The sequence below is a fragment of the Bernardetia sp. Wsw4-3y2 genome, from assembly GCF_037126295.1.
Lineage (GTDB): Bacteria > Bacteroidota > Bacteroidia > Cytophagales > Bernardetiaceae > Bernardetia.
In genome coordinates this window covers 461,371-519,041 of the sequence record NZ_CP147017.1, presented here as the reverse complement: position 1 = coordinate 519,041, position 57,671 = coordinate 461,371, and the positions used below count along the sequence as shown (strand labels likewise).

At 31.2% G+C, this 57,671-nt stretch carries 44 protein-coding genes and 2 tRNA genes (1 of these 46 running past the window's edge); 25 read left to right on the top strand and 21 right to left on the bottom strand.

The annotated features are described in order from the left end of the window. Nucleotides 1-618 carry the final stretch of a cation:proton antiporter gene (locus tag V9L05_RS02100; protein WP_338814193.1) on the top strand. Its footprint begins 1,617 nt before the window's first position, so the window shows 618 of its 2,235 coding nt (coding positions 1,618-2,235); the start codon falls outside the window, past its left edge; it ends in the stop codon at nucleotides 616-618. Between the two features lie 17 nt (nucleotides 619-635). Here V9L05_RS02100 and V9L05_RS02095 read toward each other — a convergent pair whose 3' ends face one another. After that, nucleotides 636-1,412: a CPBP family intramembrane glutamic endopeptidase gene (locus tag V9L05_RS02095; RefSeq protein WP_338814192.1), complete on the bottom strand. Its 777-nt coding sequence runs from the start codon at nucleotides 1,410-1,412 to the stop codon at nucleotides 636-638. Nucleotides 1,413-1,840: 428 nt separating this feature from the next. Between V9L05_RS02095 and V9L05_RS02090 the strand changes: the two genes are divergently transcribed. The 3 genes from V9L05_RS02090 to V9L05_RS02080 all read left to right on the top strand — a co-directional run bounded on the left by V9L05_RS02090 (nucleotide 1,841) and on the right by V9L05_RS02080 (nucleotide 4,789). Then, the gene (locus V9L05_RS02090) at nucleotides 1,841-2,218 is read left to right on the top strand and encodes a BlaI/MecI/CopY family transcriptional regulator (RefSeq protein ID WP_338790589.1); all 378 of its coding nucleotides are present in this window, start codon (nucleotides 1,841-1,843) and stop codon (nucleotides 2,216-2,218) included. Between the two features lie 136 nt (nucleotides 2,219-2,354). Next, entirely contained in the window at nucleotides 2,355-3,956 is a 1,602-nt protein-coding gene (locus tag V9L05_RS02085) for a M56 family metallopeptidase (protein WP_338814191.1), read from the top strand. Nucleotides 3,957-4,138: 182 nt separating this feature from the next. After that, a complete protein-coding gene (locus tag V9L05_RS02080; RefSeq protein WP_338790591.1) occupies nucleotides 4,139-4,789 on the top strand; it encodes an ABC transporter ATP-binding protein in 651 nt (216 codons plus the stop codon). Nucleotides 4,790-4,811: 22 nt separating this feature from the next. On the opposite strand, the gene V9L05_RS02075 is transcribed toward V9L05_RS02080, so the two are convergent. Both V9L05_RS02075 and V9L05_RS02070 read right to left on the bottom strand, forming a co-directional pair. Then, nucleotides 4,812-5,501, bottom strand: a complete 690-nt coding sequence (locus V9L05_RS02075) for an RloB family protein (RefSeq protein ID WP_338814190.1) — start codon at nucleotides 5,499-5,501, stop codon at nucleotides 4,812-4,814. Between the two features lie 33 nt (nucleotides 5,502-5,534). Beyond that, nucleotides 5,535-6,926 (bottom strand): ATP-binding protein, encoded by a 1,392-nt coding sequence (locus tag V9L05_RS02070; RefSeq protein ID WP_338814189.1) that lies wholly within the window; start codon nucleotides 6,924-6,926, stop codon nucleotides 5,535-5,537. A gap of 222 nt (nucleotides 6,927-7,148) precedes the next feature. Here V9L05_RS02070 and V9L05_RS02065 point away from each other — a divergent pair, with 222 nt between their 5' ends. From V9L05_RS02065 to V9L05_RS02055, 3 genes are all read left to right on the top strand, one after another. Next, on the top strand, nucleotides 7,149-8,174 hold the full coding sequence (locus V9L05_RS02065; protein WP_338790592.1) for a rhodanese-related sulfurtransferase: 1,026 nt from the start codon (nucleotides 7,149-7,151) through the stop codon (nucleotides 8,172-8,174). Between the two features lie 235 nt (nucleotides 8,175-8,409). Next, nucleotides 8,410-9,138: an ABC transporter permease gene (locus tag V9L05_RS02060; RefSeq protein WP_338790593.1), complete on the top strand. Its 729-nt coding sequence runs from the start codon at nucleotides 8,410-8,412 to the stop codon at nucleotides 9,136-9,138. A 64-nt stretch (nucleotides 9,139-9,202) separates the two neighbouring features. Continuing rightward, nucleotides 9,203-9,649 carry a hypothetical protein gene (locus V9L05_RS02055; RefSeq protein WP_338790594.1) on the top strand — a complete coding sequence of 149 codons (447 nt, stop codon included), beginning with the start codon at nucleotides 9,203-9,205 and terminating at the stop codon, nucleotides 9,647-9,649. 105 nt (nucleotides 9,650-9,754) lie between these two features. Here the strand turns inward: V9L05_RS02055 and V9L05_RS02050 are convergent, their stop codons facing one another. Then, nucleotides 9,755-10,639 carry a methyltransferase domain-containing protein gene (locus V9L05_RS02050; RefSeq protein ID WP_338814188.1) on the bottom strand — a complete coding sequence of 295 codons (885 nt, stop codon included), beginning with the start codon at nucleotides 10,637-10,639 and terminating at the stop codon, nucleotides 9,755-9,757. 428 nt (nucleotides 10,640-11,067) lie between these two features. Here V9L05_RS02050 and V9L05_RS02045 point away from each other — a divergent pair, with 428 nt between their 5' ends. The 3 genes from V9L05_RS02045 (at nucleotide 11,068) to typA (ending at nucleotide 14,729) form a co-directional block, all read left to right on the top strand. Then, complete coding sequence (locus tag V9L05_RS02045; protein WP_338814187.1) at nucleotides 11,068-12,237, top strand: aminotransferase class I/II-fold pyridoxal phosphate-dependent enzyme; 1,170 nt, start codon at nucleotides 11,068-11,070, stop codon at nucleotides 12,235-12,237. 52 nt (nucleotides 12,238-12,289) lie between these two features. Further along, on the top strand, nucleotides 12,290-12,460 hold the full coding sequence (locus V9L05_RS02040; protein ID WP_338814186.1) for a hypothetical protein: 171 nt from the start codon (nucleotides 12,290-12,292) through the stop codon (nucleotides 12,458-12,460). A 451-nt stretch (nucleotides 12,461-12,911) separates the two neighbouring features. Further along, nucleotides 12,912-14,729, top strand: coding sequence for a translational GTPase TypA (gene typA, locus V9L05_RS02035; protein WP_338794205.1), 1,818 nt, complete (start codon nucleotides 12,912-12,914; stop codon nucleotides 14,727-14,729). 328 nt (nucleotides 14,730-15,057) lie between these two features. Here typA and V9L05_RS02030 read toward each other — a convergent pair whose 3' ends face one another. Together V9L05_RS02030 and V9L05_RS02025 are read right to left on the bottom strand one after the other, a co-directional pair. Next, nucleotides 15,058-16,164, bottom strand: coding sequence for a hypothetical protein (locus tag V9L05_RS02030; RefSeq protein WP_338814185.1), 1,107 nt, complete (start codon nucleotides 16,162-16,164; stop codon nucleotides 15,058-15,060). Between the two features lie 219 nt (nucleotides 16,165-16,383). Beyond that, nucleotides 16,384-17,535: a hypothetical protein gene (locus V9L05_RS02025; RefSeq protein ID WP_338814183.1), complete on the bottom strand. Its 1,152-nt coding sequence runs from the start codon at nucleotides 17,533-17,535 to the stop codon at nucleotides 16,384-16,386. A gap of 501 nt (nucleotides 17,536-18,036) precedes the next feature. Here V9L05_RS02025 and V9L05_RS02020 point away from each other — a divergent pair. Then, nucleotides 18,037-20,709 (top strand): DNA gyrase/topoisomerase IV subunit A, encoded by a 2,673-nt coding sequence (locus tag V9L05_RS02020; protein ID WP_338814182.1) that lies wholly within the window; start codon nucleotides 18,037-18,039, stop codon nucleotides 20,707-20,709. A gap of 153 nt (nucleotides 20,710-20,862) precedes the next feature. Here V9L05_RS02020 and V9L05_RS02015 read toward each other — a convergent pair whose 3' ends face one another. The 3 genes from V9L05_RS02015 to V9L05_RS02005 all read right to left on the bottom strand — a co-directional run bounded on the left by V9L05_RS02015 (nucleotide 20,863) and on the right by V9L05_RS02005 (nucleotide 26,860). Next, nucleotides 20,863-22,785: a T9SS type A sorting domain-containing protein gene (locus V9L05_RS02015; RefSeq protein ID WP_338814181.1), complete on the bottom strand. Its 1,923-nt coding sequence runs from the start codon at nucleotides 22,783-22,785 to the stop codon at nucleotides 20,863-20,865. 776 nt (nucleotides 22,786-23,561) lie between these two features. Further along, entirely contained in the window at nucleotides 23,562-25,478 is a 1,917-nt protein-coding gene (locus V9L05_RS02010) for a T9SS type A sorting domain-containing protein (protein ID WP_338814180.1), read from the bottom strand. 602 nt (nucleotides 25,479-26,080) lie between these two features. Continuing rightward, nucleotides 26,081-26,860: a lipocalin family protein gene (locus tag V9L05_RS02005; protein WP_338814179.1), complete on the bottom strand. Its 780-nt coding sequence runs from the start codon at nucleotides 26,858-26,860 to the stop codon at nucleotides 26,081-26,083. Between the two features lie 270 nt (nucleotides 26,861-27,130). On the opposite strand from V9L05_RS02005, the gene V9L05_RS02000 reads away from it, so the two are divergent. Continuing rightward, on the top strand, nucleotides 27,131-27,670 hold the full coding sequence (locus V9L05_RS02000; protein ID WP_338814178.1) for a hypothetical protein: 540 nt from the start codon (nucleotides 27,131-27,133) through the stop codon (nucleotides 27,668-27,670). A 33-nt stretch (nucleotides 27,671-27,703) separates the two neighbouring features. Here the strand turns inward: V9L05_RS02000 and V9L05_RS01995 are convergent, their stop codons facing one another. Both V9L05_RS01995 and V9L05_RS01990 read right to left on the bottom strand, forming a co-directional pair. Beyond that, nucleotides 27,704-28,396, bottom strand: a complete 693-nt coding sequence (locus V9L05_RS01995; protein ID WP_338814177.1) for a CPBP family intramembrane glutamic endopeptidase — start codon at nucleotides 28,394-28,396, stop codon at nucleotides 27,704-27,706. Between the two features lie 192 nt (nucleotides 28,397-28,588). Further along, nucleotides 28,589-29,770, bottom strand: coding sequence for a metallophosphoesterase (locus V9L05_RS01990; RefSeq protein WP_338814176.1), 1,182 nt, complete (start codon nucleotides 29,768-29,770; stop codon nucleotides 28,589-28,591). 222 nt (nucleotides 29,771-29,992) lie between these two features. Between V9L05_RS01990 and V9L05_RS01985 the strand changes: the two genes are divergently transcribed. From V9L05_RS01985 to V9L05_RS01960, 6 genes are all read left to right on the top strand, one after another. Continuing rightward, nucleotides 29,993-30,817 (top strand): histidine kinase, encoded by an 825-nt coding sequence (locus V9L05_RS01985; RefSeq protein ID WP_338814175.1) that lies wholly within the window; start codon nucleotides 29,993-29,995, stop codon nucleotides 30,815-30,817. A gap of 53 nt (nucleotides 30,818-30,870) precedes the next feature. Further along, nucleotides 30,871-31,563, top strand: coding sequence for a response regulator transcription factor (locus tag V9L05_RS01980; protein ID WP_338814174.1), 693 nt, complete (start codon nucleotides 30,871-30,873; stop codon nucleotides 31,561-31,563). A gap of 369 nt (nucleotides 31,564-31,932) precedes the next feature. Next, nucleotides 31,933-32,004 (top strand) — tRNA-Glu (locus V9L05_RS01975). 80 nt (nucleotides 32,005-32,084) lie between these two features. Next, nucleotides 32,085-32,156 (top strand) — tRNA-Glu (locus V9L05_RS01970). Between the two features lie 145 nt (nucleotides 32,157-32,301). Beyond that, nucleotides 32,302-33,132, top strand: coding sequence for a carboxypeptidase-like regulatory domain-containing protein (locus V9L05_RS01965; protein ID WP_338814173.1), 831 nt, complete (start codon nucleotides 32,302-32,304; stop codon nucleotides 33,130-33,132). A gap of 132 nt (nucleotides 33,133-33,264) precedes the next feature. Beyond that, a complete protein-coding gene (locus V9L05_RS01960) occupies nucleotides 33,265-33,810 on the top strand; it encodes an RNA 2'-phosphotransferase (RefSeq protein ID WP_338814172.1) in 546 nt (181 codons plus the stop codon). Between the two features lie 16 nt (nucleotides 33,811-33,826). Here the strand turns inward: V9L05_RS01960 and V9L05_RS01955 are convergent, their stop codons facing one another. Further along, a complete protein-coding gene (locus V9L05_RS01955) occupies nucleotides 33,827-34,546 on the bottom strand; it encodes a hypothetical protein (protein WP_338814171.1) in 720 nt (239 codons plus the stop codon). A 167-nt stretch (nucleotides 34,547-34,713) separates the two neighbouring features. On the opposite strand from V9L05_RS01955, the gene V9L05_RS01950 reads away from it, so the two are divergent. The 4 genes from V9L05_RS01950 to V9L05_RS01935 all read left to right on the top strand — a co-directional run bounded on the left by V9L05_RS01950 (nucleotide 34,714) and on the right by V9L05_RS01935 (nucleotide 37,920). Then, nucleotides 34,714-35,181: a hypothetical protein gene (locus tag V9L05_RS01950; protein ID WP_338814170.1), complete on the top strand. Its 468-nt coding sequence runs from the start codon at nucleotides 34,714-34,716 to the stop codon at nucleotides 35,179-35,181. Nucleotides 35,182-35,326: 145 nt separating this feature from the next. Next, entirely contained in the window at nucleotides 35,327-36,508 is a 1,182-nt protein-coding gene (locus V9L05_RS01945; RefSeq protein WP_338814169.1) for an FtsW/RodA/SpoVE family cell cycle protein, read from the top strand. 22 nt (nucleotides 36,509-36,530) lie between these two features. Next, nucleotides 36,531-37,265 carry a diphthine--ammonia ligase gene (locus tag V9L05_RS01940; protein WP_338814168.1) on the top strand — a complete coding sequence of 245 codons (735 nt, stop codon included), beginning with the start codon at nucleotides 36,531-36,533 and terminating at the stop codon, nucleotides 37,263-37,265. A 163-nt stretch (nucleotides 37,266-37,428) separates the two neighbouring features. Continuing rightward, nucleotides 37,429-37,920, top strand: coding sequence for an SRPBCC family protein (locus V9L05_RS01935; RefSeq protein WP_338814167.1), 492 nt, complete (start codon nucleotides 37,429-37,431; stop codon nucleotides 37,918-37,920). A gap of 29 nt (nucleotides 37,921-37,949) precedes the next feature. On the opposite strand, the gene V9L05_RS01930 is transcribed toward V9L05_RS01935, so the two are convergent. The 7 genes from V9L05_RS01930 to V9L05_RS01900 form a co-directional block, all read right to left on the bottom strand. After that, nucleotides 37,950-39,620 carry an IS1182 family transposase gene (locus V9L05_RS01930; protein ID WP_338812820.1) on the bottom strand — a complete coding sequence of 557 codons (1,671 nt, stop codon included), beginning with the start codon at nucleotides 39,618-39,620 and terminating at the stop codon, nucleotides 37,950-37,952. A gap of 165 nt (nucleotides 39,621-39,785) precedes the next feature. Next, on the bottom strand, nucleotides 39,786-41,447 hold the full coding sequence (locus V9L05_RS01925; protein ID WP_338791165.1) for an FAD-dependent oxidoreductase: 1,662 nt from the start codon (nucleotides 41,445-41,447) through the stop codon (nucleotides 39,786-39,788). Nucleotides 41,448-41,715: 268 nt separating this feature from the next. Beyond that, on the bottom strand, nucleotides 41,716-43,167 hold the full coding sequence (locus tag V9L05_RS01920) for an aldehyde dehydrogenase (protein WP_338814166.1): 1,452 nt from the start codon (nucleotides 43,165-43,167) through the stop codon (nucleotides 41,716-41,718). A gap of 70 nt (nucleotides 43,168-43,237) precedes the next feature. Next, nucleotides 43,238-43,576, bottom strand: a complete 339-nt coding sequence (locus V9L05_RS01915; protein WP_338791169.1) for a carboxymuconolactone decarboxylase family protein — start codon at nucleotides 43,574-43,576, stop codon at nucleotides 43,238-43,240. Between the two features lie 43 nt (nucleotides 43,577-43,619). Then, entirely contained in the window at nucleotides 43,620-44,990 is a 1,371-nt protein-coding gene (gene ricT, locus V9L05_RS01910; RefSeq protein ID WP_338814165.1) for a regulatory iron-sulfur-containing complex subunit RicT, read from the bottom strand. 479 nt (nucleotides 44,991-45,469) lie between these two features. Then, complete coding sequence (locus V9L05_RS01905) at nucleotides 45,470-46,711, bottom strand: hypothetical protein (protein WP_338791173.1); 1,242 nt, start codon at nucleotides 46,709-46,711, stop codon at nucleotides 45,470-45,472. A gap of 230 nt (nucleotides 46,712-46,941) precedes the next feature. Then, a complete protein-coding gene (locus V9L05_RS01900; RefSeq protein ID WP_338791175.1) occupies nucleotides 46,942-47,847 on the bottom strand; it encodes a CorA family divalent cation transporter in 906 nt (301 codons plus the stop codon). A 458-nt stretch (nucleotides 47,848-48,305) separates the two neighbouring features. Here V9L05_RS01900 and recQ point away from each other — a divergent pair, with 458 nt between their 5' ends. Together recQ and V9L05_RS01890 are read left to right on the top strand one after the other, a co-directional pair. After that, nucleotides 48,306-50,459, top strand: coding sequence for a DNA helicase RecQ (gene recQ, locus V9L05_RS01895; protein ID WP_338814164.1), 2,154 nt, complete (start codon nucleotides 48,306-48,308; stop codon nucleotides 50,457-50,459). 136 nt (nucleotides 50,460-50,595) lie between these two features. Further along, on the top strand, nucleotides 50,596-51,465 hold the full coding sequence (locus tag V9L05_RS01890) for a transketolase (RefSeq protein ID WP_338791181.1): 870 nt from the start codon (nucleotides 50,596-50,598) through the stop codon (nucleotides 51,463-51,465). Nucleotides 51,466-51,592: 127 nt separating this feature from the next. Here V9L05_RS01890 and V9L05_RS01885 read toward each other — a convergent pair whose 3' ends face one another. Together V9L05_RS01885 and V9L05_RS01880 are read right to left on the bottom strand one after the other, a co-directional pair. Then, nucleotides 51,593-52,123, bottom strand: coding sequence for an inorganic diphosphatase (locus V9L05_RS01885; protein WP_338791183.1), 531 nt, complete (start codon nucleotides 52,121-52,123; stop codon nucleotides 51,593-51,595). A gap of 153 nt (nucleotides 52,124-52,276) precedes the next feature. After that, nucleotides 52,277-56,563 carry a CHAT domain-containing tetratricopeptide repeat protein gene (locus tag V9L05_RS01880; protein WP_338814163.1) on the bottom strand — a complete coding sequence of 1,429 codons (4,287 nt, stop codon included), beginning with the start codon at nucleotides 56,561-56,563 and terminating at the stop codon, nucleotides 52,277-52,279. Nucleotides 56,564-56,782: 219 nt separating this feature from the next. Here V9L05_RS01880 and V9L05_RS01875 point away from each other — a divergent pair, with 219 nt between their 5' ends. Continuing rightward, entirely contained in the window at nucleotides 56,783-57,613 is an 831-nt protein-coding gene (locus V9L05_RS01875; protein ID WP_338814162.1) for a VanW family protein, read from the top strand. Nucleotides 57,614-57,671 lie beyond the last annotated feature (58 nt).

The following is a 57,671-nucleotide window of genomic DNA, read 5'->3' as shown; positions in this document are numbered from 1 at the left end:
GATTCTTTTTTGGGAAATTTGACAGAAGGAATTCTCAAAACTTCTAACACGACAACTTTTATTTATAAACCTTTTCAACCATTTTCTACACTCAAACGTCACATAATCATTATTCCAAAAAATGCAGAAAAAGAAATTGGTTTTGCTTTTTGGATTACCAAACTATGGAATTTAGCCAAAAACACACATTCAAAACTCGTTTTTTATGCGCCTTTATCAGTTCTTAGCTTTATAGAAAGACTTCATAAAGATAGTTCTACCTTTAATATAGAAAATATAGAAAGTAATTTTATAGAATTTTCTGACTGGGATAATTTTAAAGAATTAAAGAAAAAACTACACAACGATGATAATCTTATCTTAGTGTTGAGTCGAAAAAATAAACTTTCCTATCAACCCCAAATGGATACTATTACTTCTCATCTCAATAAAGAATTCAAAAATTATAACTTTATTTTGATTTATCCTATGCAAGGAGAAATTATTCATACTTACAATTCAGCAATGAAGAATACCTCTGTTTTAGGCACTTTTATCGAACCTGCTCAAACACTACAGACAATTCAAGCCTTAAATAAAATAGGAAAAAAGAGTGCAAAATGGTTTAAGAAAAAATAAAGAAATAACTATTTCTTTCAAAACAATCTCTTTTTATTTACTTCAAAATGATTTCGTTTTTTAGCAATTCTGATTGTCCAAACAATAGAAACTATAATAGTAATAAATCTAAAAATATTGCTATCTATTCCACCAAGAGCATTGTTATTCGTTATTTCAAAAATTCCCCAATACCAATTCATAAGTAAATGTAGAAAAATAACAAGCCACAAATTATAATTCCATTCAGCAAAAAGCCACGCAAACCAAAGTCCTCCCATCGAAGTAACAGCCATTACTCCCAAAGTATCCAAAAAATTATTGCCTTGCCAAAGGTGTCCAAATCCAAAAATAAAAGCACTTGCAAAGGCAGCAGGAATAAACCCCCATTCCAAACGACGAAATAAAAGTCCAAACAAAAAAGCACGAAATAAAAGCTCTTCACTAAAAGCAGGTAAAACAGAACTAGACAGAAGTTTTGAAAAAGTAAAGTTTTGAGGTATAAAATTGCCTATCAAAAAATATCCAATAACCATAGGAAGTGTACACAAAAAAGCAATTCCAAATCCTTTCAAAAAACCTTTATTCAAACCAAGTTCGTTAGTTAATTTTTTTCCAAACCAAATCGAACAGACAATCAAAACAATTCCAATTTCCCAACCATAGACATAAAATAATCTTTGCCACAACTCATCTATATTTTCAATAGAAAATTCAGGCAGTTTTGTAATAAAAGCTCTACCATAATTAGCTATCACAAAAATCAAAATGATAAAGAAACTTTCTTTGTGAAGATAGCGTGATTGTGATTTCATTTCCTTATAAATTAGGATTCTTGGGGTGAATTTTAATTCTCTTGATAAGAATTAAAACTAAAATAAGCATTTTTGAGTAAAAAACTTTTTTTTATTGTCTATCTAATTATTTATCATTTTTGGATAAAACTGAAAGCCTATAAATAAACTGTTCTCTGACAGCTTTTGCACTATGTCGTTGGTGTCCCCATCGATAAGTATCAATATTCAAAATTCAAATAAAATCAATAAAGTGCAAAAATTGTCAAACAACCAAATAAACTTTCAGGGTTTTTATTTTAAAAGAATAACTAATTTTTTAGTTGAATGATTTGCTTCTTTAGTTTTAATGCTGTATGTTTGTATCAACTAAGTTATTAGTTGTTATATCTCTATTTTTAATTTATCTCTCTGTTGTTGTTTTCACCAATGACACAATCCAATCAATCATGCAAGAATTGACAAAAGCCGAAGAAAAAATTATGCAACTTCTTTGGGATGCAGAAAAAGCATTTGTAAAAGAACTAATAGAAAAAATTGAAGGCAAAAAACCAAGTTATACCACTGTTTCGACAATTATCCGAATTTTGGAAACTAAAAAGTTTGTTGGACATAAAGCCTATGGAAACACACATCAATATTTTCCATTGGTAAGCCGAGAAGAGTATGCAAAATTTGCAACTAGAAGTGTTTTAGATAGATATTTTGACGGATCATTCAAAAAACTCGTTTCCTTTTTTGCAAAAAAAGAAGAAATTGATATAGAAGAGCTAGACGACATCATGAAAATGATGGAAAAAGAAGAAGAGAAGAAAAAGGATAATTAACACTTGCTAAGGTTTGGATTACCAAACCATTATCAACATAAAAATACGATAACAATCTCCCTAGCAATCGTCTCTAATCAGACCTTGATAATGGGAAATATAACACCATTCATCATTCATAATTTACCATTTCACAATGAAACTACTATTTTTTGATTATCTGTTACAATGCAGTTTGTTTTTGGTTCTGCTGTATATTCCTTATTTTCTTTTTCTAAAAAATGAAACATTCTTTAGTTTGAACAGAAAATATTTAGTTTTTGCATTATTGCTGACACTCATTTTGCCGTTCTTTCCTTTGAATATCTCCAATTTCTTAGGTCTGTTTTTCCAAAGCTCAGAAACGCTAACTGTTCCTGAAATTGATATTTTTTTAGCTTATGGAGATGTGATAAATAACGCAAATATAGAAACCTCAAAAAGCATTTTTTCAGAACCATCTACTTGGATTCTTTTAATTTATATGTTAGGAGTTACAGTGATTTTTATTAGAATTCTTTTAGGGTTGTCAATGATTTTGAAACTCTATTTTACAGGACAAAAAACTAAAAAAGAGCATTTTACCCTCATTGAAACCAAATCAGAAACTGAGCCTTTTTCTTTCTTTAATTGGGTTTTTATCTCTGCAACTAATGATTTTTCAGCAGCAGAACAAGCTGAAATTATAGCACACGAAAAAGCACATGTCAGACAAAAACACGCTTTAGATTTACTTTTGATTGAATTTTTAGGAATGTTATTGTGGTTCAATCCACTTATTTATTTCTACAAAAAAGCATTGAGAGATACACACGAATATTTGGCTGATAAAGAGACAATTACTCATTTTTCTGATAAAAAACAGTATCTCAATTTACTTATCAATCAACATTTTGTGGGTAGAAATCTGCCTTTTGTTACCAAATTTCATCAATACTCACTACTTAAAAAGCGTGTAATTATGATTACTAAATCGCCTTCTCACAAAATTGCAAAGCTCAAAATTATGCTTGCTGTTCCTGCTCTTTTGTTGTGTGTTTTTATGACCAGTTGTTTGAAAGAATACGTGGAAATTTCAGAGCGTTCAGAGGTTTCTTCTAATGATTTTGCAGCAGCTTTTCCGAAAGAGTATGAAGTAGGAAAATCGTATAAAATCCGTAAGACTACTACTATGGAATTAGATTTAGAAAAAGACAATGATTACATGTTACGTCTTTTTCCTGCTGATGATTTTGAGGGTGTAGAAATTAAAATGTTTGATGAAAAAGGAACTCAACTTGTTACTAATTTTATAGCTGAAAAATATTTTAGAGGTTTCACTTTCAGAAATACGACAACAGCAAAATACAGACTAGAAATTACAGTTCCAGAAAATAAAAAGAATACTTCTTTGGCAATGGCTTCTCGTAAGTTTGAGGAAAAAGAAAGTTTAGTTAAAGCAGATGAGGATGGATTTACTACTGTAAAAACGTATGATATTACTAAAAATATAGACGAATATACACTGGTTTTATCTGAAACAACAGGTTATAGATTCACAATAGAGAGTGAAGAAGAACTAACAATGAAAATTATAAGTGAAGATGGTAAAGAATATTTTGACTACACTCCAAGAATAAATTTAGAAAATAAAATAGCTTGGATGTTTGGAGAACACCCAACAGGTATTTATTATTTGAAAATAAATAAGAAAGGGACAAAAGCAGCTACTATTAATTTAGCTTTTAAACAAAAAACTAAAACTGATTCACAAGAATAAACTAAAAAACTGTGTCCAAAAAACACAAGTTATTTAAGGGGAATGAAAAAAGCTCAAATATTTTTGTTTGAGTTTTTTTGCATTTCTGTAAGGAAAATGACTTGCCTTTCCTACAACTAAACTAACAAACTAAAAAATCAATTTCCTATCTTTGCAAAACAAAAACTAGAAAAACTACATCTATGCTCATCGCCAAAAATATAGTCAAAAAATACGGTTCGTTGGAAGTCTTGCAAGGAATTGATTTATCGATTGCCAAAAAAGAAGTTGTAGCTATTACAGGTTCTTCAGGTGCAGGAAAGTCTACACTTTTGCATATTTTGGGAACATTAGATGCACCAGACAAGGGCGAAATAATCATTAATGGGATAGAAGTGCAGAAACTAAAATCGAATAAATTAGCTACTTTTCGTAACCAGCAAATCGGTTTTATTTTTCAATTTCATAATCTTTTACCAGAATTTTCAGCTTTAGAAAATGTCTGTATGCCTGCTTTTATTGGTAAAAAAAATGTTAAAGAAGCTGAAAAAAGAGCATCAGAACTCTTAGACCGTTTTGGAATATTAGATAGAAAAGACCACAAACCTTCCGAGCTTTCAGGTGGAGAACAGCAGCGTGTAGCTGTTGCAAGAGCGTTGATAAATTCTCCAGCCTTAGTTTTTGCTGACGAACCAAGTGGAAATTTAGACAGTAAGAATGCAGATGAGTTACACAAACTTTTTTTTACGTTAAGAGAAGAATTTAGCCAAACTTTTGTCATCGTTACACACAATCCAGAACTGGCAAAAATGGCAGATAGAGAGATTGTTTTGCAAAAAGGTTTGGTGGTTTGATAGATGAAGCACGAAGCCTTTTTTACTTTTGTGTTTTACGCCTTATTTCTATCAAACGAGGCAATTCTATTTCAAAAAAATCTTTCAGTTTGTTTGTTCCTACAAAATTGATTACACTTTCAGCTAACTTATACACTTTTGTTACTCCTTCATTTGGAAGGAAATAAGTTGGATTGGAATCTAAATTCTTAGCATTTTTGATGGCATCTTCTATTTCTGTAATGAATGTGTAAGGATGATAACCACCTTTTTCTACTTCATTTAAAGCCGTCTTGCACTTTTGGGCTGTATCTAATTCTTCTGGAATAGCATCTTTTTTATGAAGATATAACCAAATTTCAAAACAAGGATTGCTAACGACAAGATTCCAATTTGGCGATTGTTCACAATAATCAGCCACTTCTTTAAGCTGCTCAAAAGTCCATCTATCAACATCTAAAACAAGCCAAACCTCATCATCAGGTTTTAAATCATTAATTTCTATGAATTTTGCAGCTCGTTCTACTACATGTTTAGGGGCAGATTTATGATTACTGGGTTTGTAGTCTTCATCTTCAATAATATGAATGGTTACACGCTGCGAAAAATATTGAAATAATTTAAAATATTCTACTTCTCTTTTTTCGCCTTCACAAGCGATAGCAAAAAGACGACTATCTCTATGATTTCCTTCTGTAACCTCTCTTTTATAACTACGTTTTTTTCTAGCCATTTTTGATGTTTTTTGAAGATTTATTAAAAAGGATTAGTCATTTTTTTGAGCTTTGTTTTTCTCTTTATCCTCCTCTTTATCCTCCTCTTGATTTTCTTGTTTTATTTCCAAATTAGACCAATCTAACTTTTCTAAATCTGCTAGAAATGGAATTGCACCAAAACGCCCTTGTAAATATCCTTTTCGAATATCTAAATCATAACGAGGATTAAATTCGCTCAATGAATAAAGCTGTGTACTTCCTTTTTGACGGTCTTTTTCTGCAAACCAAATTTCATCTTGACGAAATATTTTTAAATCTAATAAATTTGATTCGTGGGTTGTGAAAATTAACTGTCCTTTTGTGTCTGTCAAAGACATTATTTTTTCAACTAATTCATAAAGAAGATTGACATGAATACTTTGGTCTATTTCGTCTATTAATATAACAATATCTTCAGACATTTTTAACATTACGATAAATGGCAAAAAGTCAATAATGCGTTGTGTTCCCATTGATTCTTCTCCTAAATCAAAACCTATTTTGATATTATTAGCAAGATGATTAATGATAGATTTCTCTACATATATCTTTTCATCGTTTTTTACTAGATGATAAGGTATTTCATTATGAATAATTAGTGCACTAGATTCGTTTTTAAATATTTTCTCTAAATAATCTAAATCATAAATATTTTTGAAAAATGTAATCGCATCTTCTTTCTGTATATCAAAATTTTCTATTCCTAAATCAAAAGATTTTATTAAATTTTCTAAATAATTGGGAAATCTTTTGATTAAAAAATTTAAAAAATGTATTTGCTTGTCATTTGGATAGACTATTTTAAAATGTTCAATTATATATTCATATACTATTGTAATCTCCTTTATTTTTAATATTTCATATTTACTTATTACTAACTCATTTTCTTGTACTAAATTATCTTCTAATAATTCAATCAATAACTTTTCTTTTTGGGAAATATTTTTTTTCCCTAAACTAATTTTTAATTTTCTTTTTTTATCTGATTTTCTTTCAAAAATCAACTTATCTTCTTTCTCAATTCCAGATTCATATAACCATTCTTCTATAATTTGATTTTTATTAATAATTAATCCATACGCATAAATTTTATTCTTAATAGAAAATTCTATTTCGAATTGAATAGGTTTTTCTTTATTATTAGGATTGAGTTTAAATTTTTTATTTTCTAAATCAGAGGGAATCCCTCCTTCTTCTACAATGTTTTGCAACGTATCTATCGCTTTAATCAAATTTGATTTTCCTGCTGCATTTGCACCATAAATGGCAGCAGCTTTTAGTACCTTTAGTTTTCCTACTTTATAAACATGTTCTTTATGCTGCTTAAAACTACCTGCAAGCATATTAAATTCGGTTTCTTCGTCAAAAGAAAGGAAATTAGAAATAACAAATCGTATTAGCATAACAGTTTTGGAAGAATATTTTTGTGATTTTTATATAAATCTACAACGAAAAAATCTCTTAAACAATCAATTTAGTTGAGTTTTTGTTTTGAAACAAATTTTCTATACTTTTTCGTATCTTTGCAACTCAATTCAAAAAATAGTGATTGTATTCATTAATAACTAATCACTAAAAATTAATCACTAAAAAAATTACCACTTAGCTGAAACTAAGAAATAGGTATGAAAACAACTCAAGAAAACTTAGCAATCAATAACGTCGAAAATCCTCATTTTCCGTATCGTGTCCTCTTGTATTACTGTTTTACTCCCATCGAAAATCCAGAAAAATTTAAAGAAGAACATCATCTTTTTTGTATAAAACTAGGACTTTTGGGAAGAATTATAGTAGCTGATGAAGGCTTGAACGGAACAGTCTGTGGAACTCCAGAAGCATGTCAAAAATATATTGATGCTTTAGAAAACGATGTTCGTTTTAAAGATATTGATTTCAAAATTGATGCATCAGAAACGAATACATTTAGTAAAATAAATGTTCGTTTGAAAAAAGAAATCGTTCACGCAGGTATTCCACACATAAAACCGTATCACGGAACAGGAACTCATCTTTCTCCACAAGAATTCAAAAATCTTAAAGATATGGAAGATGTTGTTATTCTTGATGTGCGTTCGGATTATGAACATAATTTGGGACACTTCAAAAATGCTGTTACCTTAGATATTGAGAACTTTAGAGACTTTCCTGAGAAAGTAAAAGAACTAGAAAAGTACAAGGATAAAAAAGTTTTGACTTACTGTACAGGTGGAATAAAATGTGAAAAAGCTACTGCTTTGCTCATGAAGGAAGGTTTTAAAGATGTATATCAACTTCATGGAGGAATCATCAAATATGGAAAAGAAGTAGGAGGAGAAGATTTTGAAGGAAAATGCTATGTTTTTGATGAGCGTGTAGCTGTTGATGTCAATGAAGTAAATCCAACTTTGGTAAGTACGTGTTATGTTTGTAAAGAACGAAGCGATTATATGGTAAACTGTGCTAATCCAAAATGTAACCGACATACAACGATTTGTAAGCCTTGTTTAGAAAAAATGGATGGTGCATGTAGTGACGAATGTAAAAATCACCCAGAAAAACGTACTTACGAACCAGAAGGAAAAGGAATGTACAAGAAAAATCTTAACGGTTACAATCCTTATATCGGTTGGAACGTTGATAAAGTAATAGATAAAAACGAAAAGGAAAAATAATAAAATCAGAATTAGTAGTAGAATATCTAAACTGTTTTGATTTAAAAACGTTTTATGCTTTGTTTGAGAAATTGTAAGTCTGTTTTTACTTAGTTTCTCAAATGAAGCATTTTTTTATAAATTTGTATCGAAATCAACTAATTTCTAGCGCAAGATTTTATCTTGTGTTTATCATTTTGCAAGCAGATGTTTGCAAAGAAAGTTTTGCAAACATTTTTTCAACTAACTATCCTACATGAAAAGTATTGGTAAGTATATGATTTTTTTGAGCCGAACGGTTACAGATATGGAGCCTTGGCACGTTTACGTTCGTCTTTTTGTAGATGAATGTATGCGAATTGGTATTAGTTCTGTCTATATTGTCACAATTATTTCGACTTTTATAGGTGCTGTAACGGCTGTTCAGACAGCTTATAACCTTGTTAGTCCTCTTATTCCTAAATCGCTTATTGGTACAATTGTTCGTGATATGACTGTTTTAGAGCTTGCTCCTACCATTACGGCTATCGTTTTTGCTGGAAAAGTAGGTTCGAATATCGCTGGTGGATTAGGTACAATGCGTATTACAGAGCAAATTGATGCTATTGAAGTAATGGGAATCAATGCAACTTCCTATTTGGTTTTTCCTAAAATTTTGGCTGGACTAGTAACTTATCCTTTACTTGTTATTTTGGCTGCTTTTTTAGCTATTACAGGGGGATATTTGGCTGCAACACTTACAGGACAAGTAACATCAGTAGAGTATGTATACGGAATTCGTTTAGATTTTATTGAATTTAATGTTGCCTTTATGCTTGTCAAATCTGTAGTTTTTGCCTTTTTGGTAACTTCAATTTCGGCTTATATGGGATATTATACACGAGGTGGCGCACTAGAAGTAGGAGAGTCAAGTACGAAAGCAGTAACAACAAGTTGTATCGCTATTTTATTAGCTGATTATTTACTGGCTCAAATGCTTGTTTGATTTTTGTGAAAACATTACTCTTGTTCATTTATAACTTATCACTTACCATTTATCACTATATACATTGGCTGATCAAAATCTTACTCCTAAAAAATCTATTCGTCCACAGATTCCAAATGCACTTCTTGTAGATACAATGAGTGGCGAAGAGCGTTTCCAAAATGCTACTTTGCGTCCTATCCTGAAACTTCAAAATAAGGTTTTACTTGCCATTTTTAAAGATTATATCATAGAAAAAGAAACTAAAAAGGGAGATAAACCAAAAACTGAAGCAGAAAATAAAAGAAGCTATTCAAGACTTTCAGCAACCAAACAGCGAGAATATATCGATGTGGTTTTTCAGAAAGATATAAAATTTAAAAGTCAGTTATTAGGAATGATAATCGGACATTTTGATTTGGAAGAATATAATCTTTATGCTCAAAATAAAACAGGAACAGACAGAAGAATCATAAATCTACTCAAAGAACGTATTTTTAATGGTTTGGCAGAACTTCCACAGGAGTTTTAACATTACTTGCACTAAAATACCAAAATAAAATAATGTGCTATATGTTTTTTATCAAAAAATCCTTTTCATATCAAAATGAAAAGGATTTTGGTGTTTTACTGATAACTAAACTTCAATTCTTCCAGCTATTTTTTTCTTAGAAAATGGCTTTCTTACTTTTAGTGAAAATGTATGAGGAAGTTTATCGTAAGGAGGTTTGAAACGAAACTTTCCTTTTTCTATTTCCTTTAGATTTGGAAAGCAGTTATAAACACTATATTCATATTCATTAAAAAACTCTAGTTGTAAACCTTGTGAAAGCAGCGAATTTATAATTTCACTAATAGAGTGATTCCAAGAATAAGAAACCTGTTTCTGTTTGTGTCTATCGCCTGTATAAGACTGTTCTACTTCTTCTATAATCGAAGATTCATTAAAGTAGGAATATTGTAGCGCAAAATTATTTCCCCATTCATACATATAAATAACTGGATGAAATTCTACCATATAGAAAAAACCACCTTCTTTGATATAACTAGCCACTATTTCAGCCCATTTATTCAAATCTGGAAGCCAACCAATTGCACCATAAGAAGTAAAAACAATATCAAATTCGCCTTGTAAATTATCTCTTAATGAATAAACATCAGAAACTACAAAGTTGGCAGGAGTTTCTATTTCTTGACTCAATTCGCCAGCCAGTTCTATGGAAGCATCAGACATATCCATTCCTGTCACCTCTGCACCCATATTTGCCCAAGAAAGTGTATCCATTCCAAAATGACATTGAAGGTGCAAAAGTGATTTTCCTTTTACATCACCTACTTCATTTATTTCGATAGCATTCAATGAATTTCTATCTTTTTTAAACTGTGCTACATTATAAAAATTAGAATCTCGGTGGGCTTCTGTAAGTGAATTCCACATCTTTTTATTGGCTTCTAGGTAATCACTAGGCTCTTTTTCTTGTTCTTTTTTATAGTCTTCGTATTCTTTATCTCTTTCGTTCATTATTTTTGAGTTTTATAGGAATAGGATAAATTTGTGGCTCTTCTGACAATTTAGCAAAATTATAAAAGGGTGTGCGTTCGTTTTAGCTTCGCTGAGGGTTACACCGTTCTCAAAAACGAATGAGATGCTTCCTCAGAAGCGTGATTTAAGCAATATCACGCTTCTGAGGAAGCGTTTTTTTCAGTTCTGAGGAACTGAACACACAATGTTTCGCTAAAAAGTCGGAAGAGCCAAATTTGTTATGCATCTTTGTTTGATTTGGTAGCTCAATTTAGTAATAAATTTCGAAAAAGAGAATAGAACTTTATTTTTGTTGCTCTCAAATTTCTAATATAAAATTCGTTTTGACAAACATTTTCGTAAATTTGAATCTAATAAATAAAATCTAAAGACTACTTCTTTACCTTAACTTTCAGTTTTAAAATATCATGAAAAAATCAACGCAATGTGTTCATAGTGGAACTTATTTCGACGAAAAAAGTGGTGGTGTAAATACTCCTATTTTTACCTCAACAGCTTACACTTATAATGATGAAGGCGCAATTCCTTATCCTCGTTATTTCAATACAATAAATCAAGAAGTTGTTGCTCAAAAAATTGCTGCGTTAGAACGTGGAGAAGCTGCTCTTATTTTTTCTTCTGGAATGGCTGCCACGATGTCGGCACTTTTGGGAGTTTTACAGGCTGGTGACCATTTGATTTTACAAAATGATATTTATGGAGGAACGCATTATGCTGTTCGTGAGCAGCTTTCAAAACTAGGGATTGAATCTACTTTTGTAGAAGGACGAAAATTAGAAGATTTTGCAACGGCAATTAAGCCAAACTCAAAGGCTATTTTTATCGAAACGCCTTCAAATCCATTGCTTTCACTAGTTGATATTGCAGAAATGGCTTCTTTTGCAAAAGAAAATAATCTGATTTCATTTATTGATAATACCTTCGGAACTCCAATTTTTCAAAATCCATTGCGATTAGGAATTGATATTGTTATCCATAGCGCAACAAAATACCTAGCAGGACATAGCGACCTTTCTTGTGGTGCAGTCGTTACTTCTCAAAAACTGATTGAAAAAATACATCATGCAGCATTTAATTTTGGTGGAAATTTGGATGCAATGGCAACTTCACTTTTAGAAAGAAGTATCAAAACATTAGCGATTCGTGTCAAGACACAAGCTCAAAATGCTCAAAAAATAGCTGAAGCATTACAGAAGTTGCCACAAGTGAAAAATGTGTTTTACCCAGGATTACCTACTCATCCAGACCACGAACTAGCTAAAAAACAAATGAAAGGTGGTTTTGGGGCAATGCTTTCTTTTGAATTAGACACAGATAAAGAAGGAAGAGCAAAATTTGTTCGTCATTTAGAATTGGTTTGTAAAGCTGTAAGTTTGGGAGGAGTAGAAAGTACGCTTACAGAGCCTGTCTTGACTTCACATGCAAAAGTACCTGTTGAAATGCGTGAAAAAATGGGTATTACTGAGAATTTATATCGCCTTTCTGTCGGAATTGAAGATGCAGATGATTTGATTGAAGACCTTACAAATGCTATTCAGACTTTAGAGGTTATTGAAAAAAACAGTTTATCTGTGTAGGTTAAAGGCTTGCCTTTGACTGTGTTCATATTCAAAACCAACTAAAATATCAATGATAAAATATATTATTTTGACTCTTCTGTTTTTGCTCAAAATACCTTTTCTTTTTGGGCAAAATGAAGATTCACTTTTTCAGGTAGATTCTTGGAATTCAAAAGAGAATATAGAATTTATGAAAAATGCCTACCTGAAAATAATAAAAGAATTTGGTATTGAATATTGAGAAAACTACCCCTTTAAAAATGCAAAACAGTTGTAGAAAATAAATAAATAGTAGAAAAGTCATTTTTTGATAAAAAAAATGAAATTATTTTCTAACCTAATAAAATTCTATCAAATCATAGAAATACCAATTAAATTAAAAGTAGAATAAAATAAAATAGATATCTAAGAAGTAAAAAACAATAAAACCAAATCTTTAATTTTGTTTAAAAATATTTAAAAGGCAGATTAGTAATGAATTATTAATCTGACAAGTTGTTGTTTTCTGAAATAAATTATGTAATTTTGCACCACTAAGAAAAAAAACAATTCATAACTCACTATGAATCAATAGAATAAATAAAAACAGCGAATTAAGCATTTTTAGTTTTTTCTGAAAAATTGATTTAGAATTTGTTAAATAATTATAAAAATACTCTCAAGCCTTTTACATTAGTTTTTACTACCTTATGATTCAGTCTATTAGAAATATCGCTATTATTGCTCACGTTGACCACGGCAAGACTACTCTTGTCGATAAAATGCTCGTTACTGGAAATTTGTTTAAAGAACACGAACGTCCAGGTGAACTTATCATGGATAACAACGACATTGAGCGTGAACGTGGAATTACAATCTTAGCAAAAAACGTTTCTATTGACTACAAAGGAACAAAAATTAATATCATCGACACACCTGGTCACGCCGATTTTGGTGGTGAAGTAGAACGTGTTCTAAACATGGCTGATGGTGTACTTTTGTTAGTAGATGCGTTTGAAGGTGCTATGCCTCAAACTCGTTTTGTACTTCAAAAAGCAATCAACTTAGGTTTGAAGCCTATCGTAGTTGTTAATAAAGTAGATAAATTAAACTGTAAGCCAAACGAAGTTCAGGATCAAGTATTTGACTTGATGTTCTCTTTAGGTGCATCAGAAGACCAATTAGACTTCCCTACTATCTTTGGGTCTGCCAAAAATAACTGGATGAGTACAGATTGGGAACAACCAACAGACAGTATCGTTCCACTTTTAGATGCGATTATCGAAACAATTCCTGCTCCAGAAATTGAAGAAGGAACTACTCAACTTCAAATTACTTCTCTAGATTACTCTACATATATCGGTCGTATTGCAGTTGGTCGTCTGGTTCGTGGAATGCTGAAAGTAAACCAAACTGTTTCTCTTATGAAACGTGATGGAACAATTAAAAAGAATAAAGTAAAAGAACTTTATGTTTTTGAAGGATTAGGAAAACGTAAGGTAGAAGAAATACAAGCAGGAGATATTTGTGCAATTGTAGGACTAGAAGATTTCGAAATTGGTGATACAGTTGCAGATAGAGATGAGCCAGAAGCATTGCCTCCAATTTCTATTGATGAGCCTACAATGTCAATGGTATTTACTATCAATAACTCTCCTTTTTATGGTAAAGAAGGTAAATTTGTTACTTCTCGTCACCTTAAAGAGCGTTTGGAAAAAGAATTAGAAAAAAATCTTGCTTTGCGTGTTGAGCCAACACAATCAGCAGATTCATTCAATGTATTTGGTCGTGGTGTTCTTCATTTGTCTGTTTTGATTGAGACAATGCGTCGTGAAGGATATGAATTACAAGTAGGTCAGCCTCAAGTAATTATCAAAGAAATTGATGGTAAAAAATGTGAACCGATAGAAGAGCTTACGATTGACCTTCCTGAAAATCTTTCTGGAAAGGCTATCGAACTTGTTACGCAGCGTAAAGGGGATTTGTTAGAAATGAATCCGAAAGATGACCGTGTTATCTTAAAATTTGAAATGCCTTCTCGTGGAATTATTGGTCTTCGTAACCAACTTCTTACAGCAACAGCAGGAGAGGCGATTATGTATCACCGTTTCAAAGCATTTGAGCCTTTCAAAGGAGAAATCAAAGGTCGTCAGAGTGGTTCTCTTATTTCTATGGAATTAGGAAATGCAATTCCTTACAGTATCAATAAATTACAGGACAGAGGTATTTTCTTTGTTGATCAGAATGAAGCTATTTACGAAGGGCAAGTAATTGGAGAGCATACTCGTGGTAGCGATTTGGTTGTGAACGTAACAAAAGCAAAACAACTTACAAACATGCGAGCTTCAGGTTCGGACAATAAAAACAAAATTGCTCCTCCTATAAAATTCTCTTTAGAAGAAGCATTAGAATATATTCAAGCTGATGAGTATGTAGAACTTACTCCTGAATCTCTTCGTATTCGTAAAATTTATTTGAACGAAGGAGAGAGAAAACGTAATTCAAAAGTTTTTACTAATGTTATAAGCTAAAAGCATCAAAAGTCTAAAATGAGTTATGTTTTATCATTAAATAGTGATAGAAATAAACGATTTTAAATAGGATAGCTACTTGTTTTCAATAAAATCTTATTCTTTATATTTCTATTTTTAATAAAAAAATATAAAAAGAATGAAATTATTGCAACAAATGGCTTCCTTCTTCCGTAAGAAGGAAGATTAAGTTTTATATCTGTAAAGGGGATATAGAGTAAATTAAAGGTAACCACAGTTGTGGTTGCCTTTTCTTATTTATAGGGGTTTTGGTGTTTTTAGTCTTTGCAAGAAACAAAAATGCCTTAAAAAAACTATTTAATATTTACTAACTCACATACTTTCTAAATGCAGAAATCACTTGAAAAATGAAAAATGCAAGTATAACTTTATAGAAGTAGTCAAAGAAATATGCCCAGAACCCAATAGTAATATATTTGTTATCTATAAATATCCTTGATAATGAATGTGTTGGATCTAATAATTGAGGCATTATATTTATATAATTACAATATTCACACAATGTAATATACCAACTTTGTATGCTAAACAGATTAGGGCAATATGATAACTTGTTGGAAACCCCAGTAATAATTAGAAAGTAAAAAAATATAGTAATAGGAATCATAAGACGAACTGGCTTAAACCAACTTCGCCCAAAGTCATTAGTCCATCCAGATAACAGTATAATTTTATCTTGTAAATCATGATACCATTTATATTGAAATCTATTAATAACTTCATTTTTGTGAGTTTCCATTTCGACTGACTTAAATTTCAATGAAGCAATTTTATCGCCTTGTCGCTCAAGAACAAATCGTATTTGTCTATATATTTCTCTTACTTGAATATCATCTGTTAAATTATACTCATACTCCATTTGTTTTAAGGCAGAGTTAATTTTTTCATATACTTCTTTTTGCTCATCAACAGTAAGAGTTAATTTAGCAAATAACAATGAAATATTCTGCACCAGTTGATTAAATTCTTTTTCAGATTTATCTGTATCTGTATCTAGTCTTTGCTTTAAAATATCTCTCAATGAATAGAGATGGTCAAGACGAATATGTTCATTAGAAGAGTTTTGTATTTTATTAATTACCCTTAATATTCTCACTATTTCTCCCTTTGTCAATTGAGATTCCTCATCAACAGAATTTTTCCTTCTTTTTAGCCTTAGCCAATCTACTTTTTCTTTGGCTGGTAAGTCAGTAATTCTTGTAATCAACTCTTTTTCAAGACTCTGTAATTCCTTTTGTGGAATAGGAGTGCTAGGTGTATTTTTATCAAGTACCTCATAAAGAGTTTTAATTTTTTCATGAGTATTTTCATAAATATTTCTGTTATTAAACCAATACCATGTTTTATATATAGCCTGTTCTTCATTCTTACAAACTTCTATATTCTGAATTCCTATTTTGAGCCATAATAACATTTTAACAACAGGGCGTATATTTTCATAATTACCTGAAAAGTCGTCAAATTCATTAATCCATTTTATTGTCTTATTTATTTCTTGATAGGTTTCTATTTTTTGAGAATCATCTGATATGTTTTCTAATCTTTTAAAGTGTTCAATGCAGTCATTTATTTTTTGATAAATTTTAAGTTTTTGAAAATTATCTGAGGATTTTATTAACTGACTATGATTAAATCATTTGACATTAACAGTAATAATGTCAATCAATACAGAATTATCAATTACAATATTCTTAAAGTCATTAAAAGAAAAATTGAAAAAATGAGTTTTTCCTAAGTTAGAACCTCTAATAATTAAATCTGATTCAGAATCTAGAGGCTTAGAGGAGTTGAATGAAATATCAGCATAATTTGAAAATTTATTGAACAATAGTGATTGAAACTCTGTATGCTCAAAATTTATATTTGTGTTATAATTTTTTCCTGTTAGAATAACATTATTTATACGACAAGAATTGAACTCAAAAATACCTTTTAATTCTTTTGAAAACTTGATTATAAGTTTTTCAATTATTGACCTACCACCTGTTAAAATAAACTTATTACTAAATTTTGAATCAGAAATTTCTACCTTTTTTAAAAAATGGTTACTTACTTGTAATAAGCATCCAACCTCTTTTTTAAATTCAGTTTCTGAGATATACATCTCTGAAATAAGAGGGTTTGAAATTAGTAGTTTTTTATTAAAAATATTACTATTTATATAAAGAGTTTTTGTTTTACATCCTGATAAAAATGTATGCCCATTAAACTCTGAGTCATTCAAAGATATATTTGCTCTTATATCAGTAAAATGAGTTTGTGCATTAATAATACTCTCATTTTTTATATTTAGATTAGAAGCCTTAAGTGTTGTTAAATCAAATGCTAGATTTACTGTTGATTCATCTATCAAAAATTCGCCATTTTTTAGACTAAGTTTTATACAATTTAGCTTATAAATACTTGTTTTCTTTGTGATATGTATCCCTTTGTGAAGATTAAGAGATTCTAAACTCAATACACCTTCAAATTTTGTATTCTCAAATTTTATAGAGTAGTTATTGGAATCCCACTCACCTTGTATAATTATATTAGATTTCCAAGATTTTATGTGTACACTTTTTTTAAATGTACAATCAACAAATCTAATGCTACAATTAGAATTACAAGTTATGTTTTCAAACTTAACATAATCTGTAAATATACAAGCTGCTATTATTATATTACTTTCTATACAGCTATGATAAGGTCTGAGATTACCTTTAATTTCTACATTATATATTTCTACTGTTTCATCTTTTTCAAAGCAAAGAGTTTCAAAAGTTTTAGAAGTTATTGAGTTCATTAGTTAGTGAATAATTGAAAGTAATATAGATAAAATTTATGCCTCTCTAATAAACTGATTATTTTCCCCAGTTCTCCCTCGCAAGATACAAAACGACTCTTACTTGGTTCTAAGTAAGCAATATATATTCGGCTTCAAGTCGTGTATTTGAAATTCAAATATACTATAATTTCCCAAACCTACATTTTGATTATCTAATAGTTTTTCCATACTACAAGATTTACAAACTTTAGCATTAGAAAAAATAAAGACCAACTCGTTTTTTTTCGTAATTTTAAATTTACAAATTCTAATAAAAATATTTTTGCTAAATAATTTAGCATTTATTGAAATAATATGTATTTTTGTAAGATTGAATCAATCTTAAACGACTTGGATAACTTTTGACTAATATTTTTAGCAAAAAAATGGCTTTCTAGTTTAAGTGTCGACACTTGAACTTGCAGTTGTTGGTGTCTCACCAATAACACAATATTATTAAAACAAAGACAATAAAAATATATGAGCGCAGACAATACAAACGGACAAGACCACCACGAAGAAGAAGAGGAAATATTACAAGAACACCATGAAGAATTTACGTCCTTAAATGGAGAGGGAATTTCTGATGTTCTTCCTGTTTCAGGACTGTATCAAAACTGGTTTTTAGATTATGCTTCGTATGTAATCTTGGAACGTGCTGTTCCTCGCATAGAAGACGGACTAAAACCTGTGCAGCGACGACTTATGCACGCCATGAACGAAATGCATGACGGACGTTATCACAAAGTGGCAAATATTATTGGTCAGACAATGCAGTATCACCCACATGGAGATACATCCATTGGTGATGCGCTTGTAAATATGGGACAAAAAGATTTGCTTGTTGATGCTCAAGGAAATTGGGGAGATGTTCGTACTGGCGACGGTGCAGCAGCTTCTCGTTATATTGAGGCTCGTTTGTCTAAGTTTGCGACCGATGTTTTGTTTAATCCTCAAACGACGGATTGGCAGCTTACTTACGACGGAAGAAAACGTGAACCAATGGCTTTGCCTGTAAAATTTCCGTTGCTTTTGGCGCAGGGTGTTGAAGGTATTGCAGTTGGTCTTTCTACCAAAATTCTTCCTCATAATTTCAACGAACTCATAGATGCTTCTATTGATGCTTTGAAGGACAAAAAAATAAATCTTTATCCCGATTTCCCAACAGGAGGATTTATTGATATAGAGCATTACAACGGAGGAAAGCGTGGAGGAAAAGTTCGTGTACGTGCTAGAATGGAACAATTTGATAAAACAACTTTAGTTATTCGTGATATTCCTTTTGGTACGACAACTACAAGTTTGATTGATTCTATCTTGAAAGCCAACAATAAAGGAAAGGTCAAAATCAAACAAGTAATTGATAATACGGCAGCCGAAATAGAAATTTTGGTAAAACTTGCCCCTGGGGTTTCGCCAGATGTTACGATGAGTGCGCTTTATGCTTTTACAGATTGTGAAGTTTCTATTTCGCCAAATGCGTGTGTAATTATTGCAGACAAACCTCATTTTATTGATGTCAATGAAATGCTCAAAACGTGTGCAGATTTTACAAGAGAACTTCTCAAAAGAGAATTACAGATTAGAGAAGCCGAACTTTTAGAAAAAATATTTTTCTCTTCTTTAGAACGTCTTTTTATCGATGAAAAAATCTACAACCGAATAGAAGATGCCGAAACGTGGGAAATTGTTATTCAAACTATTCATGAAGGATTAGAACCATACAAACAGCAACTATATAGAGAAATTACTGATGATGATGTTATAAAACTAACAGAAATTAAAATTAAAAGAATTTCTAAATACGATACTTCAAAGGCTGATGATCTGCGTTTGAAAATGGAAACAGAACTGAAAGAAGTTCGCCATAACTTAGAAAATATTACTCCTTATTCGATTGATTACTACAAAGAATTAAAGAAAAAATACGGAAAAGGAAGAGAACGTAAAACTCAAGTTTCTTCTTTTGATAATATCGAAGCAAGTGTAGTAGCTGCCAACAATGCAAAATTATATGTCAATAAAAAAGAAGGTTTTATCGGAATTGGACTCAAAAAAGATGAGTTTGTTTGTGAATGTTCTGATTTAGATGATGTTATTATTTTCAGAGAAGACGGAGTAATGCAAGTTGTAAAAGTAGCTGATAAAGTCTTTGTAGGTAAAAATATCATTCATGTCGACGTTTATAGAAAAGGTGATGAGAGAATGGTTTATAATATGTCGTATTTAGATGGAAAAACAGGAACAAGTTATGTAAAACGTTTCCAAGTTTTGGGGGTAACTCGTGAAAGAGAATACAATCTTGCAAGCGACCATAAACTATCTAAAGTTCATTATTTTTCTGCTAATCCCAATGGAGAAGCTGAAGTAGTGAATATTCTTTTATCAAATGCTTGTAAAGCAAAAAACAAAAACTTTGACTTTAATTTTGCCGAATTAGAAATAAAAGGACGTGGTGTAAAAGGAAATCAGCTTACAAAATATCCTGTTCGTAGAATCAAATTAGCCAAAGAAGGAGAATCTACACTAGGTGCTTTAGAGATTTATTACGACAAAGTAACAGGAACACTCAACAAAGACGAAATAGGCGAAAAATTAGGTGAGTTTGATAATGAAGATACTATTTTGGTTATTTTCAAAGATGGAAGTTACGAACAAACTAATTTTGAACTTACCAATCGTTATGATGTAAAACGAGTTTTGGCGATTCAAAAATTCAATCCAAAGGCTGTTATTTCGGCTGTTTATTATGATGGAAAATCTAAAACGCATTTTATAAAACGTTTTAGAATCGAAACCACAACAGTTGGAAAAGAATTTGACTTTATTCCAGAGCATCAGAAATCAGAAGTTTTGGCTGTTCATTTTGAGAATGAAGAAAATAAAAATTCTCAGAGTAATCTAAAGGTTGAGATATTCTATCAACAAAATCGCAAAAAATTCAAAATCTCTTATCTACTTCATACTTTAGAAGACATAAAAGGTTGGAGAGCATTAGGACGAAAATTAGAAGAACCAGCCATCTATAAAGCAAACTTTGTACTTCCAGAGCCTTCAGCAACAGAATCTTTATTTGACCCAACTATAAAAGGAGATGTAAAAAAGGGAAATGCTGAAAGTGGAAAAGGAAAAGATGATTCTCTTTTTGGATAATATTCTAACAAAAAAACTTTGTCAGTAGTTTTTCGGTAATCTGAAATAACTCTGATAATAGTTTATAAAATAGCCATCAAAAAAATCCCAATAACTTAAAAAGCTATTGGGATTTTTGATATAGATAAATCAAATCTATTTGTTATTCAACGATTATTTAGAATAAATCATTGTTTGAGTTACACGCTCTTTTCCATTACGAATTTCAGCGATATAAAGACCTGTTTTTACTCTAGCTTGGTTTACATTCCAAGTATATTGGTGTGTTCCAACTCCGTAAGAAGACAAATCAACTGTTTCAACTACACGTCCAACTGCATCATAGATAGTAAGCATTGCAGCAGAAGAGTTTTTCAATTCAAAGCTAATTGTAGTTTGAGTGTTGAAAGGATTTGGGAAAGAAGGCATTAATTTGATAGATTCTACACTATTTTCTTTAATAGGGTCTTTCACATCATTGTTTCCTAATGTATGTAAAACACCATCTACAACAGCAATACTTGTAACTAAAGACTTGCTAAAGTTTCCATTTTCAGCTTGGATAGCAACACTATAAACACCTTCTGGAAGAGTTTTATTAACAGTAGCTTTAAACTGTCCGTTGTTTTGGCTACTTTGATTAAATTCTAATACTACTGCTTTTTGTGATTTTACATCATTTGAAGTAAGAGTCATTACACCAGTTACTTTTGTTCCTTGTGTATTGATTCCTTGTTCGTTTAAAAGAGAGATATTCAAATTGATAGCTTCTCCAACATTGTAGTAATACTTTTTATCATTCAAATCACTTGTCATACGAAGTGTTACGCCTTCATTTGCAGTAACTAAAGCTACAAAAGCACTTTTAGATTCAATAGAATATGTTCCTACTTGTGGGTTTTCTATTTTTAGGGTAGTTGCAAAACCACCTAACATATCACCTGCTTTTTCAGAAGTACGTAAAGTAGTAGGGTTTATTTTGTTTCCGTTTGGAGCAATAATTACAAATTCTTCATTTGCCGTTAAGTGATGAATATCTAACATTGTTTCTGTTACACCTACTTCTACCATAAAGTTACGGCTTGTTTTTTCAGAGCTAAGAATCTGAACTCTGCTTTCAACAACTGCAGTTGGGTTTGTAGTAGGTTCGTTGTCTATTGGTTTAGCTCCTACTTTAGAAAGAGAATAAGGAAGGTTATTCTTTACAGTAGCCCACATATATCTTCCTTCGTGTACTTCGCTGTGGTCAAGGTTTGTTGTAGAGTTTCCGTTTCCACTAAGTAAAGTTATAGAGTTAGGACGTTTTGTGCTATAATAAGGAACTACACCGTCATTTCCACCAGTGCTACTTCCCCCACCATTCCAGCTAAGATATACACCTGGTACCCAAAGGATTCCACCATAACCCCAAGCACCTACTGTACGAAACTTAGCGTTTGAGTAATTTGAGTTGTTAGCCGTTTGTGTACGGAAATAACTAGCATAACCTGTTTGCATACAATTAGTAGCATCGTTTACTTGACCAAAAACACCTGACAACCAAGAAACCCAGCCACTTTGAGCTAAATCTGCTAAAGGAGTTCCATTATGAGGAGAGCTAAGTGTAATAGCACGTTCTACTTTGTTTGTTGCGCCATAGTGTACCAATGCAGCATCTGTATCTAAGCCACCTTTACTGTGTGCTACTACTACTACTTTATTTACACCAAAACGATTTGTAATTGTGCCTAACATATTGTTGAAAAGTTGTCCGTTTTCCCACATATTTTTGTCTGGATGTACAGAAACAAATGCTGTGCGATAACCATCTGCGTATGCTTTAGAATACATATCATTTCCTTCCCACCATGTACTAGCACGAGAAGAATAACCATGAATAAAAACGATTACAGGAGAACCTGCTCTAAGGTTTGAAGGAGTTGCACCATAATAGATGTTACCTGCATCACTTTCGCCACTTCCTAAAATATCGCCAGATGCGCTAGTCATCTGTGTAGGAACAACAAGATTTGTTTCCTGAATTTGTTGGGCAACTGCTCCAAAGCTAAGAAGTAAGAAAACGAAAAAGGCTACAATAGATTGAAAAATTCTGTTCATAATAAAGGGATATTAATTGTTTGTGTGTTAAAATTTATAATTTATCTTTTAAATCAAATTTAGTGACTTATTGTGTAGATAAATTACACTAAAAGTTAATTCATTGAATTAACAAGTATATGTTTTTTTATAATTATCATAATATGACTATCGGTCATTTAATGAGCGATAATATAGTATGCTTGCATAACTATAACACAAAGTAAATATATAACTTTCTGATTTGCAAGTCTTTACTGAAAATATTTTTTCTATAATTTGATAGTAAAGCTATCATTTTTCTAAAAAAAATACAATTTACTTCCTTTACTATTTTTCATCAACATGGTACTGCTGTGGCTGAAAAATGCCATAAAACATACAGAGGCTATTTTTGTTGAAAACTCACAATTTTTAATTAGTGATATTAATCAAATTGATTTTCTTTAAAAAATACAATAAAAAAAGTGAAAATTTTTTTTGTCTTTGTGAAAATTCCAAATAAAAAATGGCTTTTTTATATTTTTGCAGTAAATTAAAGTCAAAAACAAATCATGTACATCTAGGAAAGATTGTCAAACAATTGTCGAAGACTAGCTGATTTTGCATTATAACTGGGGTAATAATCTGATTTTTAAAGAAATTCTTGGCTCTTCCGACAATTTAGCGAAATTATAAAATGAGGTTTGTTCGTCTTCTATTCTTAAACAGGTCGGAATCAGAATTCTAAAAATAACACCATAAAAAAACAGAAAGTGGAAATGCTTTCTGTTTTTTTTAAAATTTTATTTTTTCGGTTATTTAGAATAAATCATTGTTTGAGTTACACGCTCATTTCCAGTACGAATTTCAGCGATATACAGTCCATTTTTAACTTTGTTTTGATTTACATTCCATACGTATTGGTGTTTTCCGATTCCATAAGAAGACAAATCAACTTTTTCAATTACACGACCGACTGCATCATAGATAGTAAGCATTGCAGCAGAAGAGTTTTTTAATTCAAAACTAATTTTAGTTTGAGTGTTGAAAGGATTTGGAAAAGAAGGCATTAATTTAATAGATTCTATTTTATTCTCGTTAATAGGATTTGTTGCATCTGCTAATGTATGTAAAACACCATCTACAACAGCAATACTTGTAACTAAAGACTTGCTAAAGTTTCCGTTTTCAGCTTGAATAGAAATACTATAAATACCTTCATTTAATTTATCATTTACAGTAGCTCTAAATTGTCCATTTTTTTGGCTACTTTGATTAAATTCTAATACAACTGCTTTTTGTGTCTTTACATCATTTGAAGTAAGTGTCATTGTTCCTGTTACTTTTGCACCTTGTGTATTGATTCCTAACTCATTCAAAAGAGAAATATTCAAGTTGATTGTTTCTCCAACATTGTAGTAATACTTTTTATCATTCAAATCACTTGTCATACGAAGACCAACGCCTTCACTTGCAGTAACTAAAGCTACAAAAGCACTTTTAGATTCAATAGAATATGTTCCTACTTGTGGGTTTTCTATCTTAATTGTTGTAGCAAAGCCACCTAACAAATCATTTGCTTTTTCAGAAATACGTAGCACTTTAGGATTTACTTTTTCGCCATTTGGAGCTGTTATTACAAATTCTTCATTTTCATTTAAAGAATGAATGTCTAACATCGTTTCTGTTACACCTTCTTCTACCATAAAATTACGACTTGTTTTTTCAGAGCTAAGAATTTGCACCCTACTTTCAACAACTGCATTTGGATTAGTAAGTATCTCAGTATCTATTGGTTTAGCTTCTACTTTAGAAAGAGAATAAGGCAAATTACTTTTAATAGTACTCCACATAGAATAACCTTGTTGTACTTCAAGATGATTGTAATTTGTTCTCCAGTTTCCAAATCCACTAAGTAAAGTTGTCGAATTTGGACGCTTTGAACTTTTATAAGTAACAACACCATCATTTCCACCTGTAAATGCACTACCACCATTTAGGTCAAGATACGCACCTGGAACTGCAAGAAGAATACCATATCCCCAAGCACCTACTGTACGAAATTTTGCTTTAGAGTAATTTGGGTTATTAGCTGTCTGAGAACGAAAATAACTAGCATAACCTGTTTGAAGACAGTTAGTAGCATCATTTACTTGCCCAAAAACACTTGATAACCAAGAAACCCAGTTACTTTGAGCCAAATCCGCTAAAGGAGTTCCAAAATGAGGAGTGCTAAGCGTAATTACACGTTCTACTTTTGTATGTGCGCCATAATGTACTACTGCTGCATCTGTATCCAAACCACCTTTACTATGTGCTACCACTACTACTTTATTTACACCAAGATTATTTGTAATTGTGCCAAGCATGTTACTAAAAAGCTGACCATTTACCCACATATCTTTATCAGGATGTACAGAAACGAATGCTGTACGATAGCCATCATTAAATGCTTTTGTGTACATATCATTTAAAATCCACCATGAACTAGCACGAGAAAAATAACCATGAATGAAAACGATTACAGGAGAACCTGCTCTAAGATTAGATGGAGTTGCACCATAATAAATGTTACCTGCATCACTTATGCCACTTCCCAAAAGACTTCCAGAAACACTAGTCATTTGTGTAGGTGCAACAAGATTGTTTTCTTGAATTTGCTGAGCAACTGCTCCAAAACTAAGAAGTAAGAAAACGAAAAATGTAACGAGAGATTTTAAAATTTTTTTCATAATAAAGGGAATATTAATTGTTTGTGTATAAAATTTGAAACTTACTCTAGTTTGTTTTAATACTTACTGAATAAGTTACATTAGAGGTTAATTAATTGAATTAATGAGTATAGTTATTTTTTAAAATTATATACCTTGATTATCATTCATTTATTTAAGCTCAATATAGTATGCGTGCATAACTATAACACAAATAAAGTATATAACTTTCTGATTTGCAAGTGTTTAGTGATAATTTTTTTTATGCTTGTTAATAGTAAAGCTATCTTTTTTATAAAAAAAATACAATTTAGGAAGTTGATTTTTTTAATCAACATTGTATTAACGCAACTCAAAAGCACTAATAAAACATACAAGAGAAGGTTTTATGAAAAAATAGGCTATTTTTAGTTAATTTAATTAATTGTATTAAATTTTCTTTAAAAAGTGCAATAAAAAAAATGTAGTTTATTTTTATTTTTTTCAATTATTTAAAATAAAAAAAGGGTGTTGTCTATCTTTACGATAGAAAACACCCTTTTTTAAGGCAATATGTAATTAATTATTTGGTAAGGGAAGTATCTTTTAAATATGATTTCATTTCGCCCATTTACTTCAAGTGCTTAAGGTACAAGTGCAAACTTATAAATCACTTCTGAATTTCCTTCATTTCTGCCTAAAATCATAGTGGTTGGAGTCAATTCTATAATACGTGCATTGTTAGGAAAAACATCTACTCTGAAAAATTTCAGATAACGGTCATTGGCAACAAACTCCCATCTTCCTTTTGTATCTAGTTCTCCATTTCTTATTGTTCCACCATCAAAAACACAGTTATAGGTAGTTGTTCCTTCATTTTGTGTTTCTCTAAAGAAAGTAAGCGTGTTATCTTTTTCATGATTTTTAATCAATTCCGCACCATCAGCACCTAATTTAATAGAAGTAAATTTCCATTTTTTTGATACTTGTCCTGTTAGAAGATCAATTTTTGGAGTTGGACGTACCTCAAAGTTTAAGACTTGAATAAGTATAGCTTCTCCTCCTTCATTGGCTACTCTCAAACTCACATCATATCTACCTGGGTTGTTAAAAGGATGAGAAAGAGAAATTAGAGTAGAATCATCATTAAAGATAATTTCTTGTGAATTAGTAACTAACGTACCATTGATTTTCCACTCTACTGTTTTTAGGTAACCTCCAGTTTTGTTAGCTTGTAGAACTACAGCTTCATCTGTATAAAATATTTTGTCGGCTGGTGCTAAATCTTTCCAAGATATAACAGGACGATCAGGAAGGTTTTCAGGTTGAGGATCATCTTTTTTATCACCACAAGAAACCAAAATAAAACTAAGTAGAGAAAAGACTAAAAAATAAAGGAAAGAGCGATTTGAAATATTTGACATAGCTTAGATATAGATAAATTAATTTTATAAAATTGGTATAAATAATAACGGAATTAGATTCAAAAATTCCTGAAAAATAAACGTTGGTTAGTAATTAGACTATTTTTTGAGTTAAATTGCTGCATCAATTACTAAAAATGATGCTTATATAAATTATTTTTGGCAAAAATCGTCATTTTTTTTCTATTTTGCTCTATAATTTTAGTTTTTCAGTTCTTTACTTTATTAAAAAGACTTTTTTATTCAGGATACCTAGTCATAATTAACTTAATGGATACATTCGAACATATTTTAAACAGTTGTAGTACAAAGGAAAAATTAGCCTATCTTCAGTTAGTCATTTTTATTGCCTTTAGTGACCATCATTTATCTGATGATGAGGTCGTTTTTTTGGAAAGAATAACACAAATAGCAAAGCTATCAGAAGAAGAGCAACAGCTATTAGCTTCTTATTCTCGTCACCCAGCAAATATAGATATACAACTTTGTACCCAAAATATTGCTAGAAGTCCATTGAGAGAAATTTTACTGATTGATTTAATGGTTATTGCTCGTTCAGATGATGAAGTAGCCACTGAAGAGCGTAGTGCCATTACTCAAATTGCTGTTCTTTTGGGAGTTCCATTAGATGAGGTAATTAGACTCACTAATTCTGTAAATAAATTTAGTAATTCAGAAGCAAGAGCACCTCAAGACTGGATTAATCAAAGTATGATTTCTATTTTATATAACGATCAAGTGCCTACAAAATCCAAAAAATTAAGCATGACTGAAAAAATAAAAAAGTTTTTAGGAATATTAAAAGGATAGATTGTAAAAGAACATTTTTTTAGAGTTAGATAATTAACTAGTTATTTCGATTAAATACAAAGCCCACTTATAAAAAATATCATCTTTATTCAGATAAATAAGGGTCAGCCCTATTGTGTCATAAAATCCGTGAGCAAAAACAAGTAAAGCAAGATTTTTTTTATTTCGATAAAATGTAAAAAAGAAAATACTACTTGATAATCCAACGGCAACTATTCCAGCTATTCCTTGATAATTATGAGAAACTCCAAAATAGATAGAAAGAATAATTGCTGAAATAATCCAAGCTCTATCTGTATTTCCTAAAAATTCAGCTAAGTGCTTCATATAATACCCACTAAATAAAAATTCTTCTCCAAATGCAGCAAAAACCCACATGATTATAAAAAGGATAAAGAAACTTGTAAAGTTCCCTCTTATTTCTTCCACAGAACTCAAATCAATCTTTCCAAAAGAAATTTCTAAAAATGGCTGAATACAAACATCAACTATTATTAGTGTTATCAGTGCCAATAACAAGCCTCTCAAAACAGTTTGAAGATTGATTTTTTTAGCAAAACCAAACTTTGCCCAATTCCAATTACTACCCCAAAGAAGAAATAAGGCAACAGATAAACCAAAGAAGTAGCCGAAATTTCTATCAAAATAAGACAGCATCGGTGCTATAATCATTACAAAAACAACTATGTATGGCTTTGAGAGAAATTTAAAGAGTCTATTTTTCATTTTTGTTTTTTTATGGTAAAAAATGTATTTCGTGTTTTTTATCAATTATTAAACGTTATAATGGTTATTTATAAGTTTGAAAATCAGCAAGTTATCTAAAAACAAAGCAGTCTTATTTTTCCATAGCGACAGGTTTGCAAACCTGTCGCTATGGAAAAATGAACATTACTAAATTAACCATGCTAATGTTTATTATATTTCCCTTTTTTCTCCATCAGCTAAGACTCTGTAATAGATATTTTCTTCAATTAGTAATCCTTCTGATTCGTGATAGGGAAAGTTTTTATGATAATCTTTAGGGTGTTTTACATCAATACCAATTACTTTTCCATTGAACTTTCTGTTTATCTTTGATTGAAGTGTATGTCCTACCACAACTGATTTTGCATTAAATTTATCAAGTCCTTTTTCTACTTCTTCTTGGGTTAAATCATCTTTGTAATATCCTCTATACCAACAAATTCCTGTTTTGGTAGAGTTTAAAAATTGCTCAATAGTTTTTTCTCTTTTGGGATAATAGGCTCTGTAATAATTATTTCTAACAATCTGATTTATTTCATCCAAACTTATTTCATAGTTTGCTAAATTTGGATGAATGCCCCCATGAACAAAAAGATTTCCATTGATGATTTCCAATGTATTTTTACTTGACATCCATTTTCCGATAAAAGAATTCTGATTGTATAATTTGTCAAGTTGTTTGCCTAAAATATTTGAAGCTGCAAAATATTTGGGTGCTGCATCTCTATAAAAACCTTGCATATTTTTCAGTTCGTGATTTCCTAAAATAAAATGCACACGCCCCCCTTGTTTTTTAGCATCTTGTTCTAGTTTGTAGATAAACCAAAGCACTTGAGTAACCGACCAACCTCTATCTACAAAATCGCCTGCCAAAACCAAATGACCTTTTTTAAAAATCCAATTCAGTTTTTTATCAATGACTTTATTAGCAATGAGAAAATCACGAAAGGTTTTATAACCTCCTTCAATATCTGAAATGGCTAAAATAGGCTGATTGTCATCATAACTTGTTGGTGGAATATCAATTTCTGGATTAATTTCAATTTCAAAATAAGTAGAATCAATCTGAAAATAAGAATTTATCAAAATTTTTCCTGTGGTAGAATGTTCCTTTTGCTCCAAATAAAATCCATCATTTTTATTCCCTCTGATATGATTTACTTGTAGTGTACTATCGTTTTTATAGAAAACATAAGGACCTTCTTTGTCTATAACCATCATTAAAGGATGGTCATCATAATGTAGAGATGCACCGATATTTAAACCAATTACGATAGCAATAGCTGCTAAAACCAAAATCGTAAGGCTGATATGTTTCAAGTATCTAAATAAGTTCTTTTTTATTGTATTCATTGTCGCTTAAAATTTGAGATTTATAAAAAAATTTAGACAAATCTAAAAGTCTTCAAATTATGCTTCAATTAATTGGGATAGACACATACTTGTGAGTGATATAAAATCAAAACATGTATATAAAATCCTTTTATCACTCGTTTGAGTTAGTTGAGCATCGCTAAATGGTTGTTTATCAACTTATTTGTAATAGACATTCTATGCGCTTAATTTTGTAGGATGATGATAAAACTAAGTAGAAAAAAATGGATTGTAATCACAACTTTGGCAAGTATATTGGCACTTTTTCCAATAGTTGTAACTGCCTTCGAATTAATCAGTACAGAAAAAGATTCTGTCATTTTTTTAGAAAATTATCCGACTTCAGTTACAATTCTGATTCTACTGTATTATATATTTCTAGTTTTGCTGGGGATTTATTGGTTTGTCAGACAACTCATTGCCTTTTTTAGCTTAAAAAATGAAAAAGAGAAAAACGAATTACTGCATCTGAAAAGTCAAGTAAGTCCACACTTTTTTTTCAATATGCTCAATAATTTATATGGTTTGGTAGAAAAAGATAGTAAAAAAGCGAAAGAGTTGATTTTGAAACTTTCGGATATGATGCGATATAGCATTTATGAAGGCGAAAAAGAATCTGTTAGTTTGGAAGAAGAAATTGATTTCTTGGAAAATTATATTGAGTTGCACAAAATGCGTTACCACAAGAAAATAAATGTAAAATTGAATTCTCAAATTGATGAAAATTATAAAATAATGCCTTTGTTATTCATTATTTTACTAGAAAACTCGTTCAAACATGGAGTTGAAAATCTAAGAGAAAATGCTTTTGTTACTATTGATGTTTTGGCTTCTGAGGATAAAATACGATTTAGAATAGAAAATAACTTTGACAATTCAGATTTTTCAGACAAAAAAGAACATACTGGAATAGGCTTGAAAAACCTCAGACGACGCTTAGAATTAGGTTATAAAAACAAATATGATTTATCTTTTTCTACAACTGAAAATATCTATAAAGTAGAATTGACCTTAAATAAAATTTAAAATTTAAATTTAAACTTTGCCGTTGTCAGTGTCTCACCGACGACCTACAAATTATGATTAAATATCTAATTATTGATGATGAATATATTGCTCACGATATTATAAAAGATTATTGTGATTTGTTGCCAACCATGCAACTTATGAAGAACTGTTATGATGCTTTGGAAGCCTTTGATTATTTGAGCAAAAATGAGGTAGATTTAATTTTCTTAGATTTGAATATGCCAAAACTTAAAGGTTTTGATTTTCTAAAAACTTTGACCAAATCGCCAAAAGTAATTGTAACTACGGCTTACAAAGAATATGCGCTTGAAGGCTATGAGCTTAATATTTCAGATTATTTACTCAAACCATTTGGCTTCGAACGTTTTTTAAAGGCTGTCAACAAAACGTTTAGTCAGTCTGCCAGTTTTGCTACAAATGTGCCTACAAATACAGTTTCAAATCGCATTTTTTTTCAGAGCAACAAAAAATACATTCAAGTAGAAATAGCTAAAATTCAATATTTGGAGGCTTCTGGAAATTACACCAACATACATACTACAGAAGAAACTATCAGTATTCGTGATAAAATATCAAATCTAGTAGAAATTTTACCAAAAGAAGAATTTTTACAAGTCCATAAATCATTTGCAGTTTCCCCAAAACACATCAAAAGTATTGAAGGAAATCAAATTTTCATTTCTGACAATTGTATTCCGATTGGTAAGATGTATAAAATGAATATTGTGCAGTTGCTCAAATAAATTTAGTTAATCTTAGAGATACCAATAAAAACCTTGAAAAAATAAATAATTAATAAATTTTGAATTTTTTTCTAAAAAAAAGAGTTTAGTATTTATGATAATTAAAATAAGGTTTTAATCTTGTTAGTCTTTGAAAATCAATAATTTATCTATCGTTTTTTTAAAACATAAATGATAAAAAGGCTTTTTAGATAGCTAGGGAAAGAAAAAAGATAAGATTTTTCAGAAAAAAAATGAAATTCTATTTGCAGATACAAAAAAAAGGCGTACCTTTGCATCGCATTAAGGGAAAAGAAACACACAAAAATGCTTCAAAAATACCTTAAAAAGCAAAACAAATAAGTTGTTAAAAGAACAATTTTAAAAAATGCTCCGTTCGTCTAGCGGTTAGGACGCCAGGTTTTCATCCTGGTAGCAGGGGTTCGATTCCCCTACGGAGTACAACATCATAACCTTGTAGTAAATCATAATAGATTAATTTTTGGTTATAAAGTTAAAGTAGAAATTTTAGAGTGAAAAATGCTCCGTTCGTCTAGCGGTTAGGACGCCAGGTTTTCATCCTGGTAGCAGGGGTTCGATTCCCCTACGGAGTACAAAAAGCCAATTCAATATTTGAATTGGCTTTTTTTATGTTCTTTTTTATTTTAGATTTCTGATAATTGCAGCATTTAGAGGTTTTATTTCGTGTTTCTTAAAATATAATTCAATAAGAAAAACTCAATAAAATTTAATTAAGCTATGAAAATACAAATACCTCAACCTTGCCATGAAAATTGGAATGAGATGAGTCCACAGCAAAAAGGACGTTTTTGTGGCTCTTGTCACAAAGTTGTAATTGATTTTACCACAATGAGTGATTCTGAAATAGTGAATCACTTCAAAAATTATAAAGGAAATACTTGTGGTCGTTTTTATGATACTCAATTAAATACAAATCTTGTCAGTTTAAAACCTCAAAAATCTAGTTTTTGGTCAAGACTTATTGCTGCTAGTTTTACGCTATTTTTCTTCTCTTCTCAAAGCTACTCTCAAAATACTAATCTAAAGACGGAAGTAATTGAGTCAAATCAATCTGGTAAAAATGAAGATGATTTCAAGGAAACTTCTACAAATGATTATTTTCAAATCAAAGGAAGAGTAATAGATGCTAGTAAAAATTCCATATCTGATGCTTTAGTTTCTATACATGGAACAAATCATTCAACAATTACTGATAAACATGGAAATTTTAAATTTAATATAACAAAAGCAGAAATTCAGAATCAAGACAGCACAGTTTTACAAGTACAAAAATTTGGTTATACTACTTTGTCTTTACAAATTGATTTTGATATAGAAAATACAATACATTCTTATTTAGAACTACTTTTGGAAGAAGCTGTCGTTCTTGAAGAAGACGGTATAAAACAAACAAGAATTTCAGTAATGGGAAAGCCAAGTGCAATCTTTGTAGAAGAATGTGATTCTTTACCAAAGAACAATAATTCTTTTGATAAAAAAGCTGAAATAAAAGTAATTGAGAAAAAAAGCATTTGGCAGCATTTCAAAAATGTTTTTTTTAAAAGATAGAAAACCTATTATATTTTTTTAATTCAGTTCAGTATCATAAATCAAAATAGAATGTGTTTTTAAGAACTTTTTGAAGAGAAAATAATGTTGATAGGAAAATAAGTTTAATTAAAAATCAACAAACTCTAAATTATGGATGCTTCAAAAGCAAAACAGCGCAGTAAATTTTTATCTCTACTTCTTCGTCATCAACCCGAATTATTAAAGCTACAATTAGAAGAAGGAGGCTGGACAAACACAAAAATACTATTAGAAAAAATCAATACACATAAAAAAAGTCAGAGCATGACTTTTGAAGAATTGGAATATGTTGTTCTAAATAATGACAAACAAAGATTTGGTTTCAATGAAGACAAAACCAAGATACGAGCAAATCAGGGACATTCTACACAAGTAGAAATGAATTATCAACCCACAAGTCCACCTCCAGTTCTCTATCACGGAACAGCTACAAAAAATGTAGATTCTATTTTAAAAAATGGAATTCTAAAAGGAAATAGGCAATATGTTCATCTTTCAGCAGATCAAGAAACAGCACAAAAAGTGGGCGCAAGACACGGAAAACCCTTCATTTTTAAAATAGAAACGTTCAAAATGATAGAAGAAGGAATAAAGTTTTATAAAGCTGAAAATGGTGTTTGGTTAATAGACTTTGTCCCAAACAAATTTTTAAAGTAATCTTTATTTTATCAGTTTAGTAAACTGCTTTTGCTATGTTATCCCAACCATTTTGCTGAAAAAGTATTATTTTTCTTCCATTTTCAGGCAAATCAATAATAAGCAAATGATAATTATCTTTCAAAGACATTCTATATCCATAGGCTCTTTGTCCATTTCTTATTCCAAATTGTGAAATGGTAGGCAAAAATTTGTCTAATTGATGTACCTCAAAATTAGGCTTATCAGAAGAAGCAAAAACATAATTTTTGACTTCTTCTAATTGGTTAGTATTTACAAATTGCGTTCTATAAAAATCATATATGCGTTCGATAGGTTGCATTCTGAACGCAGAAATAGTAGAATCAGCTCTATTTTCTCGTAAATAAGCAATTTTATTTTTAGCAACAGCAATCGAACTATTTATACCATAATTTATATCACTAATTTCTTTCAAACGTGTTGGAGTTGCAAAATAAGCCACAGCAGCTTTGTAAGTTCGGTATGTGCTTGGCTTTAAATCTTGTAAAATAGTAATGCGTTCTAAGAACTCATTTTCAGTTAAATGTGTGCTAGAATCGATTTTATATTTATCAAAACGTTCTTTTATTTCCTCTAAAGTATAATATGTATATTCAGGAGCAGTTTCTTTAGTAACAATTTGTGCTTTTAGATCAGCCAGAATAAAGAAATTAGTCAAAACAAATAAACTCAATATAAGCACTAAACGTAATTTTATTTTTTTTGTAGTTTTCATAATTTAAAGATAGTTTTGTAGATACTCTGCAATGTTTTTGTTGTAATTAAGTTATAAATTTAAGCTAAGCCAATAGTATAACAAATTTTAATTCTGTAAAATAGATAGCAATAACTTCTTACTCAATAATCAAATTATTCAAATTTCATTCTCAATTTATACAATTTATGAAAAATTTAATTTTAGTTCTTTTAATTTTGTCATCTTTTAGTTGTGCAAATACTAAAAATGGCAATTCTAATCAAGATTCAACTACCAAGCTAAAACAGAGTACGCCAATGAATTACAAAGAGTTAGCAAAACAAAAGTTTCAAATTACTGATAAAACTGAACAAGCATTTGAATGTATAGAAAATGAAGACAAAACTTTTTCACTTTGTAAAGTAATTAAAGAAGGCACAACTATGCAACCTAGAAATTCAATTCAATTCGCTGTTTATGATATGAAGACAAATGAAATGGTCTATGAAGGAGGTGTAGATGGTGGCAGTGTTGAGTGGTACGATAACCAACGTTTGGAAATCTATCAACAACCAGGAATTCCTATGGAAGGAATGACTAGAGAGGATATGATACAAATTTATGATGTTGTAGAAAAAACACAAAAACGAAAAAGTGAAGTTGAGAAAAAGTAAAAAATCAACTTTATGTCTTTTTATCTTTGGAAACAAATAATTCTTGATACTTTAAGAAAATAGCTTTAAATTCGTTTTGTGATAGAATAAAGAAAAAATACTTCAAAAGATTTTCAAACGCTTATACTAAAGTGTTTTATATACTATGGAAATAAATACAGTTAGTAAAAAAATATTTACAGGCGACAAAATCATTTGGGGAGTTGTTTTCCTTTTGGTTATTATCAGTGTTTTGGTAGTTTATAGTGCTACTGGAGCAATTGCCTTTAAAAGAATGGATGGAAATACAGAGTATTACCTCTTTAAACATGGCGTTCTTTTATTTATGGCTCTAATTATTATGTGGGTGTGTCATCGGATAGATTACCGTTATTATTCTCGGCTGTCTCGTCTAGCTTTGCTTATTTCTGTGCCTCTTTTGATTCTGACTTGGCTTTTCGGAACTACAATCAATGAAGCAAGTCGTGTAATTACAATACCTTTCATTAATCAATCTTTTCAAACTTCAGATTTTGCTACCCTTGCCTTGATTGCCAATGTAGCCAGTATGCTCTCTAAACGCCAACAGAGTATTAGAGAATTTCAGCGTTCTACCTTGCCAATTATTTTTTGGTCTGGACTTATCTGTGGATTGATTGCCCTGTCAAACTTTTCTTCGGCTGTTTTGCTTTTTGCTACTTGCCTTTTGATTATGTTTATCGGACGTGTACCTGTTCGTTATTTGGTAATGACTATCATAATTGGCGCAGTTGTCGGAATGGTTGCCTTGAAGTTAGGACAACGCTCTGGAACAGCAGTTTCTCGTATGAAGGCATTTTTTGATACTGAACAAGTTACTTTTCAAGAAGAACAATCATATATAGCTGTTGCAACTGGAGGTTTTGTAGGAAAAGGAGTTGGGAATAGTCAGCAAAGGAATTTTCTTCCACACCCTTATTCTGATTTTATTTATGCTATCATTATTGAAGAATACGGACTTCTTGGTGGAGTAATCGTTTTAGGTTTGTATCTCATTTTACTCTATCGTGGAATGGTAGCCATGGCAAAATCTGAGCGAGCCTTTGGAGGACTTTTATCGGCAGGGTTGAGTTTTAGCTTAGTCGTTCAGGCACTTGTACACATGGGAGTAGTAGTCGGACTTGTACCTGTTACAGGACTTCCTTTGCCCCTTTTGAGTATGGGTGGAACATCTTTATTTTTTACAGGAATTTCTTTAGGAATTATATTAAGTGTAAGTAGAGGAGAATTAGAACAAGCTGAAAAAGAAGTTGCTTCTCCTGCCACTACTGGAAATAATTACCGTAGAATTGTTCATACTATTGAATAAAGTATAATTTTTATAACCAACCATGTCAGAAAAGAAAAATAGTCTTCCTAAAGCTGCTTTTTTTTGGAGTGGTGGAAAAGATTCTGCCTATTGTCTTCAAAAGGTTCTACAAGAAAAAAAATATGAAGTAGTTTATCTTATCACTACACTTAGTTTGCAATACAAAAGAATTACGATGCACGGTGTAAAAGAAGAATTACTAGAAAAACAAGCCGAAAAAATTGGAATTCCTTTATTAAAATTCTTTCTATCAGAGGGAGCAAATAACGAATATGAGGAAAAAATGAACGAAGTTCTGAATCAATTGAAAAAAGAAGGAATAGAAACAGTTGTGTTTGGAGATATTTTTTTAGAAGATTTGAGAGAATATAGACAAAACCAACTTAAAGAAACTGGAATAAAAGCAGTTTTTCCTCTTTGGAAAATGGATACCACTTTTTTAGTAAATGATTTTATCAACCAAGGTTTTGAGTCAGTTACGTGCTGTGTTAGTGATGCTTTTTTAGATGAATCTTTTGTAGGAGAAAAAATTAATACAGCATTTTTACAAAGATTACCAAAACAAGTAGATGCCTGTGGCGAAAATGGAGAGTTTCATTCTTTTTGTACTTCTGCACCTTATTTTTCTGAGAAAATAGAAATTAAAGTAGGCGAAAAATTATACAAACCTCTTTCTATAAAAACAAATTCAGATTGTGATTTGCCAAGTGAGAATCAAGTAAAGGGATTTTGGTTTGCTGAATTAGAATTAGTTTAGCAATCTGTTAAAAACAGGGTTTTAACCCTGTTCAATTCAAAAACACTGTTTTTATTCTTTCAAAAATTTATTGTAAATTATCAATTGGACAGGTTGAGGTAATATTCCTAATCAAAAAATGACCAGAAAAGTGATTGATATTTTACATTAAAACAAAAAATCAATGCCAATTATAAAAATAACTACCTTCATTGAAAGCAGTATTGAAATTGTCTTTGATTTATCAAGAAGTATAGATTTACACAAAATTTCTACAGAAAAGACAAACGAAGAAGCCATTGCAGGCATCACAACTGGACTAATTAGTTTAGACGAATGGGTAACTTGGCGAGCCAAACACTTTGGTATTTATCAAAAACTGACTTCAAAAATTACAGCTTTTGAAAGACCTAATTCTTTTACAGATGAAATGGTAAAGGGAACTTTCAAATCTTTCAAACACCAACATATTTTTAAAGAAACAGAAAATAGAGTTGAAATGATAGATATTTTTGAATACAAATCACCTTTCGGAATCTTTGGAAAATTAGTTGATACTATTTTTTTGGAAAGCTATATGACAAATTTGTTGAAAGAAAGAAATCAAATTATCAAAGAATTTGCAGAATCTGATAAATGGAAAATGGTTTTAGAGGAAAATTCATATAAACCATAAAGAGGCTGTCCGAAAAGGTCAGCCTCTTTTTATGCAGCTATTTTTTGTAATTCTTCTTTTTGGTTGATTTTTTTGATGATGCAAACAAATTTTGTCTTTTGGTGATTTTTTTGAGTATAAAAAAAGGTGCAAAAAGATGATTTTTTAGAATTGAAAGTATTTTTTAGCTTATCGGCAGTTTTTGCCACCATTTTTCTAAAATTATGCCCAAGAGCCATCAATAGAAACTCCATTTCTACTTTTGCTAATCCCTTAAAAGTAAATCGATTAAACTTATTATTATATTTGAGATGCCCAAAAACAGCTTCTACTTCTATAGGGCGTTTACTGCGCTGCTCTAATCCTTTCTCACTAGTTAGTAAATTTCTAGCTTTCTCTTTTAGTTGGTTTAAACGATGATTCACTTGTATTATTCTATTGCCTTCAGCTTTATGACATAAATTGCGAAGAGGACAATCTTGACACCTTTTTGCTTGATAATAAGATACTTGCGATTCGTATCCATTACTTGAAGTACGTTTTCCATCTCTTATTTTCTTCATTCTTTGCCCCATCGGACAGACATAAAAATCTAATTCTTTGTTGTAAAATAAATTCTGAACTAAAAAAGGATTATTTTTCATTTTCCTTTTTTGCTCTTTATGGAAATAATTGTACTTAACGTAGGCAGTAATTTCTTTTTTTTCAAGTAATTCATAATTTTCTTCACTTCCATAACCTGCATCAGCTACTACTTCTTTACTTTGTTTATTGTACTGATTTTCAAATCCTTCTAAATGAGAGGATAAAGTGGTGGTATCTCCTGCCGTTTGATGAATAGAAACGTGGGTAATAAATTGATTTTCTGTGGACACTTGAGCATTATAAGTAGGTTTGAGTTGTCCATTTTTCATGTGATCTTCTTTCATCCGCATAAAAGTAGCATCCGTATCTGTTTTACTATACGAGTTTCTACAACCTAAAATTTTCAGAGACTCTTCATATTTACTTAATCTAGGAAGATATTCATCTTGCATTTTTTTTAGTTCTCTTGCCTGTTGTTTACTCGGTTCTTTTAGTTTTTTATTGATTTGAGCGAGTTTTTCTTTTAATAATTCTGAATCTAATGGAGTAGATACTTCTTCTTTATTTTCTTCTTGATTATCTGATTGAATACTACTTTCAATATCAGATAAAATTTTATTTACTTTAGTTTCTAACTTTTCTTTATTTTTTTCAATACTACCACGCCAAACAAAAGTATAACGATTAGAACAAGCCTCTATTTTTGTTCCATCAATATATTGAACATCAAGACTTACATAACCCATTTCAACCAACATTTTAACAACTTCTCCAAATAAACGATGAATGTGTGCCTTCAAAATTTTACCTCTAAAGTCATTAATTGTTCTAAAATCTGGTGTAGAATTGCCTGATAAATACATAAAATGAATATTCTCCCCAAGAGCTTTAGCTATTTTACGACAAGAATAAATATTGGATAAATAAGAATAGAATAGCACTTTAACGAGCATTCTTGGATGATAAGCTGAACAACCTCCACCTTTGTATTGAGAAATCAAATCGCTAATATCCAATGAATCAACCACCTTTTCAACTAAACGAACAGGATGGTGAGCTGGAATTTTGTCAAATATATTGACAGGAAAAAGTTCGGGCTGCTTACCACTTTGGTTTTTGAAAACTACTTTTGCCATAGGCTATATAACGTTAGTATAAAAGTATATATACCTCGAAAATAAAAAAAATTAACCATAAAAAAAAGGCTATCCGTACTTTTCGGACAGCCTCTTTTTGTGTTTTGCTATCTTCGGTGGGGACACCGACAATGGCAGAATTATAAATTGAACAGGGTTTTACATTTAGTTCTCAGCCAAATATTTATGCACAAAGCTAATTGCCATTGCACCTTCTCCAACTGCTGAAGCAACACGATTCATAGCTGTTGCACGTACATCCCCTGCTGCAAAAATTCCTTTTATAGAAGTTTCTAATGTAAATGGTTCTCTTTTGTGTTTCCAAATTTTCTTTATTTGATCATAACCTAATAGATTTCTCCCAGTTTCTACAAAACCTTTTTCATCTTTAATTATTTCCAAATCAATCCATTCAGTATGAGGTTTTGTTCCAATAAAAATAAACATAGCATCAGCTTCTGCTTCTCTTGTAGAATTATCTTTTGTATCTTGTAGAGTTATACTTTGTAAATGTCCATCGCCTTTTGCTTCTATGATTTCAGTAAATGGCAAAACTTCTATATTTTCTGTTCCATCAATTTGGTCAATCAAATACTGCGACATTGAGGAAGATAAATCTTCTCTTCTGACTACAATATTTACTTTTTTTGCATAACGAGAAAGATACATAGCACCCTGACCTGCCGAATTTCCACCACCAACTATATAAACACTCTTTTCTGAACAAGAAAGTGCTTCTGTTGTAGCTGCACCATAATAAATTCCTGCACCTGTAAAATCATCCATTCCTTTTGCTTCTAGTTTTCGATACGAAACACCAGAAGTAATCACTACACTTTTAGCAATAATTTCTTTATCATCAGCTAATTTCAAAATTTTATACTTGTCTTTTAAAGAAATTCCTGTTACTTCTTGTGGAACTAAAAACTCTACTCCAAAACGTTGTGCTTGGGTAGTTGCTCGTTTGGCAAGTTCTGAACCACTCAATCCAGTAGGAAAACCTAAATAATTTTCTATTCTTGAACTTGTTCCTGCCTGTCCACCAGGAGCATGTTTTTCTATTAAAAGGGTTCTTAATCCTTCCGAACCACCATAAACGGCTGCTGCAAGTCCAGCAGGTCCTCCTCCAATAATTACTACATCATAAATATCTTGTGAAGCCGTTGTGGAAAGTCCTAGCTTTTCAGCTAACTCTGTTTTTGATGGTTTTTTTAAGATTTCTCCTTCTTCAAAAACTACGACAGGCAAATCATTTTCATTAAATTTATGAAGTTCTGAAAGCTGTTTTGCCTTTTGGTCTTGTTGAAAATCTAGCCATTGATAGGGAAAAAGATTACTTGCCAAAAAGTCTTTCAGTTCATGAGATTGTGGTGAAAATTGATAACCAATTACTCTAAGTCCATCAAAATCTGGCTGGTAAGAAGTTTTCCAACTTTCTAATAAATCATACAAAACTGGATATAGTTTGTCTTGTGGAGGATTCCAAGGTTTGTGCAAATAATAATCTAACTGAACATCATTAATTGCTTTTATGGCTGCATCAATATCTGAATAAGCTGTTAGCAACACACGTTTTGCACTCGGATAAAATGGTTTTGCTTTCTCTAAAAACTCTACTCCAAGCATATCAGGCATTCTTTGGTCAACCAAAAAAAGCGCAATTTCTTCATTCTGTTTTTTGAATTCTTCTAGACTTTCTAATGCTTCATTTGCCGAATTGGTGCTAATGATTTTGTATTCTTTACGAAACTCACTACGCAAATCCCTCTCAATTGCTCTTGCTACTTGTGGGTCGTCGTCTATGGAAAAAATGATAGGCTTTTTCATTGAAATGGGATATATATTGCTTTTAAAAGTTCAAAAAAATCACAAAAAGATAGGTTAGATTACTATTGATTAGAATAGAAAGTTAGTAGGAAAGTTTTAGAATTGCAACTATTCGAATAGAATAGAAAATACAAAAATAAACTTTATCAAGGTTTGTATTAAGGTAGTTCAGACTTCCAGTTTGAACATCAAAGACAGTATTTTATCAAATTCAACAGTCTGGAAGACTGTTATACAAAAATAACCGTGATAACCTTTAATAGTTGTGTTAAAATTTCAGACAAACATTTTTTTCCTCTGTAAAGAAACGAAGAGCTTCATAGCCACCTTCTCGTCCTACACCTGATTGTTTTGCACCACCAAAAGGTGTTCTCAAATCACGCAATAACCACGTATTTATCCAAACAATACCTGTTTCTAGCTGACTTGCTACTCGGTGGGCTTTTGGTAAGTTTTGTGTCCAAACTGAAGCTGAAAGTCCATAAGGAGTGCAATTGGCAAATTCTATGGCTTCGTTTTCATTTTCGAAAGGAATGAGTGTAGTTACTGCACCAAAAATTTCTTCTTGATTAGTTCTACAAAAAGCAGAAAGTCCTTCAATTACTGTAGGTTCTATAAAAAATCCATCTTTACATCTTTCTGGAAGGTTTTCAGAAGTTACTTTATTGCCTCCTGTCAAAATAATTCCTCCTTCATGTTTGGCAAGTTCTATATAAGATAAAACCTTCTCTTGGTGTGCTTGTGAAACTGTCGCACCTTGTTGTATCGTTTCGTCTAAAGGGTCACCTAATTGTAATTGCTTTACTTTTTCTACAAACTTTGTTTTGAATTTCTCATAGATTTTATTTTCTACCAAAATTCTAGAGCCACACAAACAAATTTGTCCTTGATTGGTAAAAGCAGCTTTTACAGCTGTTTCTGTAGCTTCTTCTAAATCAGCATCTGCAAAAATAACTGTTGCATTTTTTCCTCCTAATTCTAAAGAAAGTTTTTTAAACATGGGAGCAGCTACTGAGGCAATTGTTTTTCCTGTCTGTGTTCCTCCTGTGAAAGAAATTGCTTTTGTATCATTATGTGCAACAATGGCAGCACCTGTTTTTTGTCCGTAACCGTGTACAATATTCAAAACACCAGCAGGAAAATCTATTGCTTGGCAGGCTTCGGAGAGTAAATAAGCAGTGTAAGGCGTGAGTTCAGAAGGTTTGGCAACGACACAATTACCACTAGCAAGTGCAGGCGCAATTTTCCAAGTAAATAAATACAAAGGCAAATTCCAAGGCGAAATACAACCCACAACTCCCAAAGGTTGGCGCAGTGTGTAATTCAAAACATGTGTAGAAGTATGATAGGCTTCATCTTTATCGTGTAAAATAGCCGTTGCAAAAAATGATAAATTCTGAACAGCACGAGGAATGTCCATCGAACGAGAAAGTGAAATTGGTTTTCCGTTGTCTTGAGTTTCTGCTTGTGCAAATTTTTCTATATTTTCCTCTATGTAATTGGCTAATTTTAAAAGCCATTTTGAGCGAAATTCAACACCTTTACACGACCATTCTGGAAAAGCAGCCTTTGCAGCTTCGACAGCTAAGTTTACATCATTTTCATCAGAATCAGCAATCAATGAGAAAATTTTTCCTGTTGATGGATTGACATTTTCAATATATTTATCTGAAAAAGGATTGATAAAATCTCCTCCTATATAATTGTTTAGTTTTTTCATGGTTTGTGTCGTTCTTTTTTATTAAAAAAACTCTGCTTCAAGTATCAAAACTTGAAACAGAGTTTACTTATTATTTATTCAACTCTTCCAAATATTCCATTGCTCTTCTAAGGTGTGGAATTACGATTGTTCCTCCTACAAGATTCGCAATTGCCATCGCTTCAACAATTTGTTCGTCTGAAATACCTGCTTCTTTTGCTTTTCCTAAGTGATACTTGATGCAATCATCACAGCGCAAGACCATCGAACAAGTAAGTCCAATAAGTTCTTTTGTTTTGATATCTAGAGTTCCTTCTGCATACGCATTAGTATCTAAATTGAAAATACGCTTTAACACTTTATTATCAGCAGCCATAATTTTTTCGTTCATTTTGCTGCGATAGGCATTGAATTCTTCTACTTGATTCATCTTTTGGATAGTGGTTGTTTAATAGTAATTACTAGAAAATTAATTAATTTTGATTATTTTTTGATTCCCCATTTTGTATTTTTTTTTGTCTTAAAGGATTCCCCTTCCTTTTTTTGCGTTTGTTTGCCTGATTTTGTTTATTATTTTCTTTACCATTTTCTAAACTAGCAGTTGTTTTGTTTACTTCTTCTGCCTTTGAGATATTTTTGCGTGGTTTTCTTGTACGTGGTCTTTTTTTACGAGGCTTCTCTGTATTAGAATTTCCACTTTCAGCTTTTCGCCTTACATTTCGTTCAAATTCTTCAGCATCAATAATATGATTGTCTTGAAGTGTTGTATCTAATGTTTCGCCTTCTAAAAGCCATTCAGATGGTTTTAAAGATGGAGGAAACTCATTTTTTTCATTGAGTTTTAAAATTAAATTTACTTCTTCAATATTTAAAGCATACCAAACATTTTCAGAATTATAGCTAAACCACATCAGTTTTTTGAAAATATCTGTTTTCTGTAACTGTGCTTCACCTTCTTGAGTACGTAAATATTTTACTTCTGGAATATCTTTAAGAGCATCTAAATAAGTGTCCAATTCATAATTTAGACAGCATTTTAGTTTTCCACATTGTCCTGAAAGTTTAGATGTGTTCAAAGAAAGATTTTGATAACGTGCTGCTGTTGTGCTGACAGGTTTGAAATCTGAAAGCCACGTCGAACAGCAAAGCTCACGCCCACAAACACCAATTCCACCTACTCGGCTGGCTTCTTGTCGGAGACTAATTTGTCTCATTTCGATACGAATTCTGAATTCTCCTGCCAACATTCGGATAAGTTCACGAAAATCTACCCTTGAGTCAGCCGAATAATAAAAAGTTGCTTTTGTACAGTCTGCTTGGTATTCTACATCAGAGAGTTTCATTGCCAAATGAGTTTGGTTAATGATTTCTCGTGTTCGGTACATTGTTGGAAGCTCTCTATTTCTAGCTTCAATGAGCTTGTCTAAATCGTCTTGAGTAGCTTTTCTTTCGATATTACAAATGCTCTCATCGTCCATTTTGATGCGTTTTTTTCGCATTTGAAGGCGCACAAGTTCACCTTGTAAAGATATATGACCTACATGAAAACCTCTTTCTACTTCCAATGTTACGGCATCGCCTGTAATTAAATGGATGTTATTTATATTTCTACAAAAGGCTTTTCTACCTCCTTTAAATTTTACTTCTACAATTTCAAATGGTTTTGTATCAGGGAGTTCCATTTGAGAAAGCCAATCAAACGAATTTAGACGATTACAGCCCGAAGTTCCACAATTTCCATTGCTTTTACAGCCTTTTGCTTCTTCATTTGGATTGTTTTCGTTTTGCTCATCTAATTCTGTATTGGTTTGTTGTGCATTAGTTGCACATGAATTACAACTCATTTTTATATATATTTTGACGCAAAGTATTAGAAATAATTACGACCTGCCAAAGCAGCGAAGCTAATTAAAAATTACGAATTGAAAGACAACATAGTCAATTATGTATATAAATCATCTATTAGGAATATTATATTATAATCAATTCTATTTTAATCAAATACTGATTTGCGTGGAAATTCTTAGGAAAATTTTACACACAACTCGTTTAAGCGTCGACGCTTGAACGAGTTATGTATCAAAATTACAAATTTTTCCCTAATAATTTCAAAATAATACTCTTAGCTGTATTTTTAATTAAATCTTTCTTCCGAAGAATACCATCTTTCATTCACTTGTATAACAGAAATTCATATTTTTTCTGTCTATTGAGCATTTGTTTTCTTGGAATAAAAGAGGAAAAGGAAAATAGATAAAAATCGGTTTCACATTAAGGGATTATCTCATATATGGTGTAACTTCTATTAAAATCTTATCTAAATCTATTCATCTTCTTTTCTAGCATTTGTAAGAGGTTTTCTAAGAAACTTCATAAGCATTAATTTCTCGCCTACTATTCCAAATTTATAGACTGTATTTTTGACTGTATTTTGTGTAAAATTGCTATACTGATAATTGAGTGAGTCTCCTGTAATATTTTCGCCTATCTCCCAACCATAAAAGGAATGGTATTCTACTGAAGTAGCATGTTCATTATACTCAAATTGATGATGTGTTTCGGTTGTATCTCCATTTTCTATGACCTTGGCTGTTGCACGCAGGCAAATATTGCCATCGTGTATATAAACTCGGTCTACTGTATAGGCATCGTCGCTGTTGGTAAGCTGTAAAACCCAACCTAATTTACCTTCATTATTGTACTTTGCTAAAAATACATCGTCTTCTTTACCACTACGAACTTCTATATTGTCAAAAACAGGAGCATATTTGAATGTTCCTCCTAAAAAAATATTTCCCTCTCTATCAATTGCCATATCTGATGTTTTGACCTCTCCACGTCCATTTTTATTCATTTTATTAATAATAGTAAACCATTCTAAATTATCATTATTGTCATATTTGGATAAATAACTATTGTAATAACGAGTAGGGTTATTTATCAAGGTGGTGTCTATTTTTACTTTGTCTTTATAGGCTTCTGCTAAATAAAGATTAAGCTGACGGTCAGTTTGAGGTAAAGAATAAGCTGTTTTGTTTTCTGTTTTTACCCAAAGTACTGTTCCACTTTTGTCATAATTAGCAACATAACCACCTTCTTTTTTATCAGCTTTTATTCTATCAAAAAAAGTTGAATCTTCAAAATGCCCAGATAGAATTACACCTCCTTCTTGAGAAATTCGCATCGAACCTACATAATCATCTCCTATTCCTCCTGCTTGTTTTTTCCAAAGAAGTTTTCCATTTGTATCAAATTTTAATAAAAACGCATCTGTTCCTCCTTTACTGTTCAGACTTGTTTGCTCATTAATTTTTAGTTCATCTGAAAAAGTTCCTGCTAAATATATATTCTCTACCGAATCAATTACTATAAGTGGTGCTGTTCGTTGATTTTTAAAAAACTTTCCTGTAATATCTACATTCCACTTTTTATCATAAGGAGGTTGTTTTTCTGTTTCTTCTGTATCCTCTTCATTTCCACTTGTTTCATTAGTTTGAGCCATTAAAGTAGAACAAAAAAGAAAAACACTTAGAAACGAGATATAGATTAGGATATTTATTTTCATAATTTTGCTTTACTTAATTTATTTCAGCTTAAAAAGGGAAAGGGAAAGGGAAAAGAATAATTAGCTATTTTTTCATAAAAAAACAGAATTTAAGATAAATAGCTGTACCAAAGATAAAAAAATGATTTGCTAAATGAAAAGTATAAAAAAAACCTACAAGCAAATTTGTAGGTTTTTGAGTTATATTTTTTGATAATTTCATAATTTCTTTAAAGAATCTAAATTTTAATTTAAATCCAGCCTTTTTTCTTAAACCAAAAATAAATACCTACTACCATCGAAATCATTACCATCCAAACAATAGCATACCCGTTTTCTACTTCTAGCTCTGGAATATCTTTAAAATTCATTCCATAAACTCCTACAATAAAAGTTAGAGGAAGAAAAAAAACTGAGAAAATTGTCAGAATTCCCATAATTTCGTTAGTTCTATGAGAAGCCAAAGACAAACGAAGATTAATTAGGTTGTTTGCATTTTCGTGTAATTCATCTACTCTATAATAAAGAGAGTCTGCAAATTCGATATTGTGATGTGCCAACGGATAATCTTTAGCATATCTCATATAGTTCTGAATGAGTTCTTTAGTAAGATAAAGCATTCTTTTAAAAACAGAACCTCGTCTTTTTAACTGATACAATCTTTCGAAGATTGAGCCGTCTTTCATTTCTCTAAAAACCTCTTTTTCATACGCATCCAAACGTTCACTAGCCTGATTCATTCCTAACTCATACGTTTTTAAGAGCATGTCTAAAAGTTTGTATGTAAAATGTTCGCTATTTTCATAACGTGTATGTGAGCCATTGCGCCATTCGTTGGCAAGTTGTGCAAGTGTAGGCTGACCTGTTCTGTGAATGGTAAGAATATATTCTTTGCTTACAAAAATGGCTACTTTATTTGTAATTTCTTGAATTGTATCTGCATCATCTTCACAATAGAGGTCGTAATATCTTACAATAAAATAAGTCCAGTCACCTATTGGTTCTACTTTTGGCATATGAAAAGCAGCCATACAATCTTTGACAGCAGAAGCTGGCATTTTGTATTGACGAATAAGTTCTCTTAAATCTTTATCACTCGGACTGATTACGTCTATCCATTGATAACCCGATTCGGCTTCTAGAATAGTTTTTATCATAAATATTTTTTTTGTTTGGGAGGATAGATATAAATAAGGAAGCCTAAAAAAATAAATTTACATTTTTAGCTATCTATAAAAACAGGGTTAAAACCCTGTTCAATTAAAAAACTACCTTTTATGATTTTTTACAAAGATATGTTTTCAAAAATAGGCTATGAATTATAAATTGGACAGGGTTTTAACCCTGTTTATTCATGCGTGAATTTTTCAAGGTGTAAATTTATTCATTTTATATTCCTAAGTCTTACAAATTTAACAATATTTCTCTTTATTCAATAAAGTAATTTTACCTGAAAAACTAGCTTTTTATAGAATATTTATTTCAATTTTGGGTTGTTTTTTATAAATCTGTATTTTTTGTGCTAAAGAAAATAGTTTTTTGCAAAAAATACTTACCTTTAAAGCTGTAAAAATAAATCGAATTATTCTAATAATTGCTCACTCAAAAAAAATAAATGGATCTCAATAAAGCTCGTCACGCTCTTCAACAATATTTTGGTTATTCATCTTTTCGTCCTTTGCAAGAAGATATTATTTCTTCTGTATATGCAAAAAATGATACGCTTGTTTTGATGCCAACAGGTGGAGGAAAATCTATTTGTTATCAAATTCCTGCTGTTACTTTAGACGGAATTTGTATCGTTATTTCGCCTTTGATTGCCCTAATGAAAGACCAAGTAAATGCCTTACAAACAAATGGGATTTCGGCAGCTTTTCTCAATTCTTCCCAAGATATAGGAGAACAAAGAGAAATTGAGTCAGAAGTAAAACAAGGAATAATAAAACTTCTGTATGTTTCGCCTGAAAAATTATTGACAGATTCGTTTCTCTATTTTTTGCAATCTTTAAATGTTTCGCTTTTTGCAGTAGATGAAGCACACTGTATTTCGCAATGGGGACACGATTTTCGCCCTGAATATACACAGCTAAAGACTTTAAAAGACCGTTTTCCTTTCGTTCCAATGATTGCTCTTACTGCAACGGCAGACAAAATAACAAGACGAGATATTGTCAGTCAATTGGGACTTGAAAATCCGACAGAATTTGTAGCTTCTTTTAATCGTCCTAACCTTTCGCTCAATGTTTTGCCAGCTTACAAACGTATGGATAGCATTGTGAGTTATATTTTAAGACGACCAAATGAGTCAGGAATCATATATTGTTTGAGTAGAAAAAATACTGAAAATGTAGCTGCACGACTTCAAAAAGCAGGTGTAAAAGCCGATTATTATCATGCAGGACTAAATGCCCACGAACGAAACCGAGTTCAAGATGATTTTATTGCAGACCGAACTCCTATTGTTTGTGCAACAGTCGCCTTCGGAATGGGGATTGACAAGCCAAATGTTCGTTGGGTTATGCACTACAATATTCCCAAAAATATTGAAGGCTATTATCAAGAAATTGGAAGGGCAGGACGTGACGGATTGAAAGGTGATACAATGCTTTTTTATAGCTTTAATGATTTGGAAGTGTTGAAGGGTTTTGCAGAAGAAAGTGGTCAAAAAGAATTGCAACTTGCAAAACTAGAACGTATGCAACAATATGCAGATGCTCAGATTTGTAGAAGGAAAATTTTATTGAGTTATTTTGGAGAAACACTAAGTGAAAATTGTGGGAATTGTGATGTGTGTAGAAATCCTCCCAAGCATTTTGATGGAACAATTATAGCACAAAAAGCATTTTCTGCTATGATGCGAATGGATGAAAAAGTAGGTTTTACGATGCTTATAGATGTTTTGCGTGGTTCGCAGCGTCAGGAAGTTTTAGAAAAAGGATATGATAAAATAAAAACGTATGGCGCAGGTTCTGATATTTCAGCAGGTATTTGGCAACAGCATTTGTTACAGTTTCTCAATATGGGACTTATAGAAATTGCTTATGACCAAAACAATACTCTAAAGCTTACAGAAGCTGCAAAGGCAGTTTTGTTTCAAAAAAAGAAAGTAGATTTGGTTAAGTTTGAGTTTAAATCTAAGAAAGAAAGAGAAAAAGAATTTGAAAGACCAAAAAGCAAAAAACGAGAACTTCAAGACGGTTTGTTTGAAGAATTGCGTCAGCTCAGAAAACAAATTGCAGATTCAAAAGGAATTGCTCCTTATATGGTCTTTGGAGATGCAACACTGAAAGATATGGTTGATAAATCGCCTACTCATTTGTTTCAGATGCGACAAGTTTCTGGAGTTGGAGATGTCAAATTGAGAGAATTTGGACAAATATTTTTAGATACAGTCGTAAATTATCTCAAAAATCAAGAAGTAGCAGACCAAGCAAAACTGACCAGTTCGCACCAAGTAACTTATGAAATGTTTGCCAACGAAAATAAATCACTAACACAAATAGCCAAAGAACGAAATATTACCGAAGGAACTGCTTTAGGACATTTATATAAAGCAAGTCAAGATGGTTTTGAAATCGATTGGTTAGAGTTTGTAAGTTTGGAAGAAATTGAAATTATTGAAAAAGCTATCAAGACAGTTAGAAAACGTATTCCAAAAGATGAAACATTCCGAATGAAATTTGTCTATGAATATTTAGAAGAAAAAATGAGTTATGTAAAATTACGTGCTGCTGTTTCATACAAGAAAAATCAAGAAGCTATTTCATAAATTCATATTTATCCAAAATTTGCATTCTTAATTCTAGTTTGAATAGCTACACTTTCGTACTTTTGTAAAATAGACACATTTCAACGATGTAACTATAAAAAATCAACTATAAAACTCATTTCAAATCTACTTCAAAATGGCTTCGTACAAAAAAAATGATAAGGAATTCTTAGAAAATATGGTCTCACAAGTCCGTAGAGACATTGTCAGAATGGTTCATCAAGTAAATTCTGGACACCCTGGAGGTTCTTTGGGTTGTGCCGAACTGTTGGTAGCACTTTATTTTGAGATTATGGAACACAATCCTTCTTTTGATATGGACGGAAATAATGAGGATTTGTTTTTCTTATCAAATGGGCATATTTCCCCTGTTTGGTATAGTGTTTTGGCTCGTAGTGGCTATTTTAGCATCAATGATTTGGCTACTTTTCGTAAAATAAATTCTCGTTTGCAAGGACACCCAGCGACAGAAGAAGGTTTGGAGGGAATTCGTATTGCTTCAGGTTCATTGGGTCAAGGACTTTCAGTAGCTATTGGTGCAGCTCTTTCTAAAAAAATGAACAATGACAATAAAACTGTCTTTGTTTTGATGGGAGATGGTGAGCAGCAAGAAGGACAAGTTTGGGAAGCTGCTATTTTTGCAGCCCATCAAAAAGTAGATAATCTAATTGCAATTATTGATGCAAATGGAAGACAAATTGATGGAGATGTAAAAGATGTAATGGATTTAGGCGACCTAAAAGGATTAGAACAAAAATATAAAGCCTTTGGTTGGAACGTTTTGACATGTCAGAATGGAAATGATTTTGATACTTTAATCCCAATCATTCGACAAGCAAAAGACCTTACAGGAAATCATAAACCAACAGTTATCTTAATGAAAACTGAAATGGGACATGGGGTAGATTATATGATGGGAAGTCATAAATGGCATGGTGTAGCTCCAAATGATGAACAATTAGAAACTGCTTTAACTCAAAATGAATCTACGTATGGAGATTACTAAAATAAATAATTAGAAATAATTTTGAAATACAAAGTAAAGTCTTTTGTTTTCAAAAAAAATATAGTTTCAAAAAAGGCATAGATTGCAATAATCTATGCTTTTTTTATAAGAATAAGTTTGATATATTTTATATTCCTGGACGGATAGAAAATACTTCTTTTTTGTTTTCTTTGTAACGCTCTTGACACTGTAAAACGATTTCAACAGCATGTTTTTCGTCTTGCCAATCTTCTACTGAAACCTTTTTCTTTTCTAAGTCTTTATAAACTTCAAAGAAGTGTCCAATCTCTTTTAGTAAGTGAGGATTTACATCTTCAAATTTATGGATGCTATTCCAAATAGGATCAGAAACAGGTACACAAAGCACTTTTGCATCAGGCCCTTTTTCATCTGTCATATTGAAAATACCAACAGCACGTACTTCAATCAAACACCCAGGAAAAGTAGGCTCAGAAACTAAAACCAAAACATCCAAGGCATCTCCATCTAAAGCAAGTGTTTCAGGAACAAATCCATAGTCGCTTGGATAGTGCATTGAAGAAAAAATCATACGGTCGTAACGAATCATGCGTTTTTCAGCATCGTATTCGTATTTGTTTCTGCTTCCTTTTGGTATCTCAACGATAACGTCAAAAGTAAAATCTTTTTGATCTGCCATTATTTTTTTATTTGTATTAGAATAAATAGTGCTAATTAATTTTATTTCGTGTGATATATCCCATCTTGGTTTTGATAAAAGGGAGTGCAAAGGTAACTTTTTTACCTTAATTTATCAACTCCTTTCACAAATGTAAATTTTTGTCTCTTGTTTTTATCTTCCTATCATTACAAATGCACCCCAATAAATAGGATCTACATATTTTGGATTTTGACGAAGCTCTCGTTTTGCTTCTCTGATAGCTACTCGTTTGTCACCTGTTTCTTTCCATCTTGTATAGAAAATACGCATTAGCTCTTGAGTTGCATCGTCATCTACTTTAAATAAAGACATTAGAAGTGCATCTGCACCAGCAAGTAAAAAGGCACTTTGCAAACCATACACACCTTCTCCCACTTTACTTTCTCCACGCCCTGTTTCACAAGCACTAAGAATAAAAAGAGGAGAATTAATATTCATTGTAGCTACTTCAGAAGCTGTTAGAACACCATCAGCTTTGTTATATTCGTGTACACTTTTATTTTGAACCATATCGCCTCCACCTGTAAAAAGTAATCCAGAACGCATTAAAGGATCATTATATGTTCCCAAAATAGCCGAACGTTCACGTTCTTGCTCTGAAATATCTTCTTTAAAGATACCATGGGTAGCAATATGATAAACAGTATTATTCTGACTATTTAGTTCTTTTATTTGTTTTTCCTTTGCATTTTCTTTTAAGTAGGTAGTTACATTTTTATTTCCTCCTTCTAGTTGAGTAGAAATAATTTCTACTTCACGTTCTGCTCCTAAAAGAGTAGGGAAACTTTGTGCTCCTTTATAATCTACATAAAAAAGAGGATTTCCAAACAAAACAAAATTATTAGGAAATACATTTTTTACTTCTTCTTCAACAATTTGGCGAGTGCTAGTAAGCTGTGCAACAAAATAATTATCTATCACAAAATCATTTTCTTCCATTCTAAATGTTTCCACATTAAGCTGATTATAAACTCCATCACAAGCAAGATAAATTTTACCTGCATTTTTATCTATTTTATCTCCGATAGGTTTCCAATAAATTTTATAAGAATCATAATCTTCTAAAGAGAATTCTACTGTATTTCTGTAATATTGTAAATCACCGTCTTCCATTTTGTTTCCATTTGGCATTTGAGCCAACCTGATATTACCAGAAGAAGGCAACACTAAAGCAATATATTGAATACTATCTGTAAATTCTTTATCAAACTGACGATAGCGAATAATTTCGACAGCATACTCTTTATTTTCTAAATTTTTCTGAATATCTTTCCAACTAATTGGTTTTTGAGCAGTAGCTGCTGCAAAATCAGAAGACTGACGAGAAAGTATTTTTGATAAATCCTCAATTTCTTTCTGCAAATTACGAACATCTATATTTTCTTGCTTTAACTGTTCTGGATTTAACGCCAAAGCTGCATTGAGCCTAATCTTCTTTAATTGCCATTTTTCAAAATTAATACGCAATGTGTCATCAGGACTTCTTTTGTAAATTTCATTACGCAGTTTTTGAGATTGCCCTAACAAAATTCCTTTTGTAAGTAAAATATTATCATACAAATCACGTAACAATTTTTTCTTTTTGGGTTGTAATTGAATGACTAAGTGTGTGAAAAACTCAAAGTCTGGACGAATCTGTTCCCAGTTTTTTGCTTTTTCTCGTTCACTAAGTACAGCAAAAGTAGTATTGATATACTCTTTATGTTTATCCAAAACTTCGCTCAAGTATTTTTCAGCTTTTTTGTAATCATTTTTTACATAATACATACGAGCAATACGAGCCAATACATGCACGTATTTTGGATGAACTTCACTAAAAACCTTAGCGTATTTCTTGCGAGCATCTTCATAAAAGTCCTTTGCCTTGTCAGGGTTATCTTGTTGAATCTGTAAGTCTCCTAGCAAAACATTTATTTCTGCCAAACTTACAAGTGATGCCGAAGGTAGTTTTTCTAGGATATTTAATGCCTTTCCTAGCTTATCAGAAGCACTTTTTATGTCTTTATGAGCAACATACAGTTCTGCCGATGTTTTCAAAAATCCTGCATAAACAGGCGTATTTTCTCCTAAATTGGCTATAAGCATTTTATCAGCTTCATCAAGCTCGTTTGCTACTTTTTTCCAATCAGCTGTAGAATAAAAATTAATTCTGGCAAGTTGAATAAGTGTACTTGCTCTATCCAAATGCTCATTGCCAAGTATATCCGTTTTTATTTTAAGTGCTTTTTGAGCAAATTCTTGAGCTTTTTCATAATCTCCAATAGCTAGATTGTAATCAGCCAAAATACTCAAACTTTCCACTGTACGAATAGAATTTTGACCAAATATATTTTGAGCAATCAGTAATGCTTTATTAGCAAACTGCTCTGCTTCGATATACTTTCCGTTAGCAAACTCTAAATGTGCGCTCTGATTGTATGTATTGATTAGAAAACGACTATCTGTTCCATATCTTTTTTCTTTTTCTGCAATTGTTTCTTTTAAAAGCTGTTCGGCTGCACTAAAATCAGCCGTTTCTATATATAAAAAAGCTAATTCTTCTGCTGTACTGGAGTTTGCAATTGACTGACTAGAACGATTAAATCTTCTTTTAGCTTGATTTAATAAATCTTCTGCACGGTCATAAAGTCCCATTATCATATAATAATGAGCTGCCGTTTCTAGTGCTTGAGCATGTTCGAAAGCTAAAGAAGGGTTATATTGTTTTTCATAGATTTGTAGCATTTGGCTTACTTGTGTATCTACTTTTTTGTAGTTACTTTGTTGCATATTCAGACGTGCAGCAATTTCAAGTTGAGCCGCATAGCGTGGGTGTTTGTCGCCATATCTTTGTTGAATCAAATCTAATGCTTCTTTTGATTTTTTATTTGCTTCTTCAAACTGGTCATTTGCCATATAATAATCAATCCAATCATTTAATGAATTGATATAAATAAGACTTTTAGGTTCGACAAACTTTGTCAATGACTGCATGTGAGTGTTATAAAGCTGACCAGCTTCTTTAAATTTTTCAGTATAATTAAAATAATATTTAGCAAGTTTTAGATTTGCTAAATGATAACCAAGCGTATTTTTTCCATGAATACGTGCATGAGAATCTACCCACTCTTCCATTAATTTTCCAGCTTCTTTATAATCATCAGCAGCCAAACGAACATAATAAATATCTTCTATGATAGCCAAACGTCTTTGGTGATCTTTAGGAACTAATGCTGTATTTTTATACATATCTATCAGCATTTTCAGTGATTGAGAATAGCGTTGGTTTTCATAGTTCCACATTGCATCTGCTTGAAGTGCAGTAGAATATTGCAAATGTCCTGTACCATAATATTTTGCTGCATTGCGTTCTAACTCCCAACGCTGACGAACATTTTGGGTGCTATACTTTATGTTTTGTAAAAATCTTGGCTTTAAAGAAAATCCTTTGCTTTCTTCGTCTTGCTGCACCACAAAACCACTATTTACATAATAATCAATTAATAAAGCATGTAATTTGATATAATCTTTGTGTACTGTTCCGACAGTTCTTTCAGCCCGATAAAGTATCTTTTCTAGTAGTTTACGTATTTCATCTCGTTCCTCTCCATTATCAATCATGAGTTGAATTCTGACATATTGATTACGTACATAAGCAAGCTGACGAGTAGATAATTCTGTTTTTATAAAGTTATCTGCTTGTTCTATATATTTACTTGCTTCAGTATATCTTCCTGCAAGTCGGGCAGCATCTGCTTGTAAAGATAGTATTTGAGCATAATCTGTTTTTTTTCGTATTTCTTCTCTATCTGACAGATTACGAGTTTCAGTTTGTTTGCTAACATCACTAAAAAACTGAGTTTCTTTTCCAATAAGTGATTTGCGTACACTCAATAAATCTTGAATTTGATAATCTAATAAATTTAAAAAATTCCCTCTTTGAAAATCAATCAGTATTTGTGTATAATATAAATCTGAAAAAATATAATTTTCAGTTGGTTTTTCTCCTACTATTTTTTTAGCGTCGTTCAAATAGTTTTCTGCTTGCTGTGTAAATGAATATTCAGCATAATATTTTGCAGCCTGTAAGAGTGCTAATCCATATCCTTTACTATTCTCACCTTGTTTTTTGCGATTAGCTATAAATTTTTGTGTTATGGCATGAAACTTTGAAATTTCTCCTGTTGCTTCGTAATATTTAATTAAATACTTTTCTATTTTTGTAGATAAATCAATATTTCCTCTTCTTTGAGTTTTTTTATAGAGTTTTTCAGCTTCAGATAAAGCTTTTTTATAATCTCCATCTTCAAAATAGCGTTCACAGATTTCTAAATTTCTCTGTAATTGTCTTTCAGCTCCATTTTCTTGTGCAAAGCCAAAAGTAGGCTGTAAAGTAAAAAGGAGAAAGAATATAAATAGTAGTATATTATTTTTTGACATAAAAATTATTTTCTTGATGAAGAAAAATTAGAATACAATTATCTTTATTTAATGAATATATTTTCTCTGAATCCAAAAAAGTAACACATTTAATATTTTATCTAAAAATAGATTATTTATAGATGATATAAAACTGTAAAATAAAAATACTGATGAACCGAGTTTTACTTTAGATTGTAAATCGAAATTACAAAAAAATAGTCATTAAAACCTTACCTTATGCAACTCTATTTACCCAAACCTATTACAAGAACAAAATTAAGAATCTTTTTAGGTAAAAAATACTATCGTATTAAGCGATATTTTCGTTGGTATTTTTATACAAATAATTTTGCAAAAGAAAGACAAACTCAAAAAAAACTTCCTTTTTTAGTCAAAAATCATCAATCTATGCTTCTGCGTCCACTTATGGGGGTAGATATGAAACTCCAAGAACAAAAAATTACAAATTTGAAACTTGCTGCCGATAGAATAAATGGACTTATTATAAAACCAAATCAAACTTTTTCTTTTTGGTTTTTGGTAGGAAAACCAACCAAAAAAAGAGGTTTTTTAGAAGGTTTAGTTTTAGAAAAAGGAAAAACGGCTGTTGGAATTGGGGGAGGATTGTGTCAGCTTGCTAACCTTCTACATTGGATTTTATTACATTCACCTTTGGAAATAACTGAACGTTGGCGACATAGTTATGATGTTTTTCCTGATGCTCAGCGAAAAGTACCTTTTGGAAGTGGTGCAACAGTAGCTTATAATTATATAGATTTGCAGTTTAAAAATACTACTTTACAAGACTTTCAATTAAATTTTGAGATAAACGAAACCCATCTAAAAGGAGAGTTATTGACGACTATAGATTTGAAAGAAAACTATCAAATAAAAGAAAACAAACATTTTTTTCGTCAAGAAGACTGGGGAGGCTATTCTCGTCATAATGAATTGGAAAGAATTCTGACAGATAAAGAAACAAATCAAGAAATAATGAGAGAAATTATTGCACAAAATCATGCACTTTTAATGTATGAGCCTTTTCTTAGTCATGAGTCAGTAAAATAAACTTGAAAGAGGTAAAGGAATATTTTGTCTAATTGTAATTTTTAATTCGTAATTCGTA

Excerpts from the sequence above, each read along its gene's own strand:
- V9L05_RS02095 (WP_338814192.1), bottom strand. The coding sequence starts at position 1,412 with ATGAAATCACAATCACGCTATCTTCACAAAGAAAGTTTCTTTATCATT.
- V9L05_RS02090 (WP_338790589.1), top strand. The coding sequence starts at position 1,841 with ATGCAAGAATTGACAAAAGCCGAAGAAAAAATTATGCAACTTCTTTGG.
- V9L05_RS02085 (WP_338814191.1), top strand. The coding sequence starts at position 2,355 with ATGAAACTACTATTTTTTGATTATCTGTTACAATGCAGTTTGTTTTTG.
- V9L05_RS02080 (WP_338790591.1), top strand. The coding sequence starts at position 4,139 with ATGCTCATCGCCAAAAATATAGTCAAAAAATACGGTTCGTTGGAAGTC.
- V9L05_RS02075 (WP_338814190.1), bottom strand. The coding sequence starts at position 5,501 with ATGGCTAGAAAAAAACGTAGTTATAAAAGAGAGGTTACAGAAGGAAAT.
- V9L05_RS02070 (WP_338814189.1), bottom strand. The coding sequence starts at position 6,926 with ATGCTAATACGATTTGTTATTTCTAATTTCCTTTCTTTTGACGAAGAA.
- V9L05_RS02065 (WP_338790592.1), top strand. The coding sequence starts at position 7,149 with ATGAAAACAACTCAAGAAAACTTAGCAATCAATAACGTCGAAAATCCT.
- V9L05_RS02060 (WP_338790593.1), top strand. The coding sequence starts at position 8,410 with ATGAAAAGTATTGGTAAGTATATGATTTTTTTGAGCCGAACGGTTACA.
- V9L05_RS02050 (WP_338814188.1), bottom strand. The coding sequence starts at position 10,639 with ATGAACGAAAGAGATAAAGAATACGAAGACTATAAAAAAGAACAAGAA.
- V9L05_RS02045 (WP_338814187.1), top strand. The coding sequence starts at position 11,068 with ATGAAAAAATCAACGCAATGTGTTCATAGTGGAACTTATTTCGACGAA.
- V9L05_RS02040 (WP_338814186.1), top strand. The coding sequence starts at position 12,290 with ATGATAAAATATATTATTTTGACTCTTCTGTTTTTGCTCAAAATACCT.
- V9L05_RS02030 (WP_338814185.1), bottom strand. The coding sequence starts at position 16,164 with ATGTTATTATGGCTCAAAATAGGAATTCAGAATATAGAAGTTTGTAAG.
- V9L05_RS02025 (WP_338814183.1), bottom strand. The coding sequence starts at position 17,535 with ATGAACTCAATAACTTCTAAAACTTTTGAAACTCTTTGCTTTGAAAAA.
- V9L05_RS02020 (WP_338814182.1), top strand. The coding sequence starts at position 18,037 with ATGAGCGCAGACAATACAAACGGACAAGACCACCACGAAGAAGAAGAG.
- V9L05_RS02015 (WP_338814181.1), bottom strand. The coding sequence starts at position 22,785 with ATGAACAGAATTTTTCAATCTATTGTAGCCTTTTTCGTTTTCTTACTT.
- V9L05_RS02010 (WP_338814180.1), bottom strand. The coding sequence starts at position 25,478 with ATGAAAAAAATTTTAAAATCTCTCGTTACATTTTTCGTTTTCTTACTT.
- V9L05_RS02005 (WP_338814179.1), bottom strand. The coding sequence starts at position 26,860 with ATGTCAAATATTTCAAATCGCTCTTTCCTTTATTTTTTAGTCTTTTCT.
- V9L05_RS02000 (WP_338814178.1), top strand. The coding sequence starts at position 27,131 with ATGGATACATTCGAACATATTTTAAACAGTTGTAGTACAAAGGAAAAA.
- V9L05_RS01995 (WP_338814177.1), bottom strand. The coding sequence starts at position 28,396 with ATGAAAAATAGACTCTTTAAATTTCTCTCAAAGCCATACATAGTTGTT.
- V9L05_RS01990 (WP_338814176.1), bottom strand. The coding sequence starts at position 29,770 with ATGAATACAATAAAAAAGAACTTATTTAGATACTTGAAACATATCAGC.
- V9L05_RS01985 (WP_338814175.1), top strand. The coding sequence starts at position 29,993 with ATGATAAAACTAAGTAGAAAAAAATGGATTGTAATCACAACTTTGGCA.
- V9L05_RS01980 (WP_338814174.1), top strand. The coding sequence starts at position 30,871 with ATGATTAAATATCTAATTATTGATGATGAATATATTGCTCACGATATT.
- V9L05_RS01965 (WP_338814173.1), top strand. The coding sequence starts at position 32,302 with ATGAAAATACAAATACCTCAACCTTGCCATGAAAATTGGAATGAGATG.
- V9L05_RS01960 (WP_338814172.1), top strand. The coding sequence starts at position 33,265 with ATGGATGCTTCAAAAGCAAAACAGCGCAGTAAATTTTTATCTCTACTT.
- V9L05_RS01955 (WP_338814171.1), bottom strand. The coding sequence starts at position 34,546 with ATGAAAACTACAAAAAAAATAAAATTACGTTTAGTGCTTATATTGAGT.
- V9L05_RS01950 (WP_338814170.1), top strand. The coding sequence starts at position 34,714 with ATGAAAAATTTAATTTTAGTTCTTTTAATTTTGTCATCTTTTAGTTGT.
- V9L05_RS01945 (WP_338814169.1), top strand. The coding sequence starts at position 35,327 with ATGGAAATAAATACAGTTAGTAAAAAAATATTTACAGGCGACAAAATC.
- V9L05_RS01940 (WP_338814168.1), top strand. The coding sequence starts at position 36,531 with ATGTCAGAAAAGAAAAATAGTCTTCCTAAAGCTGCTTTTTTTTGGAGT.
- V9L05_RS01935 (WP_338814167.1), top strand. The coding sequence starts at position 37,429 with ATGCCAATTATAAAAATAACTACCTTCATTGAAAGCAGTATTGAAATT.
- V9L05_RS01930 (WP_338812820.1), bottom strand. The coding sequence starts at position 39,620 with ATGGCAAAAGTAGTTTTCAAAAACCAAAGTGGTAAGCAGCCCGAACTT.
- V9L05_RS01925 (WP_338791165.1), bottom strand. The coding sequence starts at position 41,447 with ATGAAAAAGCCTATCATTTTTTCCATAGACGACGACCCACAAGTAGCA.
- V9L05_RS01920 (WP_338814166.1), bottom strand. The coding sequence starts at position 43,167 with ATGAAAAAACTAAACAATTATATAGGAGGAGATTTTATCAATCCTTTT.
- V9L05_RS01915 (WP_338791169.1), bottom strand. The coding sequence starts at position 43,576 with ATGAATCAAGTAGAAGAATTCAATGCCTATCGCAGCAAAATGAACGAA.
- ricT (WP_338814165.1), bottom strand. The coding sequence starts at position 44,990 with ATGAGTTGTAATTCATGTGCAACTAATGCACAACAAACCAATACAGAA.
- V9L05_RS01905 (WP_338791173.1), bottom strand. The coding sequence starts at position 46,711 with ATGAAAATAAATATCCTAATCTATATCTCGTTTCTAAGTGTTTTTCTT.
- V9L05_RS01900 (WP_338791175.1), bottom strand. The coding sequence starts at position 47,847 with ATGATAAAAACTATTCTAGAAGCCGAATCGGGTTATCAATGGATAGAC.
- recQ (WP_338814164.1), top strand. The coding sequence starts at position 48,306 with ATGGATCTCAATAAAGCTCGTCACGCTCTTCAACAATATTTTGGTTAT.
- V9L05_RS01890 (WP_338791181.1), top strand. The coding sequence starts at position 50,596 with ATGGCTTCGTACAAAAAAAATGATAAGGAATTCTTAGAAAATATGGTC.
- V9L05_RS01885 (WP_338791183.1), bottom strand. The coding sequence starts at position 52,123 with ATGGCAGATCAAAAAGATTTTACTTTTGACGTTATCGTTGAGATACCA.
- V9L05_RS01880 (WP_338814163.1), bottom strand. The coding sequence starts at position 56,563 with ATGTCAAAAAATAATATACTACTATTTATATTCTTTCTCCTTTTTACT.
- V9L05_RS01875 (WP_338814162.1), top strand. The coding sequence starts at position 56,783 with ATGCAACTCTATTTACCCAAACCTATTACAAGAACAAAATTAAGAATC.